This window comes from Nocardia cyriacigeorgica (assembly GCF_010858045.1).
GTDB lineage: Bacteria > Actinomycetota > Actinomycetes > Mycobacteriales > Mycobacteriaceae > Nocardia > Nocardia cyriacigeorgica_E.
On sequence record NZ_JAAGVC010000019.1, the window covers coordinates 1 to 57,671 of the forward strand.

The following is a 57,671-nucleotide window of genomic DNA, read 5'->3' on the forward strand; positions in this document are numbered from 1 at the left end:
CCCGGGTGCGCCCGGACGTCACCGCGGCCGATAATCCGTGCTCGCGCAACGTCGATGCGCTCGGGTCCATTTTCGGGGCCGTGCCCTGGGCGTGAGCGCGGTTCCCTCACCGATTCGGTGATGCCGGGCACCGGATGCTGCGGTCGGCGTACGAATTCGCCCCACCGGAGCGCGCTCAAGCTGCGATGCAGTGCATCCGGCGGGCGCTTGGTCCGGCACCGAAGTCCCATAGCCGTGTGATGATGGTTCGATGACCGATCCCGGGCCCGACCACGTGAAGGTCCATTTTCGGATGGACATCGACGAACAGGGCTGGCCGCCGGCAAGCGTCGAGAGCCTGTGGGCGATCGATCTCGGTGACGGCACGGTCCGATTGGACAACACACCCTGGTTTGTTCGCGGAATCGCCCGCGGAGACATCATCGCGGTGCAGCCGGACGACGACGGCCTGCTGTGGGCCGGGGATGTGGTCCAACCGTCGGACAACTGCACCTTCCGCTTGATCGTGCTGAAGGACGACGGCTCGGCTGCCGCTCGACAGAGCGTTCTGGATATATTCCACCGGCTCGGCACCACCGGCGAAGGAATAGAGCGTTTCCGGATGGTCGCCTTGGAGGTACCGGCGCACGCAGACCTGCCAAAGGTCCGCGAGCTGCTGGAACATGGTGCAGAACAGAGCTGGTGGCACTGGGAGGAAGGTTGTGTCACCGCAGCCTGGAGAGCCACGGCCGGCAATGGCTGATGCGGGATCACCCCACGTCACCGTCTCTCTCACCACGAAGCCTGCGGTGAACCGCCTCTAGCATTTCATCGAGCGTGCGCCGCTCGCTGGGCATCCCGTATTCATCGAGCGTTGACCAGGTGCCGTCATCCCAATGCACCCACCCACACGGTTCGCCTTCCGGATCGTTCACCGCAGATACCGCTCTGCCCGCCGATCCGGGGTAATCGCCCCTATCGCAACAAGAGTCCGATACGCGTCCCGCTTATGCGGGCAGGATTCGATACTGCATCGGCGATGCACCTGCATCAGGCCATGCGCCGTACGCGCCGACATGCGCGGCGCCCGCGCGGTGATCGGCGGTTCGTCTTCGCCGAAGGTGTAGGGAAGGACATAGATCAGGGCAAGAAGCAGAACAGCGATCGAACCGGCCACACTGAACGCGGCGAGGTAGTCCGACATCTAATCCCCTGCGGTTGGTGGGTTGTTGGGTACCACCCAGCGCCGGGTATCGAGGGGGCACGCACCCGGCGTCGAGGGCTGACCAGCAGATTGCCGGAAATTCCCGCCTCGAAGTACGAAGGTTCTTCGTACCCTTGGGGCACATGCCGACGTTGAATGGAGCGGTGACCATGAAGGAGTCTCGCGCCAGTGTGGCGACCCGCGTAGCTGAGGCCCGGAAACTGGCGGGGCTGACCCAAAGACAGCTGGCCGAGAAATCGAATGTCTCGGTCGGCTTGATTCGATCAGTCGAGCAGAAGCGGGTTTCGGCAACTCCGGCGTTCCTCGGCGCTGTATCGAAGGCACTTCGAGTCAGTGTCGCTGACCTCACAGGACAGCCTTATCCGCCGGCGCCTGGGCCGGACACCGAGGTTCATGCAGCCATATCTATTCTCCGCACCGAGCTCGCGGCCTTCGACATGGACAGCGTCGCTGTACGTGAGGTGCGGCCACTGCCGGAGATCGCGGCGGCCGTTGCGAGCGTGTGCAGGTCCCGGCGCGCTGCGTCGTTTCATCGTCTCGGCGAACTGTTGCCGCAGCTACTCGGTGAAGTACGTGCGGCAGTGCACCGGTTCAGTGGCGCGGATCAAGAACTCGCGCTGACGATGCTCTGCGAGCTCTATTACTCGTCACACAGCCTCGCACACAAGCTCGGCTACACCGATCTCGCTGCTTTGGCGATCGAGCGGTTGGCTTGGGCAGCGAGAGAATCCGGAAACCGACTGTGGATCGCAACGGCACAGTTTCAGCGAGCTTCGTTGCTCACTGCAAGCGGCGACTGGACAACGGCACTCGCCTACCTGGAACGGTGCCGCTCGGATATCGAGCCTCGCCTTGGACTGGGCCTCCGAGATGACCTGATCGCATGGGGTGGCTTGCACCTTCAATCTGGTCTCGCTGCATCACGGTCAGGCAAGCGGGATCTATCAGATGCCCACCTGGCCGAAGCACGTGATGCCGCGCTCCGCCTCGGTGACGACCTCGATCCGATCCTGTCCTTCGGACCGACCAATGTAAGCATCTGGTCGGTCGCCTTGGCGGTCGAAGCCATGGATGGCACAGAAGCTCTCGATCGGGCCCGGTCGATGAATATCCCAGCAGACGCGCCGAAGGAGCGAACCGGCCATCACTACATCGACCTGTCTCGTGCATACCTGCTGCACGGGGATCGACGACGCGCCTTCACCGCACTACAGATGGCAAAGAACACCGCGCCTTCTCAGACACGGTACAACCCGATGGTTCACGAGACTGTGCGCGCACTCGCCCGCGCCGAGGCGCGGACGATTGACACCGTGCACGGATTCGCGGTGTGGTGCGGGATCGCCGACCGGCTGTAGCGTCAGGCCCCGTTGAGCCCCTTCGCGACTCCCGGGGCCAAAAACTCCACCCTGAAATCGGCGACGAACTCACCGCGACGATCGAGGAACCGACGCGTGTGGGGCTGCCGCTCGTGCTCGTCGAACGCCTCACGGTCGCGATACACCTCGTAGAAGATCCGGGCGAGCGGCTCGCCCTCGACGACGTGCGTGGCGTAGACCAACGTTCCAGGCTCGTGCTCGGCAATCTCCTGAACGGTCTCCGCCACCAACTCATCGAACGCAGCGGCCTTCTCCGCGTCATGGAGTTCGAATTTCACCACGAGTGCAAACACGTGCCTAGTGTAGTGATCGAAAGGCTCACGCCGAGGCATTCGATCCCGTACGCAAGCTGTGCGGGCAGCCGGCTCCCCCGCGAGCGGCACGTCACCGAGCCGACCATCGAGAAAAATCCTCGGCCAGGTGACGCTCGCGGGTTGTTCAGCCTTCGGCGAAGCTCGCCAGCGTTTGCAACCAACCGGCGGTACGCGCGTCGACCTCCGCATCATCCAGCACCCGCGAGTTCAGATCGAATTGCGCGACCAGCGACGGTCGTTCGTCGCGGCTCACCACGGCTGTGGTGATATCCACGGTGAAACGCAACGGGAGGTCCGGGTGGCCGGCTGTGCCGAATTCGGAGGTGAAGTCGGATAGCGGGGCGGGGGTCCAGGGGCCGGTGCCGAATTGGAGGACGTCGAAGCGGCCGAGGTGGTTCAGGCGGAGCTGGGCTCGGGCTTCGAGGGTGCGGTCGGTGAGGTCGGGGCGGCCCTGGGCGGGGGTCCAGTCGCGATATTTGTTGTGTGGGATCGAGACGGTTTCCTCGACGGTGAACCAGCCGACGCGGCGGGTGTCGTCATCGGCGGGGCGGCCGTGGGTTTCGCGGGTGAGGGCGATTCGGCCGGAGTCGTCGGCGGTGTCGGGGAAAGCCAGCGCACACGCCAGGATCAGCGCGTCATCCAGTGGCACACCGGTTTCGGTGCAGCGGGCCAGCAGGGCCTCGGTGTGGTCGGGGCCGAGTTCGACCACCCGCTGAACGGCGTCGGCGGCGCGGTCGGTGAGCGGATCTGTCAAGCGTCCCGCGAGGGCCGAACCGAGAATCTCGGGTGCGGTCAGCACCGCGCTGCCGGTGGGAACCGTGGAGTCGGTCTCGTTGAGCGGACGCTGCCCCTGTTCCATCCGGCGCAGGTCGTCGACCAGGATCAGCCACGACACCACGTCGACGGCCAGATGGTGGATCGACAGCAGCAACCGGCGATTCGGGCCGTCGAGCACGGTCGCGGCGATCATGCGTCCGGCATCGGGGTCGAGGCGGGCGACCGTGTCGGCCAGCCGGGCGGCGCTGTCGTCATCGGCGACGATGCTCAGCAACTCGGCCGCGCTCGAGGACTCCTCCACCAACAGCGCGTACGCACCGTCGACCGTTGTCAGCCGGGACCGCAGCGTCGGGTGCGCGAGGGCGAGCGCACCGAGACGCTCGATGATCTCGTCGGCGGAGACGTCGTCGGGCAGCGAAATCACCTGGCTCTGCGCCAGATAACGATAGTTGCCGTTGGCGATGATCTCGTGCGCCAGCGATGTCAGCGGCAGGATGGTGCCCGGCGCGACCACGTCGGCCTCGGGCTCGTCCGCACCGGAACCGCGTTCATCGAGCACGCGCGCGAGATCACGCAGATCGGCAGCGCCGAGCACGTCTTTCGCACCCACCCGGTAGCCCGCGCCGCGCAACCGCGACACCAGATCGATGACGCCGATGCTGTCGATACCCAGATCGACCAGGCTGTCGGTGATCCCGACCCGGCTCGCACCCTCGCCCATCGCCGCGATCACCTCGAGCAGCGCACGCTCGGTATCGGTGGCCGGTTCGGCACCCGCACCACCGGCGATCGGCGCGGTGAGCAGCGCAGTGGCCGCGTGCACGTCGAGTTTGTCGTTGCGGTTCAACGGAATCTGATCGACGTGCACGATGCGCGTCGGCACCAGGAACTGTGGCAGGCGCCGGGCCAGCGCCGTCCGGATCTCGGCGGCGGACAGTTCGGCGACCACGAGCGCGCCGAGCCGGGTACGGCCGTTGTCCACGAACGCCAGCGCTGCCGCGTGGGCGACACCGTCGAGTTCACGCATCACCACGGTCGCCTCATCGGGCTCCACGCGATAGCCGTTGATCTTCACCTGACTGTCGATGCGACCCTCGTACACGAGGGTGCCGTCAGCGGCGCGACGCACCAGATCGCCGGTGCGATAACGCCTTCCGCGCGGACCGGCAACGAACGCGGCCGCCGTGGTCGCGGGGCGCCCCAGGTAACCGACCGCCAGCTGCGGCCCCGACAGGTACAGCTCACCCTGCCCGCCCGGCGGCACCGGGCGCAGCCGATGATCGAGCACCTCGGCGGCCATATTGTCGAAGGTGTTGCCGATGGTCGGCGCGGCGTGATCGTGCACATCGGCCATCAGCGCCTCGACCGTGGTCTCGGTCGGGCCGTAGAAGTTGATGACGCGAGTGGTCGGCAGACCCTGCAACCGTCGCCAGGTATCGAGGCTGATCGCCTCGCCACCCAGCGCGAGGATCCGCAACGGGCAGCTCTCGACCCCATCCTCGCCGGTGCTGAACAACCCGGCGTCGATGAGCCGGTTCAACATGGACGGCGACGTATCGAAGATGTCGATGCCGTGCGTTGCGATAGCGCCGACGATCTGCTCGGCATCGGTGCGCACCTTGTCGCCGAGCAGAACCACGGCGTGCCCGCTGAGCAGCGCGATCGTGGGCTGCCAGGCGGCATCGAAACCGGTGGACCAGCCGTGGCCGATGCGCAGCTGCCGCCCGGCCTCGGCGGCGGTCGGGGCGAAGATCCGCCGCTCGTGGGTGGACCAGTGGTTGAGCAGGGCGCGGTGCGGGACCGCGACACCCTTGGGACGGCCGGTGGTGCCGGAGGTGAAGACGACGTAGAAGGGGGATTCCGGATCCGTCGGCGTTGTCGGTTGTGCCGCAGCGACATTCGGTTCGGCGAGGCCGGCCGCCGGTCCTGGAGCGCCTCCAGCGGAGACAACCGAGCCCGGCGCAGTCGACTCGGCGCCGGCACTTAGCTCGGCCGAATCGACAGGGGCTACCTGCCCACCATCGCCGCCGAGACCGGCTGCCACGCGCAGCCCACCAACGCCATCGAGAATCGCGTGCACACACTGCACGCCCTGAGCCCGGACCTCGGCGATAACGTCCGCGAGCGCGTCATCGGCGAGCACGAACCGCGCGCCCGACACCTCGAGAATGTAGGCGAGCCGATCGGCGGGCGTCGCCGGATCGACGTGCACACACAGCGCCCCGGCGAGCCCGACGGCGAACGGCGCCTGCAACACCCGGCGATCGCGGGGCAGCATGACCGCGACGGCATCACCGGGGCGCACGCCGACAGTGTTCAGTGCGCGCGCCAAAGTCTGGACCGCCGCGCCGAATTCGGCGAAAGACTGCTCGCCTTCACCGTCGATGACGGCGGTAGCACCGGCCGCGTCGGCGACGGCAGCGAGCAGCAGCTCAGGAACCGAACGCACCTCGGACAGTCGTCGGGCGACGTCATCGGGTGCCGGCGCCGCGTCTGCATCACCCACCGAAGAGGATCCGCCTGCAACCGTCTTCGCCGAGGGCGAGACGCCGCCGTTATCCCCGGTCGGCACAGATCCGGTGGCCGTGGGGGCCGAGCCGTTGGCGTCCACCGGCTCCGCGGCACCTGCCATCCCGCGCCGGGCGACGATTCGCCCGTCGGCAGCGATCTCGGGCTCCGACAGTGCCGCCGGCTCGTCGCCGAGCAGAACACTCACATCGCACGCGCGCGGCGCATCGGCCAACCTGCGCACCACCGCGAGAACTCGGCGCGCCATCCGCTCCGGCTCGAACCGATCCACCAGATCGGGGCGGATTTCCACCCGGCAGATGAGCTGCCCGCGCTCCACCAGCGGAACGACCGTGATCGGGTAGTGGCTGAGGGAATCGACGCGGCGCGGGATCATGCTGGCCCCGCCGCCCATCGGCATCGCCGCGGTGACCGCGCCCATCGGGGAGTTCTCGAAAACCAGCAGGGTGTCGAAGAGCTGGCCGACGCCTGCGTGGCGGGTGATCTCGGAGATGCCGAGGTACTCGTGGGTCCGCAGTTCGGCCACCTGCTTTTGCAGCGGGGCGGCCACCTCGGCCGGTGCCCGCTGGTCCACCCGCACCCGGACGGGAATGGTGGTGATGAGCGCGCCGACGATGCGGTCGGCGCCGGGCAGGGTGGCGTCACGGCCGGAGGTGGTCTGGCCGAACACGACGTCGTCGCGGCCGGTGAGGCCGGAAAGGATACGCGCCCACGCTACTTCGAGAACCGTGTTGAGAGTGAGCCCGTTGGCCCGCGCCCACGCGGTGACGAATTCCGTTTCCTCGACACTGAATCGCGCCTCGCCGAGCACCGCGAGATCGGGTTCGGCCGGTGCGGGCGGGCCGACCATCGGCATCGGGGCCAGGTCAGCGAGGGCGGTGGTCCACGCGCGGACGGAGGCCTCGGTGTCCTTCTGCGCGATCCAGGCCGCATGGTCACGCAGCGGCGGCGCGGGCGGCAGCGCCGCGCCTTCCCCGCGATGCAGCGCGATCAGGTCGGAGAACAGCAGCGGAATCGACCAGCCGTCGACCACGATGTGATGCGCGGTGCAGATCAGCTGGTAGGTGGTGTCCGCGAGTCGGGCGGCGGTCACCCGGAACAGCGGTCCGTTGTCCAGATCGAGCCTGCGGCGCCCCTCGGCCCAGTAGATCTTCTCCGCCTCGGCCTCCGGATCGGCGGCACCGCGCAGATCGATCTCGTGCCAGGCGATCCGGCCGGCGGACGTCACGACCAGCACCGGATGCGGCAGCCCCTCGGTGAGCACCGCACCCGCCAGATGTGGATACCGTTGCAGCAGTTCGTCGAACGCGGTGCGCAGCCCCGACAGCTCGGTCAGGTTCTCGATCCGGACCGTGAAGGTGACCAGGTACGGGTCGACGCCCGGTGACATCGCGCTCACCGAATACAGGCCACGTTGTAGCGGCGAGAGCGCGATGACGTCGAGGATCTCGATACTCACTTGGCGCCGAACTTCCGTCCGAGCGCGCTCAACGCGGCGGCGTCCAGCCCGGACGCGCTCATCGGCGCCACCTCCTGCGCAGCGGGCTGGGCTGGCGAATCTGCCTTGCCTGCACCGTTTTCCAGCTGTTCGGCCAGCTCGTAGACGGCCGGATAGGCGAACACGGTCTGCACGTCGAGCACATGGCCCTGCTCGGCCAGGTCGGTGACCAGGCGAAGCGCGGCGATGCTGTCGCCGCCGAGGGAGAAGAAGGTGTCCTCGCGGCCGAGGTCGTCGTCCTCGTCCAGATCGAGTACCTTGCGGATGGCGGCGGCGATCACGCGCTCGGCGTCGGTCTGCGGCTCGCCACCGAGGCCGGCGGTGGGGATCTCCAGCAGGTCGTCGTCGGAGGCGGGGGTGAACAGGGGGCGCTCGTCGGGCGTCGCGTCGATGACGGCATCGGCTGCTTCGGCCCACGCGCTCGCGCGCTGCGCGAAACGCGAGGCGAAGGCGCCGATTTCGGGCCGGCCGGCCAGTTCGATCGGGAAGTCGAGGGTCAGGGTGGCGCCGTCGGCGCCGAGGGCAACGTCCATCACGATGTCCACACCGTGCGGCCGGGCCGAGCGCCGCGCGACCTCGCGCACCTGCACTCCCCCGCTGCTCAGCGCGACCGGCGCGGCGTCGCGGACGGTCAGCAGCGCCTGGAACAGCGCGCCGTCGGCGAGTGCGGCGGTGCCGCGCAACAGGTGGGTGATCCGCTCCACCCGCGGGCCCGCCTGCGCACGCGCCTGCGCCACGGTCTCGGCGGTCTCGGCGATCAGCGCCTTCGGCGTGCGACCGTTCGGCGCGATGCGCAGCACGAGGTGGTTGGCGAAGGGACCGACGACCTCCGCGGCCTCCGCCGAACGCGCCGGATCGGTGAGCCCGACCAGCACATCGTCGCCGAGCCCGGTGTCGCGCAGGGCGGCGGCGGCGAGCGCGGCGAAGACGGCGGCGGCGTCACCCTCGGCGTGCACGCACAACGCGGCGAGGGTCTCCGACGGCACGGTGAGCACTCGGCGGGCGATGCCGATACCGGGCGTGGACGAGGTGACCGGAACGCGAGCGGGTAGCTCGGCCAGCCGCTCGGTCCAGTACGCCAGCGCCGGATCGTTCGCCGCGGTGGCGGCCAGCGCCTTCAACTGCGCGGGCACGAAATCCGCGAACTGCTTCGCGGCACCGGGCTCGGCTCCGGCGTACGCGGCGAACAGGGCCGCCACGAACAGTTCGACCGAACGGTCGTCGGCGGCGATGGGATGCGCCGCGATCGAGAGCACATCGCGCCCGGGCAACCGGTACAGCCGCATCCGCAGCGGCAGACCCGCCACGAGGTCGAAGCGATGCTCGGCATCCTGGGCGAGGGCGAGTTCGAGGTCGGTGTCGTCGGCGACGCTGCGGCCGATCTCCAGCACGGATTCGGGGGCGTCGACGACCCGCTGATACGGGATGCGACGGTCGTCGGGGAAGACGCTGCGCAGAATCGCGTGTTCGGTCAGCACCGCGATGAGAGCACGGTCCAGTGCGCTCGGGTCCACGTCCCCGGTGAGTTCGAGTGCGATGAACAGGTTGGCGGCCGGCCTGCGGTGCAGCCGCTCCGGCAGCAGCGCGGCCTGCTGGGCGGGAGCCAGCGGGACTCCACGATCACCGGAACCGGCGGCAGTCTTGGGCGCGGTCAGGTTCTGCACAAGCGAATCCGGCATTGCGATCCTCTACTCACTGATCGAAACGAACTGGGTGCGCGGGCGGTCGCGAAACCAACCACGCCCCCGGGTAATAAGTTAGCCTATCCTTACCGACTGCCGCGAGTCGGCGGTCACCGAGCAGGCGGGGCCGGGGCGTCCCGCCGCGAGTTCCCCATCAGGGGTCCCGGCCGTAGAAGCGCGCCGAATCGCACGTGCTGATCTGGGCGCCGCCGCCCGGCGCGCGCAATCCGCGCGCAGCCGAGCCGGGCAGCGTCCATCCGCACAGCGCAATCCGCGCAGCCGCCCCGCACGACATCCACCCGCACAGCGCAATCCGCACAGCCGCCCGTGCGACATCCACCCGGCGCCGCGCAATCGGCACGCAGCCAACCCTGGTGGCGTCCACCCGTCGCATAGCGCGATCGCCGCGCAGCCACCAAGGCCGACATCCACCGATCACACAGCCCCCGAACGGCCGGGCGGATCCATCCGGACCCACCCGGCCGGCCACTCCTACTTGCCGACGGCCGCGAAGGTCGGGTCGAGCTTCTCCAGCACGTACGGCACCGACAGCGCGGTCGGGGTGTTGATCGCGCTGATGGTGAGGGTGTCGAGGAAGGTCATGCCGCCCGACTTCACCGCGGGCAGATCGTTGTAGCCCGGCAGTTCCTTGAACTTCTGCTCATAGGCGGGCATGGCGCCGCACATGAGGATGTCGGAGGTCAGATCGCCGAGCCGCTCCGGCGAGAGCGCCAGGCGTCCGCCGGCGGGGGCCTCGTCGGCGATGTTCTTCGGGATGCTCAGGCCGAGATCGTTGAACAGCTTCGCCGAGCCGTCCTTCGGGTCGGCCAGCACCATGAGCTGCGAGGGGCCGGTGAGCATGCAGGTCAGGAAGGTCTTGCCGGCGAGGTTGGGGTACTTCCCGGACACGTCTTTGATCTTGGTGTCGACGCCGGCGATCACCTTGTTCGCCTCGTCTTCCTTGTGCAGCACCCGCCCGAGCTCGGTGACCTGATCGGACCACAGGTCCACCTCGGCGTCCTCGGTGACCGGGCCGATGGTCGGGGCCAGCTTGGAGAGCTTGTCGTACATGGCCTGATCGACCAGGAATCCGGGCACCAGGATCAGATCCGGCTCCAGCGCCGCGATCTGCTCGGCCATATCCGAACCCTGCTTCAGCACCTTGGCATCGCCGAGGGAATCCGGCGCCCACGGCACCTTCTGGCCGCCCGCGAGGATCGAGACGTTGTCGGCGTAACCGACCGGCGTCACGCCGAGGGCCAGCGAGGCATCCAGCCACTGGTTGCCGATGGTGACCACGCGCTCGGGTGTGCCTTCGACGGTCGTCTCGCCGAGCTTGTGCTTGACGGTGACGCCCGCACCCTCCGCCCCCTCGGAGTCGGCGCCACAGGCCGCCACCGAGACGGCCAGCGCCGTGGCCACCGCGGCCATTCCCAGCCGCGCGAGCACACCTCGCCGCGCGGTCCTTCGAGCCAGTTTCATTCCGTACTCCTTGCTTCGACCCCGACCGAACTCGGATGATCGTAGGTAAGCCTAAGCTTGCGCGAAGGCGAGTCGTCCGTCGGTGGTCCATCTGGCCGTGTCGCCGGTGCGGAACAGCCGCTCACCGGGCTCGAACGGGTCCGCGACGAAACCGTCCGTCGCTTCGGGACCGGCGAACCGGGTGGCCAGCGCGATTCCGCCCACGTACACCTCGCCGAGCACGCCGGGCGCGACGGGCCGCAGCCACTCGTCGAGGATCAGAATCCGCGCGCCGGGCACCGGACGTGCGCGCCCCGCTGCGGTCATCGGCCCGCGGGCGACGGCGCCGAGATACGCGGGCGCGCGGTAGGCGAAGGTAGCCACCGAATCCGGCGCCAACGTCCGCAGCAGCGCGGGAAGCTCTGCGGACCAACCGATTCCGTTCACATCCCAGCGGTGCACTGTCGGCAGAGTGTCGACTCCGGCCGCGGCGAGACCTGCGAGCAGCGTCGGCGCGGCGACCACCTGCGTCACCGCACGCTCGGCGATCACCTGCGCCAGCGCCACCGGGTCGGCGCGCTGCTCGGCGGTCGCCAGAACGAAGGTCGCGCCGTCGGTCAGTGCCGCGAGCAGATCGGCCGCCAGCTGGGGATCGTCGGGGGCGGTGGCGAACAGCCGGATATCGGCCCGCTTGCGTGCCGGATCCGCGTCGGCGCGACGTCGATCGGCGGCCACACAGCGCCGGTCCGCGACGGCGGCGGTGAGCGCGGTCAGAGGCAGCTCGAGCGGCCCGACCTCGGCTGAACGGTGCAGACCCGTGGTCGCGCCGGTCGAGTCGGACCGCCCATCGTTCTCCGGGGCGGCGGAGGGCGCGCTGTACTTGCTGACGGGCGCGGCCGGAGGCAACAACCTGCCCAGCGCGGCGAGCAGGTGGGTCAGCGAATCCACACCGGCCGTCGGTTCGGTTGCGGCCTCGCCCGCGATCAGCTCGTCCAGTCGCTGATACAGCTCGCCATAGGTGAGTTGTTCACTGCCGCACCGCAACGCGATCCGGACCCCCGGCACCGCGCGACCATGCCGGAACAGGGCACCCAAGCTGCGCACATCGGACGGTTCGACACCGGTGGACCATTCGCCCAGCACTCGTTCCTGTTCGCCGGCGCTCATCAGCCGGAGCTCGGACACGGCGCGTTCGGGCGTCTCGGCGAAGGCTTCCAGCACCGTCAGCAGATGGCGGGTGAACAGCGCGATCGTGGCCGCGTCGTAGCGGCGGGCATCGGCGATGACGCGCACGTCCACCTCGCCGTCGACCGTGGTGGTGAAGACGAACGTCAGCTCGCGCGGGGCGCGGACCGGTATCGGCTGTGGCGCCAGGTGCAGGTCCTCGGCGAGCCAGGTTTCGCCGAATCGGTGGTCGTCCTCGCAGCGGATCTCCGCCTGCGGCACGGCTTTTCGATCCTCGCGGACGATCGGCAGGTCCTGGTCGCGGAAGGCGTTCAGCGCCGCGTCGCGGGCGCGAGCGAGCACCTCGGCGAGTGTCGGATCGCCAGACAGATCGGTGCGCAGCATCAGCCTGCTCGCCAGCGGGCCCACCAGATCGGCGGCCACGGTATCGGTGCGGCCGGTGGTCGGGGTGGCGAGGACGATCTCGCGGCCCGCGCCGAGCTTGTGCAGCAAGGCGGCGACTGCCGCCTGGTACAGCATGAATTCGGTGGCGCCGGCGGCTTCGGCGCGGGATTCGAGGCGTCGGCGCAGGCCGGTCGGGATACCGAAGCCGACATCGTGTGCGCCCGCAACGTCCGCATCGGCACGGTCGGCGAGATCGACCGGGGCAGGCAGTTCGGCCTGCGCCCGCTGCCATTCGTCGATTCTGGTGCCCGCCGATTCCGCGACAGCGTGCTGCCACAACGTGTAGTCGACGTGATCGATGGCCGGTGGCCCCCACTGCGGCGGCGCACCGGTACCTATCCGGCAGCGGTAGGCGATGGCCAGATCGGAGACGACCGTGCGCAGTGAGGGCTCATCGGCCACGAGCCGATGCGCGACCAGCGAGAGCACCCTGGTGTTCTCATCCAGCAGGAAGATCTGCGCCGACAACAGCGGAGCGGTGGCCGGATCGAACCGGTGCGCGGCGGCCGAACGCAGCGCTCCGGGGAGATCGGCTTCCGCGATGCCGGTGACGACGACGGTGGTGTCAGCCGAGGCCAACACCAATTGATGCGGTTCGTCTCCGGTGAGTTCAGCGTCAGCGATGACGTTCTGGGCCGAAGACGGCACCGTCCGATGGCCGCCCCCGGGGAACACGGTGCGCAGCGCGGCATGGCGGGCGATCACATCGTTGAGCGCCGCCGTCAGCGCGGGCTCGTCGAGCGGGCCCGTGATCCGAACGGCAGCCTGCACGACACCCTGTGCACCAGCAGCCCATTCGGCGCGCTGCCGGTGGGACAGCGGAACCCGCTCCGGGCGTGGCTGTTTCGTCAATGGCGGCAGACCGTTGACGCCGGCCGTCACCGGCGTCGATTCGATCAGCGCCGCCAAACCGGCGACGGTCGGCGTGTCGAAGGGCGCGCGCACGTCGATCTCCACACCGAACTCCGCGCGGATCCGCACCACCAGCCGGTTGGCCAGCAGCGAATGCCCACCCAGCTCGAAGAACGAATCGTCGGCGCCGACCTCGGCGTGGCCGAAGATCTCGCCGAACAGCGCCGCCAGCCTGATCTCGGTGGCGGTGGCCGGTGCCCGGCGGGCCCGCATGCCGACGCGGCGCGGTTCGGGCAGGGCGCGCTTGTCGAGCTTGCCGTGCTCGGTCAACGGGATCCGGTCGACCACGGCGAAGGCGGACGGAATCATGAACTCCGGCAGGGATTTCGCGAGATAGTCACGGACCCGCTCGACGTCGACGTCCGCTTCGGCGGGCACCACGTAGGCGGCGAGGGTGGTGCCGAGGGCACGGTCGGTGTTCGCGACGACCACGCACTGCGCCACGCTCGGATGCCCGGCGATCACGGCCTGTACCTCGCCCAGCTCGATGCGATACCCGCGCACCTTCACCTGTTCGTCGGCGCGACCGACGAATTCGAGTTCACCGGACACATTGCGCCGCGCCAGATCACCGGTGCGGTACAGCCGGCGACCGGGACGGAAGGGATCGGGAACGAACCGTTCGGCGGTGAGCCCGGGCCGGTCGAGGTAGCCGCGGGCCAGCTGATCGCCGCCGAGATAGATCTCACCCACCGCACCGGCGGGGACCAGCTGCAATCGGTCGTCGAACAGGTAGGCGCTCACATTGCGGTTCGGCACACCCACCGGCACGATGCGCGGGCCCTGCGGTCCCTCCACCGGCATATGCGTCGCCGAGACCACGGCCTCGGTCGGGCCGTAATGGTTGCGCAGTTCGGCGTCGAACATCCCGGCGAACCGGTCGGCCACCTCACCGAGCAGCGCCTCGCCGCCCACCGGCACATGCCGCAGCGCGCGCCACTCGCTGACCTCCGGCAACAGCAGCAGCGCACTCAGCAGCGAGGGCACCATATGCAGCACGGTGACGCCGTAGCGGCTGATCAGATCGGCGACATAGCCGATATCGCGGAAGGCGTCCGGGCGCGGAATCACCAGGCGCGCACCGAGCGTCAGCGTGACGAAGATGTCGAGCAGCGACGCGTCGAAGCTCACCGACGACGATTGCAGCAGCCGGTCCTCGGCCGTCATCCCCCATTGGGCGCAGAACCCGATCAGATGATCGGCGATCGCGGCATGCGCGACCGGCACGCCTTTGGGGGTTCCGGTGGAACCGGAGGTGTAGATCACGTAGGCGAGGTTGTCCGGACGCAGCGGGCGCACCCGGTCGGCGTCGGTGGGCGCGTGCTCGGCCCGATCGACGGCCGATTCCTCGGCGGCGTCCAGTTCGACTCGGCCGAGCACCAGCCGGGGTGCCGCGTCGCCGATCAGGAAATCGATGCGCTCATCCGGGTAGGCCGGGTCGATCGGCAGGTAGGCGGCCCCGGCTTTGAGCACCGCGAGTACCGCGACGATGAACTCCGGCGAGTTCGATATCCGCAGCGCGACGATGTCCTCGGTGCCGATACCCTGCGCGATCAGCCAGTGCGCCAACCGGTTCGCGCGACGGTCGAGCGCGCCGTAGGTCAATTCCAGATCGGTGCCTGGCTGGTCGGCCGGTGCGATGATCGCCACCGCCTCGGGCGCGGCGCCGACCCGGCGCTCGAACAGCGACACCAGGGTGGCCGGCTCGGTGTCGACCAGTTCACCACGCGATTGCGCGAGCAGCCGCTGCCTGGCCTCGGGTCCGAACAGGTCGAGCTCACCCAGACGCACCTGTGGGCCGGTGAGCGCACTGTCGAGCAGTTGCAGATAGTGATCGAGCAGTTGCTCGATCAGCCGCTCGTCGAACGCGTCGGGCCAGTACTCCGCGTCGACGCGCGGGGCCGACGGATCAAGGGTCACGGTCACACGCAATGGCACCGGCAGCTGCGGGCCGCCCAGTTCGAGCATGGTCGCGCTCACGCCGTCGAGCGTGAAACCCGCACCGGCACTGCGGACACCGAATCCGATGCGCGCGAGCTGTTCGAGCCCGTCCCTGCTCGCGGTGCGGTCGGGATTGATCGCGTGCACCACCCGGTCGATGCCGATGTGCTTGTGCGCGAGCGCATCGGTGACCACACCGTCGATCTCGGCGGCGAAATCGGCGAAGGCAGCCTGCGCGCGCGGTGTGCTGCGCAGCAGGACGGTATTGCCGAAGTATCCGATGCGATCGCCTGCGTCCTGGCCGCGCAGCGACACCGGCATCGCGACCAGGAAATCGGTGGCGGCGGTGTAGCGGTGGATGAGGGTCGAATACGCGGCCAGCAGGACCGCCGTTGGCGTCGATTCCGACGCATCGGCGAACTCGCGCACCCGCTGGACCAGCGCGTCGGGCAGCTCCCGGCTGCGACGTGCGGCCTGTCGTGCACCGGAACCGGAGACCGGACCGCCGGGCAACTCCAGCGGTTCGGGCAGCGGGGTGAGCGTCTCGCGCCAATACGCCAGGCCCGCACTGTCGTCACCGCGACGGTCGGCGAACCGTGTGCCCGCCCGGCGCACCGGGGCCGAACCGTTGTACGCGGCCTCCAGGTCGGCGGTGAACACGCCGAGGGAGTCGTCGTCCCATGCGATGGTGTGCGCGACCAGCACCAGCACATATTCTTCGGCGCCGGTGCGGATCAGCGTCAACCGCAGCGGCGCCTCCGCGCTCAGTTCGAAGGGCCTGGCCAGCTCACGCCGAACGAGCACTTCCACCCGGCGGGTCAGCCCGGCCTCGGAACGTCCGGACAGATCGTGTTCGAGCCACGCGGGCGCCAGATCCGGGCGAACCACCTGATACGGCTCACCGTCGATGCCGCGCCCGTAACTGCTGCGCAGGATGTCGTGTTCGGCGGCGACGGCGGCGACCGCGGCCCGCAGCCGGGCGACGTCGAGCGCACCGGAAAGCCGGTAGGCGACACCGATATTGAGCGAGACATCAGCGGGCTCACGGGTCTGCAGGAACCAGGCGCGCGACTGCCCCGGCGTCAGCGGACGGCGTGGGCCGGGGGACGCCGGAATCCGGCGGCGCACCAGTTCGGTGCGGTGTGCTCGCACGCTCGCCGCGTCATTGGCAATGGTCGACATGGTTCCCTCCGGCCCCCGCACTGGATCTATCGCTCGCGGTCCGCGCGCGTTCGGCAACTACTCCGGCGCGTCGGTGAGATAGCCGCCGCGACGGAAGAATTCGGCGCCGTCGTGTTCGGTGCCGTCGGCGGTGCGCACCCGGGTGATCACCAGCGCGTGGTTGCCGCCGCGATAGGCGTCCGGCCCGCACACCACCGCGCCGCCGTCCTCCTGCACGATGACGCGGCCGGGCGTGCCGCCGTAGCGGGCCGAGGAGACCCGGGAGGCCAGGATCTCCACCTTCTCGCCCCGGTAGTAGCTGAACGCGCGCGGATACGGCGCCGACAGCGCGCGCACGAAACGCTCCAGATCCACGGCGGGCCAGTTCCAGTCGATGCGGCTGTCGCGCTCGGAGCGCTTGTGGAAGTAGGTGCGCTCGGCCTTGTTCTGCGGCTTCCATTCGGCGGTGCCGTTGGCCAGCGCGTCGAGGGCCTCCTTCACCGCGCCGGGAATCAGCTCCATGCCGGCCAGCACCAGCTCGGTGCCGGTGGCGTCGGGGCCGATCGGCAGCGAGTGCTGGACCAGGATGTCGCCGGTGTCGAGCTGCTCGTCCATCCGGTGCACCGTCAGGCCGAATTCGCTCTCACCGCTGATCAGCGCCCACAGCACCGGCGAGAAACCGGTGAACTTGGGCAGCAGCGAATCGTGCAGGTTCAGCGTGCCGTAGGTGGGCATCTCGTAGAGCTCGGCGGGCATCCAGGTGTACCAGCTGTTCACCACGATGACGTCCGGTTCGGCCCGCTTGACCAGATCGATGGTCTCGGCGTCGGCGCGCTCGGTCAAGTGCACCGGGATGCCGTGCTCACGCGCCAGCTCCTCCACCGAATCCGACCAGATGCCCTTGTAGGAATCCTCGCTGGCCGGATGGGTGACCGCGAGCACCACCTCATGCTCGGAATCGATCAGAGCCTGCAGGGTCTTGCGGCCCCAGGTCTGGAAGCCGAACGACACGATGCGCATAAACAGAAACCTTCATCCTCGATGCCAAGTAAGGCAAGCCTAGCCTACTGGGATAGACGGCCTGCTCAGGGGCGAGCCGAATGGGCCGATTCGGCGTTCGCCGGGACCGCGCTGGTGGCCGCCGTGGCCAGCACCCGATCCGAAAGCTGGCCCAGGCAGCTGAGATTCGGGAAGCCGGGACCCTGCGCCAGTCCGGCCAAATTCGGCAGGTAGAGCTTGGCATCGAGCCCGTCCACCGCCAGATCGTGCCCGATCGCGGCCTCCAACCGGGCCTGGGTGATCGGACCGCCGATGGCGAGCTCGACCAGATCGGCGGCGTCGGCGTCGAACATGTCCAGGAACCACAGCGCCTGCCCGCCGGTGGCATCGACCACCAGATCGAAGCTGTGCTGCTGATCCGGGCGCATCTCGTTGCGCAGGGTGAGCGCCACGCCGTCGCCCTGCTCGGCGACCCGGACCACCCGGCCCTGGAGGTGATGCACTCGATTGTCGGCCAGCAGCGATTCCTGCACTCGCACCGAGAACACGCCGCGGTCGCAGCGCCGCATCACATCCCTGCGCTCCTCGATACTCAGCGCGCGCCACTTCGCGGGGTCGCTGAACAGGGAGTTCTCGAAATAGCTTTCGCCGCGGGTGTAGATGGTGGCGCCGGGGGAAATGACCGAGACGGTCAGCACGTCGTGGCGGACCAGCTCGTCCATGGCCGAACCCGCGGTCTCGCCGCCGCCGATGACGGCCGCGCGTGAGGACACCGGCAGCTTGCGTTTGCCCGCCAGATCCCAGAACTCGGCGATGCTGAGCACCTTCGGATGGTCGGCGAGCGCGCGGGCGCTATTGCCGGGGCCGGTGATCATGAGGCGGTCGGCGTCGATCTCACTGGTCACCCCGTCCGAATCGGCGACGGTGACCAGCCAGCCGTCGGCCGCGGCCGAGATCTTGCGGACGCTGCCGGTGACCAGGTCGAGATCGATCTTGCGGGCCACCCACTGCAGGTATTTCGCCCAGACATTGTGCTGCGGGCTCGGGCGGCCACGGTCGACCCACTCGGCGTAGGTACCGCGCTCGACCAGGAACGCGGTCCAGCTGAACGCCATCATGGCCTCGTTGATCGCCTGGTTGTGCCCACGCGCCCAGGTGGAGTGGTACGGGAAGCCGATGTCCTTCTCCGGGCTGGTACCCAGCCGGTGCTGACCATCGGTCCACCCGCCGGTCGCCAGCCAATTGCCGCCCACCGCATGCGGTTCCACCACGGTCACCTGTGGCGCGGGCAAACCGAGCGAGCGCAGCACATGCGCTTTGGCCGCGACGGCCATCGCCTTCGGTCCGGCACCGACAACGAGAAGTCTGTCCACTGGTTCTCCACTCTCTCCACATGGCAGCACTGTGATTCCAGCCACCGTTCAGCTACCGATACCGGCGACCAGCTGCGGCGACGTGGGCGCGGGACGCGTAGCCACCTCCACAGGATGACCTAGGGCTCCCGTGTTTGCATAGGCTTACCTTATATTGCTTGGCAGTGCCAGTCCCCCGACCCCGGCACGCAGCCGAAAAGATTGGAACGCACATGTTCAACCGCAAGACCCGTGCCGCCGCCGCGGCGCTCGCCCTCACCGCCGCCGCCTTCGGCTCCGTGGCAACCATCGCCCCGGCCACCGCGGCTCCCTCCGTCGTCCGGACCAACGCCCCCGGCGTCGGCGAGCTCCAGTCCAAGCTGCAACTGGTGTTGAACACCGGCGCCCCGCGCGGCGATCGCGCCGCCGAGCTGGAGGCGGGCGAGGCAGGCCTACCCGTCGTCGACGAGCTGTCCAACCGCATGGCGGCCATCCCGAGCTTCCGCTACAGCGTCGTCGGCCCGGTCAACACCCAGGGCGACCTGACCAGCGCCCAGCTCAAGCTGGCCCTCGACGGCTACGAGGATTTCCCCACCGTCGAGGTCGCCTGGCGTCAGATCGACGGCACCTGGAGGCTGACCAACGACTCGCTGTGCAGCCTGGCCTACTACGGCTCGGTGTCCTGCGCTCTCTGAGCTCGGTCGCACCCGGCGAGTTAACCCGGCGGCGGCTCCATCCTCGAGCAATCGAGGGCGGGCCGCCGTCTCGCATTTTTCGCCTACTCGGTGACGACTTTCCGGTCAACTTAGGCTAACCTCAGCACATGGGCAAAGGCACCAACGGCGTACTCATGAAGATCTGGCGGGCCGACGACTACCGTCTGCGCGTCACCTCCACCGAAACCGTCACCGATAAATACGTGCGGATCGGATTCGCCGCCAACGGCCTGCTCGCCGACCACCCGGTGCACCCCACCCAGTGGATCCGGCTCTGGATTCCCGACGCGACCACCGACAAACTGCACCATCGCGGCTACACCCTGATCGACCAGGACCCGGCGGGCGACCATTTCTACATCGAATTCGCGCTGCACGGCGGGCCCGCGAGCCAGTGGGCCGAGCGCGCGGCCGTCGGCGACGAGATCGAGTCCACCGTCCTCGGCTCGGATTTCGAACTCCCCGACGTCACACCGAGCGAATACCTGATCTTCGGTGATACGGCCTCGCTGCCCGCGATCAACACCCTGCTCGAAGCCATCGGCGACACCCCGGCCCGGGTGTGGCTGGAATGGCAGTTCGAATCCGATGTCACGCTGCCCGTGCGCAATAAGCCGCACCACCAGGTCACCTGGTTGCAGCGCATCGACGACGGCCGCCTGATGCGCGAGGCCGCCCACGAACTCACCTGCCCCGGCGACGCCTACGCCTGGGTGGCCTGCGACGGCCACACCACCCGCTCGATCGTGAAGACGTTCAAGACCACCCACCAGCTGCCCAAGACGCAGCTGAAGTACCGGGCGTACTGGAAGTAGCCACGGCAGGGCTCGCGCCCGCCCGGTCATCCTCGAGGAGGAGAAGCTCGCGACCTGCGGCTGACGCGCACCGTCACCGCGCTGAGGCACGATGGCAGGCGGATTCGACGCCGGCTGTCCGGCCGGGAGCGTCGACGGGGCGGAAAGCGAGCAAGGTGTGTCCAGCATCGACATGGCGGTTTCGGCGGCGGCCGTGCTCTTCACGGTGCTGGCGGTGGTGGCCACCAGATGGGCACGCACTATCGCGCCGTTCGTGTGGCCGCCGCTGTTCCTCGGCGGCTGCGCCCAGCTGCTCCTCGAAGGTTTCTACTGGCAGTTCGCGCCGGTCTATCTGCTGATTCCGCTGTCGCTGCTGCTGATATTCCCGGCGAATCAGGTAGCGGGCGCGCGTCGGGTTGTGCTGATCGCCGGCCGCGTCGGTGCGGCGGTGCTGGCCGTGGCCGCCGTCATCGCCACCGCGCTGCCGCCGGTGCCCACCCTGCCGGAGCCGAGCGGGCCACACCCCGTGGGCAGCATGATTTTTCGCTGGGTCGACGCGGAACGCCCGGAAACCGCGACGCCGGCCGTCGACGATCGCCGGAATGTGATCGTGCAGGCGTGGTATCCAGCGGCCACGACCGGAGGCCGGCAGTACCTGTATCTCGACGGCTACGACCGCCTACCGGACCGGGTGTCGCTGATACCGGCGCCGATCATGCGCGGCTATCACCTCATCGATTCCCACGCCTACGCCGATGTCCCGATCAATGCGGAGCGGGACCGGTGGCCGGTGGTGGTGTTCTCGCCCGGATACGGTGCGCCGCGGGCCTTCTACACCTCGCTGGTGGTCGATCTGGCCAGCCGCGGCTTCGTCGTCCTGGCCGTCGACCATCCCTACGAGTCGGCGGTCACCGAACTGGCCGACGGCACCATCGCCACCACCGAGCCGGACGTTCCGGCCGACGAACCCGAGTCGACCCGGTACATGAGCGACCAGCTCGAACTCCGCACCGCCGACCTGCGATTCGTCATCGATCAACTCACCCGCCCCGACGCCATCGACCCCGCGTTCGCCGCTCACCTCGACACCGGACACATTGCCGCGATCGGCCATTCGTTCGGAGGCGCCGCCGCGGCCGCCGCGCTGGTGCACGATCCGCGCATCCGGGCCGCCGCCAATATCGACGGCACGCTCTACGGCGACCTGCCCACCCGCTCCCTGACCGGGCCGTTCCTGCTGGTCGAGAGCGATCGCGCGGAAACCGGCCATTCCCAGCGCTATATCGACGGCAACGCCACGCTGCTGACCAACCTCCGCGCCCCCGGCTACCGTTTCGAACTCGCCGACGCCAACCACTACAGCTTCACCGACGTCCCCCTGTTCCTCTCCGGCCCGGCTCGTTTCGTGGCCGCGCGGTTCATCGGCGGTTCCCGTGGACCGGGTCCCACTCAGCACGCCACCAACGACATCCTCGCCGCATTCCTGAGCGAACCGCTCGGCGGTGCCCCGGCCGACGTCACCGCGGCGGCACGCGGACACCAGGGCATCGAGGGCGGGCCGGTGGCCGGCTAGTTCTCGGCCGGAGCCGATACGGCACCGCTGGTGCGACGGTAGGCCGCGTCGATCGCGGATAGTTCGTCGGCGGTGAGCACCTGCTCGATTCGCGCGAATCCGTTCGGCGCCCGTTCGGTGACCAGGGCGATGATTCGGTCCATCGGGATATCCCGGTTCGCCAGCACAATGGCATTGGCGTGCTCACGCCTGGCCCGCTGATACCGTGCCGGCCCTGCCACCGGATCGGCGCTCTCGGCGAGTGCGGCCGCCAGTGCGCGCGCACCGACGATCGCCTGCGAACCGCCATTGGAACCGACCGGATACATGGGGTGGGCGGCATCGCCGACGAGGGTGACGCGCCCGCTACCCCAGTGCGGCAACGGATCCCGATCCACCATGGGGTATTCGAGGATCTCCCCGCTCGCCGCGATCACTTCGGCGATATCCACGCCGGCGATCCGCCAGCCCGCGTAGTGCGGCAGCACATCGTCGATCCGGCCGATCCGATTCCAGTCCGGATCCACCACCGCGCCCTCGTGCACGCGCACTTCCGCGACCCAGTTGACCAGCGATCGCCCTCGCTGCTGCGCCGCCCGCGAGATCGGATAGGCCACGAAGCGGGCCGCGGTGTTAGAGCCGGCGAGGATCATCGTCCGGCCGTCCAGGAACGGCGCGCGTTCGGCGGTTCCGCGCCACATCTGGATGCCGTTCCAGCGCGGGCCGCCCTCCTCCGGGTGCAGGTGCGCGCGGACGACGGAGTGCAGGCCGTCGGCGCCGATCAGCACATCGGCGTTCCAGTCGATCAGCGAATCGGTGGCGCGGTCGCGGATGCGGCAGTGCACCTGCTCGGCGCTCTCGACGATCGTCGTCAGCCGCAGCCCTTCGCGTACCGCGCCCGCGCCGAGCCGGTCTCGTACCGCGCGCAGCAGGATCGTGTGCAGTTCGCCCCGATGGATCGAGTACTGCGGCCACTCGTGTCCGGCGGCGAGACCGCGCGATTCCCGCCAGATCTCGTTGCCGAACCGGTCGTAGTGCACCGCCGCGGCGGTGGGGATGGCGGTGGCGGCGAGAGCGTCGGCGAGGCCGAGTTCGGCCAGCTCGGCCACCGCGTGCGGCAGCAGATTGATCCCGACACCCAAAGGCCGCAACTGCCGCACGCTGTCGATCACCTGCGCCTCGATCCCCCGGGCGTGCAGGCTCAGCGCCGTGGTCAACCCGGCGATGCCGGCACCGGCGATCAGCACCTTCATCGCATCGCCCCGCTCGGGACCAGGGCCGGGTTGAACTGCTCGCGGATATGCGCGATCGCCGTCAGCTCGTCGGAAAGGACGTATTCCTTGTAGGCGCACCGCGATGGCGAGGCTTCGGCTGCCTCGTCACCGTGCCAGACGTCCCATCCGGCAGAGACGATGGTGCGGCCCAGAAATCGTCGCGCGGAGACGAGCCCCCGGCCGATCGGGACCCTGGCATCGGTGAGGATCGCGGTCAGCTTCGGATCACGGCAGGCAACGGTCACCTCGTTCCGCGATACCGGCCTGGGATCATCGCCGGCGCGCAGCTCGGATCGCCTCGACACCACCTGCTCCTCGCCGGTGCACGCCAGCAGCTCGCGCAGCCGGACGGGGAGGCCTGCCGCGGTCGAGACCCGCTGATCGATCACGGTGAGCGACAACGTTTCCCCGAGTAGCGCCTCGAGCAGCAACGTGGTGGAACCGTCGGCCTGCAACAGCATCCGGGTCACCGGCGGGAACGCGCCATGCCCGGCGGACCCGATTCCCGCGGAGGCACGCTCCCCCGCCGTCTCCACGAATATCCCCACTCCGTGCAGGGTAGCCGAGAGCCCAACGCCGCGAGACGTTCCCGGACGACGCCCGGGCGTGGCGTCACACGGAAACCGGCTCCAGCCGCCATCCGCTCGCCCGCGAGCGTTCGTTCCAGAAGTCCGCGTACCGACCGCCGAGCGCGAGCAGTTCATCGTGGGTGCCGCGTTCGACGATGCGACCGCCGTCGACGAACAGGATCTGATCGGCATGGGCGATGGTGGCCAGCCGGTGGGCCACCACGATGACGGTCTTGTCGCGGGTGAGCTCGTGGATGCCGCGCACCACCACCGCCTCGCTGTGCGGGTCCAGGGCGCTGGTGGCCTCATCCAGCAGCACGATGGGTGCGTCCTTGAGCAGGGCGCGGGCGATCGAAACCCGTTGCCGCTCACCGCCGGACAGGGTGGCGCCACCTTCGCCGACGGAGGTGTCGATACCGTCGGGCAGCCGGTCGGCGATCTCGTCGACGCGGGCGGCGACGGCCGCGCGGCGCACTTCGTCATCGGTGGCGTCGGGCTTGCCGATGCGGATGTTGTCGGCGACCGAGCGGTTGAACAGGTAGACGTTCTGGAACACCAGCGAGAGCTGATCCAACAGCGTTTCCGAGGGCTGTTCGCGCACATCGTGTTCGCCGACGCGCACCCGGCCGGAGTCCACATCGTAGAACCGTGCCGCCAGGCGCAGCAGCGTGGTCTTACCCGCGCCGCTGGGGCCGACGATCGCGGTGGTGGTACCCGCGGGAACCTCGAAGCTCACGCCCGAGATCACCGGTTCGCCGGGCCGGTAACCGAACTCGACGTCCTCGAAGACCACCGACGGCGCACCCGGAGTGACCGCCTTGTCGGCTTCCGGCAGTACGGGCTCGGCCAGCAGTTCGGTGGCCCGATCCACCGCCGCGGCCGCCGAGCGCAGCGCATTGCCGAGCTGCGCGGCCTGATTCAGCGGCTCGATGAACCGGGCGCTCACCGCGATCAGGGCGATCGCGGCGGCGGCGGAGATGGCGCCGTCGGTGACCTGGCTGATCACCACATAGGCCAGCACCAGGAACACGGCCTGCACGAACAGGGCGAACAGGATCAGGCCGGGAACCGCGGAGAACACCGCACGGGTGGTGGCCGATTTCTGCTGCCGCAGCGCCGAATCCAGCGCCTTGTTACCGGAACCGACGGCACCGAAGGAGCGCAGCACCGGCTGGGCCTGAGCGAACTCGACCACCCGGGAATCGGCTTCGGCCGCGGCGGCGTGCATCCGCGCATCCGACCTGAGGTAGGCGCGGTTGGCCAGCCGGTTCACGGCGAACAGCACCGGCGCCGCCAGCAGCATCGTCAGCGAGATCCGCCAGTCGATGAACAGCATGCCGAGGCCGACACCGAGGGGCACCACGATGCTGGTGAGCACCTTGGCGGTCAGGTAGGCGACCGCACCCTGGATCTCGCGCACGTTCTCCACCACGATCCGCGACAGCGGCGCCGCGCTGTGGCTTTCGAACCAGCCCAGCGGCAGCGCGTTGAGCTGATCGCCGAGCCGGGTCTGCAAACCACCCTGCATGCCGACCGCGATCCGCAGCCCGACGGTGGCCTGGACGTAGTGCAGGCCGGCCATGGCCGCGACCGCGACCACCATCAGCGCCGCCCAGAACCAGGCGCGGCCGAGATCATCGTCGAAGACCGCCTCCAGCACCGGGACCAGCAGCAGATAGGCCGCCGCCTGGCACAGCGCCTGCGCGGTGATGACCGCGATCAACCGCGGGGTGAGCTGGGCGTACTCGCGGGGCACCAGCCCGAAAACCTTGCCGATCACCGGGACTCCTCCGCATCGATCAGGGCCACCGCGCCCAGCGCCGCCTCGTTGATTTCCCACAGCCGCTGATAGGTGCCGCCTGCCTCACGCAGGCTCGCGTGATCACCCTGTTCGACCAGCACACCGTCTTCGAGCACCAGGATCCGATCGACGCCGGTGATGGTGTGCAGCCGGTGCGCGATCACCAGCACCGTGCGCCCGGCGACCAGTACCGCGAGTGCGTCCTGCACCGCGGCTTCGGATTCCGGGTCGGCGAAGGCGGTGGCCTCGTCGAGCACCAGCACCGGGGTGTCGGCCAGCAGCGCTCGGGCGATGGACAGTCGTTGCGCCTCGCCCCCGGACAGGGTGGCGTCGACGCCGATCTCGGAGTCGTAGCCGCGCGGTAGCGCCATGATCCGGTCGTGGATCTGCGCGGCGCGCGCGGCCTGTTCCACCGCGGCCGCATCGGCGCCGGGGCGGGCCAGCAGCAGGTTGTCTCGGATGGAACCGCGGATCAGCCGGACATCCTGGAACACGAATCCGACCGTGCGATACAGCTCCTCGGTGCCGAAATCGCGGATATCGCGGCCGCCGATGGTGATCCGCCCGGCGCCGACGTCATAGAAGCGCGGCAGCAACTTGGCGAAGGTGGATTTACCGGAACCACTCGGGCCCACCAGCGCGGTGATGGTGCCGGGCGCCAGTTCCACGCTGATATCCCGCAGCACCTGATGGTCCTCGCGGTAGCCGAAGCTCACCGATTCGTAACGCACCAGGCCGGGCGCCGCCTGGGCGTCGACCGCACCGCCGGTGCCCGTGTTCAGTTCGGGGGTCTGCTGTAGTTCGTGCAGGCGCAGCGCGGCCGCTCCGGCGGCGCGCAAGGTCTGTCCGCTGTAGCCCAGGCCCATCAGAGCGCTGCCGAGACCGAGGCCGACGAGCAGGAACGGCAGCAGATCCAGCGGCTCGAGCCAGTCGAGGCCGATTCCGGCCAGCCCGGCGAGCACGATCACCAGCATCACGAACACCGGGGCGATGGCGATATCGGAGACGGCTTGCAGCCGGATCATCGGCGTCTTCCACCGGTCCAGGCTGCGCGTCTGGCCGTCGACGGCCTCCTGGAACGCGCCGTGCGCCTTCCCGGCCTGACCGAAGGCGCGCACCACCTGGATGCCGTCGACGAATTCGATGGTGGCTTCCTGTACCCGCCGTTCCCAGCGGTTGTAGATGGCGAGCCGATCACGGCTGTCCTGATCCATCATCCGGCTCAGCGCGATGAAGTAGGCGATCAACGGCAGCAGCAGCACCAGCGTCAGCCGCCAGTCGACGGTGAACAGGTAGCCGAGGGTGACCAGCGGAACCACCAGCGCGCCGACGAATTCCAGCCGCGCGTGCGCCACCAGATAGTGCAGCGCCTCCACATCGTCCTGGAGGTATTTCTTCACCTCGGCGGAGCTGCGTTCGCCGAACCAGCCCAGCGGAACCCTGGTGAGTTTCTCGGCCAGCAGCCTGCGCACGGTGAGCTGGTATCCGGCGTCGGTCAGATGCGACCACGTCATCGCGACGGCCTGCAAGCCGGCCTGGACCGCGAGCACGATCACCGCGGTCGCCAGCAGCCGCCAGACCCGGTCGGTGTCGATCGGATCGCGCAGCAGTTCGCGGCAGACCTCGACGATGAGGATGAACGGCACGACCACGCAGACCGAGGCGATCGCGACGAGGAAGCTCGCGATGGTGAGCGTCCCGCGCACCGGCGCCAGAATCTCCCGGCGCGCCTTCGTCTCGGCTTGTTTGCGCTGCTTCTGTACCGCGCGGGGCGGCCGGTTCCCCGTCTCCGCCGCGGGCAGCGGCGCGACCTCCACCGTCATGAGTCCTCGCTTTTGTCGTGGTGTTCGCCGACGATCGCCCCATCTTCACACACCGCCCGAACGAGAGGAAAGGTAAGGCTAAGTTATGCACAGGCGCGCTCGGCGTTTCTCCGGTTGTCCACAGATGCGGTTTTCCGCCTGCGGAGCGGCCCCGGCGGTGGTAGGGAATGGTGTCGGCGGTCACCGCGTTGTCGCTCGACAAGTCGCCCGCAACGCCGGAGGAGATCACCATGGCCACTGCTGACCCCGCGCAACTCATCGACCCCACAACGGAATTCGGCAAGAAGGTGACCGAGCGCCTGGCCGGCGAACAGGTGGTCTGGCTGACGACGGTCGGCCCGAGCGGCACCCCGCAGCCGAACCCGGTGTGGTTCCTGTGGCGCGACGGCGAATTCCTGCTCTTCAGCCAGCCCGACCGGCCGAAGCTGCGCAATATCGCGCGCAACCCACGGGTCTCACTCAACCTCAACAGCACCGAAACCGGCGGTGACGTGGCGGTCTTCACCGGGACCGCGCGCATCGCCGACGCCACACCCGGCCCCGAAGAGATCGAGGCCTACGTAACGAAATACACCGAGGGTCTGGCGAGCATCTCGATGACGCGCGAGCAGTTCTTCGAGGAGTATTCGGTACCGGTCCGCATCACCCCCGACCGGCTCCGCGGCTTCTGACCAGGCTCGTCCACTACTGTCGGTACCGATGAGAAGAAGGCAGCAGCCGCCGCTGCCGAAGCGGTACGGCTTGGATCCGGCTCGGCTGCGGCTGCCGGAGGACGGCGAGTGGGCGACGATCCGCGACCATCTGGTACATCGTCTGCCGAGGGTGCCCCCTGCCCGCATCGATGAGCTGCTGCGCGAGGGCGGCATCGTCGACCTGGACGGCCCGATCGCCCCCGACGCGCCGTACGTGCCCGGCGGTGCGGTGTGGTTCCACCGGGACCTGCCCGCCGAAACCGAGGTACCCTTCGACATCCCCATCGTGCACCGCGACGAGCACGTGCTCGTGGTGGACAAGCCGCACTTCCTCGCCACCATTCCGCGTGGTCAGCACATCCTGCAGACCGCGCTGGTCCGGTTGCGTCGCGAGCTGGATCTACCCGACCTGATCCCGGCCCACCGGCTGGACCGGGCGACGGCCGGGCTGGTGCTGTTCGTGATCGATCCCGCCCGGCGCGGCGCCTATCAGACGATGTTCCACAAGCGCACCGTCCGCAAGGAGTACGAGGCCATCGCGCCCTACGATCCGGCCCTCGAGCTGCCGCGCATCGTGCGCAGCCGGATCATCAAGGAAAAGCAGGTGCTCGCCGCGCAGGAGGTACCGGGCGAACCCAATGCCGAGACCAGGGTCGAATTGCTGGAACACCGGGACGGACTCGGCCGCTACCGGCTGTATCCACACACCGGCCGCACCCACCAGCTGCGGCTGCACCTGAACTCGCTCGGTATCCCGATCCTCGGCGACGATTTCTATCCGGTGATCACCGACAAACCGGTGCACGATTTCACTCGCCCACTGCAATTGCTGGCCTCGGCCATCGAGTTCACCGATCCGATCAGCGGCGCACCGCGGCGTTTCGAGACCCGTCGCACCCTGCAGGCATGGACCGATCCCGAGGGGTGGGCCGCGACAGACGACAGTTCACGCCCATAGTGCGACATATGTCTCACCCCGGCCTGCCCCGATCAGCGCAGATGCGCCACCGGAAGCGATAAATCCGCACCTCGCAGGCCTGCTCACGGCGTCGGAGCGTCATGTGCCGGCCGTATCACCGCCCAAGGGAACGCTCAGGATCGCTCCGTACACTATCGGCGATGCTCACCACCGACCTCGATTCCGCGGCACCGGTCCGCCGCCACAAGATCCACGCCTACCTCGACGTGGTCGTCGTGGTCGCAGTGCTCGCCGGTACCAACCTGATCGCGCATTTCACCACGGCCTGGGCCAATATCGTCACTGTTCCGGTGGCGGCCGTCGTGCTGCTCACCATGATGCGCAGGCGTGGCCTCGGCTGGTCCGAGCTCGGCCTGTCGCGACGGCACTGGAAGACCGGCGCGCTCTACGCGCTGGCCGCCGTCGGCGTGGTGCTGACGGTGGTCGCCATCGGTGCGGCGCTGCCCATCACCCGGCCGTTCTTCATGGCCGACCGCTACGCCACCATCTCCGGCGCGCTCATCGCGTCGATGATCATCATCCCGCTCCAGACGGTGATCCCCGAGGAGCTGGCCTTCCGGGGCGTTCTGCACGGCACGCTCGGGCGCGTCTACGGTGCCCGCGGGGTGTTCGCGGGCGGCTCGCTGCTGTTCGGCCTGTGGCATATCGCCTCCTCACTCGGCCTCACCTCGGGTAACCGCGGCTTGTCCGAGATCGTCGGCGGCGGGGTGGCCGGCCAGATCGCGGGCATCGCGCTGGCGGTGGCGGCCACCGCGGTGGCCGGTGTGGTGTTCACCTGGTTGCGCCACCGCAGCGGCAGCCTGCTCGCGCCCATCGCGCTGCACTGGTCGGTCAACGGCGCGGGCGCGCTCGCCGCGGCGATCGTCTGGCAGACCACCATCGCCTAGCCGAGCCCAACGCCTCAGCGCAGCGCCGGAATCACCTCGCGCTCGAACAGCTCGATCCCGGACAGGTCGTAGGCGGCCTCGGGGAAATAGCAGATCGCGTATTCCATGCCGAGATCACGCAGTTCGGACAGGTTGGCGATCACCTGCTCGACGGTGCCGACTCCCGGCATGCCGACGAAAGCGCTCAGCGAGGCCTGCACCTGCTCGGGCGTGGCGAACCGGGCCAGGTGGTCGCGGAGCTTGTCCAGCCGCTGCTGCACCTCGGCTTCGGTACGGCCGATGGCGATGTTGAAGTCGGCGGTGCGGGTGATGGCCTCGAAATCGGTCCCCGCTTCCGCGCAGTGCTTGCGCAGCACCTCGGATTTGTGCGCGAAGCCTGCCGGCGTCCCGTCGAAATTGGTGTAATCCGCATACCGCGCGGCGATCGCGAGGGTGACCTTCTCGCCGCCACCCGCGATCCAGATCGGGATGCCCCCCTCCTGGAGCGGGCGCGGGGCGACGATGGCGTCGTCGACTCGGTAGTACTTGCCGTCCAGCGTGGCCCGTCCCTTGGTCCATGCCTGCCGGAAGATCTGCACGCCCTCGCGCAACCGGCCCAGCCGCTCCCCGGCCGACGGGAACCCGTACCCGTAGGCGCGCCATTCGTGCTCGTACCAGCCGCCGCCGATGCCCATCTCGATCCGGCCACCGGAGATCACGTCCGCGGTCGCGGCCACCTTGGCCAGGTAGGCCGGATTGCGGTAGCTCATCGCGGTGCACATCTGCCCGAGCCGGATCCGGTCGGTCACCGCGCCGAGCGCCGAGACCAGCGACCACGCCTCATGGGTGGCCTCGTCGGTGGGCACCGGCACGGTATGGAAATGGTCGTACACCCACAGCGATTCCCATTCCGTGCCCGCGTCGGCCCGCTGGGCGAACTCGCGGATGAGCGGCCACTGGCGTTGCGGTTCGATCCCGACCAGATCCAGCCGCCACCCCTGCGGAACGAACATTCCGAATCGCATGATCACACCCGTCCGTGTCGTGGGAACGCACGCGCGAAACGCGAACGCGGCCGCCGGTGGCGACCGCGTTCCATCCTGCCCGAGGACGGCGGATTCAGCAGTGTTCGCAGATACCGGTGGCCGGCAGCTGGATGAAGCAGCTCGAACACACCACGGTGCGGCTGTCCGGATCGGGCTTCGCGGCGGCGGTGCGGGTGCTGCTGCTGCCGCTGCGCCGAGCCGTTCCGCCGCGCGGGACGAGCGGCGGAATACCGCCGTCGGCAGGCACATCCGCGCCGTAGGCGGCGTAGCAGGCCCAGCGGGCGTAGGCGGCGTGCGATTCGATATCGGCGGGGATGGGGAGGTCGGCGAGCTCGAGCACGTACTTGTAGCTATCGCTGACCTTGAGGTTCTGCTTGACGCACAGCGCGGTCAGCGGCGGCTCACCCGCGGTGTGGCAGCGCCGCGCGACCTTGCGCAGGATCGCGTCGATCCAGGTGCGGGTCGGCGCGTTCGTGCGCACCCCCGCCATGGTCTGCACCCGCTCGGCCAATTCCTTGACCGTCACGAAATGCCCATAGCCGGTGGCCGTTTCGGCGAGCACCTCGTGCGCGGCCAGAGCCCACGCCACGGTTGCGTCCCGGAACATCACCCCCGTGCCGTCGTCGATCCGCCAGGCTCCCGATGTCGTCGTCGCAGCATCCCTCATAGCCCGTTCACGTTAGCCCCCGATACCGGCGACACGCCAAACCGGCGACCGCCGAATCATGTTTCGGCTTCATCACATTCGCCGCCGGAAACGACGAAGGCCCGCTTCCTGTGACGGAAGCGGGCCTTCGAGACTTCGAGCCGAGGAGAAGAGCCTTACTTGGCCTTCTCCAGGACCTCGACCAGACGCCAGCGCTTGGTGGCCGACAGCGGACGGGTCTCCATCAGCTGAACGCGGTCGCCGATGCCGGCGATCTCGTTCTCGTCGTGCGCCTTCACCTTGGAGGTGGTGCGAATGATCTTGCCGTAGAGCGGGTGCCGGTTACGGTCTTCCAACTCGACGACGATCGTCTTGTTCATCTTGTCCGAGACAACGTAGCCGGTACGAACCTTGCGGCTGTTGCGCTGGACTTCCACTTTGTCGCTCATGCCGCATCTCCCTTACCAGCGGGTCCGGTGGCCAGACCGAGCTCGCGCTCGCGCATGACCGTGTAGATACGCGCGATCTCGTGACGCACCACACGCAGACGACGGTTGTTGTCCAACTGTCCCGTCGCCATCTGGAAGCGCAGGTTGAACAGCTCTTCCTTCGACTCACGCAGGCGGGCGACGAGCTCCTCTTCGGTGAGCTCACGGAGCTCTGCGGCCGGTGTTCCGGTAGCCATCAGAACTGCTCCTCCCTGGTCACGATCCTGCACTTCATGGGGAGCTTGTGCATCGCGCGGCGCAGGGCCTCACGAGCGATCTCCTCGTTGGGGTAAGACATTTCGAACATCACGCGGCCGGGCTTGACGTTCGCGACCCACCACTCCGGCGAACCCTTACCGGAACCCATGCGGGTTTCGGCAGGCTTCTTGGTGAGCGGGCGATCCGGGTAGATGTTGATCCAGATCTTGCCGCCACGCTTGATGTGGCGGGTCATCGCGATACGCGCCGACTCGATCTGCCGGTTGGTGACGTACGCAGGCTCGAGCGCCTGGATACCGAACTCACCGAACGCCACCGAGGTGCCGCCCTTGGCCATACCGGACCGGCTCGGGTGATGCTGCTTGCGGTGCTTGACCTTGCGAGGCATCAGCATGCGTCAGCCCTCCTGTGTCTCTGCCGGTGCCTCCGCCACGGCGGTGGCGGCGCGGCCGGCCTCGGTGCTGGTCGCGGTGGTGCCAGCGGAACCGGAACGACGCGGACGGCTCGGACGCTCGCGGCGCGGGCGATCGCCGGCCGGAGCGCTCGGGGCGGCCAGCTCACGCTTGCCACCGACGATGTCGCCCTTGTAGATCCAGACCTTCACACCGATACGACCGAAGGTGGTCTTGGCCTCGTAGAGGCCGTAGTCGATGTCGGCACGCAGCGTGTGCAGCGGCACCCGACCCTCGCGGTAGAACTCCGAGCGCGACATCTCGGCGCCACCGAGGCGGCCCGAGCACTGCACGCGGATGCCCTTGACGTTCGGCGAACGCATGGCCGACTGGATGGCCTTACGCATCGCGCGACGGAACGCCACACGGTTGGACAGCTGCTCGGCCACACCCTGGGCAACCAGCTGGGCATCGGACTCGGGGTTCTTGACCTCGAGGATGTTCAGCTGAACCTGCTTGCCGGTGAGCTTCTCCAGCTCGGCGCGGATGCGATCGGCCTCGGCGCCACGGCGTCCGATGACGATGCCGGGACGCGCGGTGTGGATGTCGACGCGAACCCGGTCACGGGTGCGCTCGATCTCCACCTTCGAGATGCCCGCCCGCTCCATGCCGGTGGACAGCAGCTTGCGGATCGCGACGTCTTCCTTGACGTAATCCGCGTACTGCTTGTCGGCGTACCAACGGGACTTCCAATCGGTGGTGATACCGAGGCGGAAGCCATGGGGATTGATCTTCTGTCCCATTTACTTTGCCCCTCCCTTCCGGCGGCTACGAGTGGCGCCGGCAGTGGGCACGCTCTCGACCTCGATGGTGATGTGGCTGGTGCGCTTGCGGATCCGGAACGCGCGGCCCTGGGCCCGCGGCTGGAAACGCTTCATGGTGGCGCCCTCGTCGACGTAGGCCGTCGAGATCACCAGCGTGTCGGGGTTGAGGCCGAGGTTGTTCTCGGCGTTCGCCGCGGCGCTCGCCACGACCTTGGCAACCGGCTCGCTCGCGGCCTGCGGCGCGAACTTCAGGATCGCCAGAGCGTCTTCGACCCGCTTGCCGCGGACCAGGTCCACGACGCGGCGAGCCTTCATCGGGGTGACGCGCACGTGCTTGGCGGTCGCCCGGGCAGTGGGGTTCTGAGTCTCAGTGGTCGTCATCGCCGCTTGCTCTTCCGGTCTTCCTTGACGTGGCTCTTGAACGTCCTGGTCGGCGCGAACTCACCGAGCTTGTGCCCGACCATGTTCTCCGAGACGAACACCGGCACGTGCTTGCGGCCGTCGTGGACGGCGAAGGTGTGGCCGATGAAATCGGGGGTGATGGTCGAACGACGCGACCAGGTCTTGATGACCTGCTTGGTGCCCTTGTCGTTCTGCACGTCCACCTTCGCTTGGAGGTGGTCGTCGACGAACGGGCCCTTCTTCAGGCTGCGTGGCATTTCTTACCTCCTCCTTAGCGCTTCTTGCCGGTCTTGCGGCGGCGGACGATGAGCTTGTCGCTCGGACGGTTGGGCTTGCGGGTGCGGCCTTCCGGCTGACCCCACGGCGAGACCGGGTGGCGACCACCGGAGGTCTTGCCCTCACCACCACCGTGCGGGTGGTCGACCGGGTTCATGACGACACCACGGACCGTGGGACGGCGTCCCTTCCAGCGCATACGGCCGGCCTTGCCCCAGTTGATGTTCGACTGCTCGGCGTTGCCGACCTCGCCGACGGTGGCGCGGCAGCGCACGTCGACGCGGCGGATCTCACCGGAGGGCATACGCAGCGTGGCGTAGGGGCCTTCCTTACCCAGCAGCTGGATGCTCATACCGGCCGAGCGGGCCAGCTTGGCACCGCCGCCGGGACGCAGCTCCACCGCGTGGATGGTGGTACCGGTGGGGATGTTGCGCAGCGGCAGGTTGTTACCCGGCTTGATGTCGGCGGTGGGGCCGGACTCGATCGGGGTGCCCTGCGTCACGCCCTTGGGGGCGATGATGTAGCGCTTCTCGCCGTCGCGGTAGTGCAGCAGCGCGATGTTCGCGGTCCGGTTGGGGTCGTACTCGATGTGCGCGACCTTGGCCGGGATGCCGTCCTTGTCCAGCCGACGGAAGTCGATCAGACGGTAGGCCCGCTTGTGACCGCCACCGCGGTGGCGGGTGGTGATGCGACCGTGGGCGTTACGACCGCCGCTCTTGGTGAGCGGACGGATCAGCGACTTCTCGGGGGTCGACCGGGTGATCTCGGCGAAGTCCGAGACAGACGACCCGCGGCGGCCCGGGGTTGTCGGCTTGTACTTACGGATTGCCATGAGTTCTTCTCTGCTTTCTGGATTCCCAGGCGCTTACGCGACCGGGCCTCCGAAGATCTCGATGGGCTTGCTGTCGGCCGAGATGGTCACGAGCGCGCGCTTGGTGTTCTTGCGCTTGCCGTAACCGAAGCGGGTCCGCTTGCGCTTGCCCTGACGGTTGGCGGTGTTGACGCTGGTGACCTTGACGCCGAAGACCTTCTCGACGGCGATCTTGATCTGCGTCTTGTTCGAGTCCGGGTGCACAAGGAAGGTGTAGGTACCTTCCTCGATCAGCCCGTAGGACTTCTCCGAGATGACCGGCGCAAGCAGGATGTCGCGGGGGTCGGCGATGGTGGTCACTTGCTCTCCTCCTGTGCCGCCTCAGCCGGCCCGTGCACGAAGGCGTTCAGGGCCTCGACGCTGAACACGACTTCGTCGCTTTCCAGCACGTCGTAGGTGTTGAGCTGATCCGGCGCGATCGGGTGCACGAACTCGAGGTTCTGCACGCTCTTCCAGGCCGCGATGTCCTCACGACCGAGCACGACCAGGAACTTCTTCCGGTCCGACAGCTCGGACAGGAAGGTCTTCGCGGTCTTGGTCGACGGGGTCTGGCCCGCGACCAGTTCGCTGATCACGTGGATCCGCTCGTTGCGCGCGCGGTCCGACAGCGCTCCGCGCAGTGCGGCGCGGATCATCTTCTTCGGGGTCCGCTGGCTGTAGTCGCGCGGCTTCGGGCCGTGCACGGTGCCACCACCGGCGAACTGCGGCGCGCGGGTCGAGCCCTGACGGGCGCGGCCGGTGCCCTTCTGCCGGTACGGCTTCTTGCCACCACCGCGGACTTCACCGCGGGTCTTGGTGGAGTGCGTGCCCTGACGCGCGGCGGCGAGCTGGGCAACGACCACCTGGTGCATCAGCGCGATGTTGGCGGTGGTGTCGAAGATCTCCGCGGGGAGTTCGACGGTGCCGTTGGTCTTGCCACCCAGTTCCTTGACCGGCAGGGTCAGGTTGGTCTTCTTCTCAGTGCTCACAGCGCTCATGCGTGCGCACCACCCTTCACGGCGCTCTTGACGATCACGACGCCGCCCTTGCGACCCGGGATCGCACCCTTGATCAGCAGCAGGCCGTTCTCGGCGTCGACCTTGTGAACCGAGAGGTTCTGCGTGGTGACGCGGTCGTTACCCATGCGGCCCGACATGCGCATGCCCTTGAACACGCGGCCGGGGGTGGCGCAGCCACCGATGGAACCCGGGCGACGGTGCACGGCCTGCGCACCGTGGGAGGCACCCTGGCCACGGAAGCCGTGGCGCTTCATGGTGCCGGCGAAGCCCTTGCCCTTGCTGGTGCCGGTGACGTCGACGTAGGTGCCCTCTTCGAAGACATCGGCGGAAAGCTCCTGGCCGACCTCGAAGGAGGAGGCGTCGGCGACGCGGATCTCCGCGATGTGCCGACGCGGGGTGACGCCTGCCTTGGCGAACTGGCCGGAGACCGGCTTGTTCACCTTGCGCGGGTCGATCGCGCCGAAGGCGAGCTGCACGGCGCTGTAGCCGTCGCGCTCTTCGGTGCGGATCTGGGTGACGACGTTCGGTCCGGCCTTGATGACGGTCACCGGGACGACGCGGTTCTTCTCGTCGAACACCTGGGTCATGCCGAGCTTGGTGCCCAGGATGCCGGCCGCTGGCCTGTTCTTGTTATCAGTCATGTCTCGAGTCCCCGTCACTGAATGTTGACGTCGACGCTGGCCGGCAGGTCGATACGCATGAGCGCGTCGACCGTCTTCGGCGTCGGGTCGAGGATGTCGATCAGCCGCTTGTGCGTACGCATCTCGAAGTGCTCGCGCGAGTCCTTGTACTTGTGCGGCGAACGGATGACGCAGTACACGTTCTTCTCGGTCGGCAACGGCACCGGCCCGACGACCCGGGCCCCAGTGCGGGTCACCGTCTCGACGATCTTGCGCGCAGACGCGTCGATCGCCTCGTGGTCATAGGCCTTGAGCCTGATGCGGATCTTCTGTCCCGCCACGCTAAGTGTCCTTTTCTCCGCTTTCGTTCGTGATCCGGAAGCTGGGCTTCCGTACCACCCTCATTGGCACAGTCCGAACACACGAAGACGTCTCAGGGAGACCACGACCGGGACGCACCCAGTCTTCGCCGCTGTTCATCTGTCATGGTTCTCCGGTCCACGCGGTCGGGCGTGTCGCCCGCCCGCTCATTCCTCGGCCCCGGAAATCACTCCATGTCAGGCTCGGAACACTGTCCCGGACGTACCCACACCGAAAACGGTGAGGTACACGATTGGTACTGCCTGCCCCACCCGACCAACCGTTTCAGGAAACGGGCACGGGCCGGTGCAAGGCAACCCGAACAGTATGCCCGAACCCCCCGGCCCGATCAAATCGGGGTCGCCGCGCCCGGGAAAACCGGCCTGACGTGCATCGTCGCAGCCTACTACCGGCCTATCTTACCGCAGAGTAAGATAGCCGCATGACCACAGAGACCGTGACCTATCGCGGCTGGAAGAAGTTGCCGGACAATCGCCTGGGCCACACCCTGTTCTCGCTCGGCATGGTGGCGCGGGTGCCCTTCTTCGGCACCGTGCTACCGAACGTCGTGCGGCTGGAGCCGGGATTGTGCGAGGTCACCTCGCCGAAATGGTTCGGCATCCACAACCACCTCGGCACCTTTCACGCCATCGCGGCGTGCAATCTGGCCGAAGTCGCCATGGGCATGCTCAGCGAGGCCACCGTGCCGACCACCCACCGGTGGATTCCCAAGGCGATGAACGTGCAGTACCTGGCCAAGGCGGAGACCGGGTTGCGCGCGGTGGCCAAGCTGCCCGAGATCCCCGATTTCGACTCGATCGTCGAAGGAACCGAGGTGATGGTGCCGGTGTCGATCTATGACAAGCACGGCCTCGAGGTCGTGCACGCCGACATCACCACCTGGGTCACCCCGAAGTAGGGCAGGCCCGGCGGCCGGGCCGGCCGCTGCTCAGCAGGGCAGCGGGCGGTCGCGGCCGTCAAGCGCATTGGCGACGGCGGTGATCGCGCGGGCGTCGGCGAGCATGGCGCTGTGATCGGCCTTGTCGGCCGGGCAGCCGTCCTGCAACCAGATATTGCGGTCGTCGGCGTCGGGCTGGGCGAGCAGCGCGGTGTCGGTGGGAGTGATCACGGTGTCGGCGCGGGACGCGATGGCGGTGTAGCGGATGCCTGGCAGGGTCTCGCCGCCGGCGTTGAGCCGGTGCAGCAGGGGTGAGCCCGCCGCCTGCTGCGCACCAGGGGTGCCGAAGACCTGGGTGGCGATCTGCCCGTCGGCCAGCCCGAGCGAGGCGAGATCCGGATACATCTCGCGCAGGCCGTCCCAGGTGGTGCCCCGGTACGGAGTGCCGAGCGTGACCACGGTCGCGATATCGGCACCGCCGCGTTCGCGCAGGTACTGCCGGATCACCGTGCCACCGGTGGAATGGCCCACCAGGGCGAGGCGCGGGGCGCCGGTGCGTTCGCGCACGGTGCGCACCACATCGGCGAGCTCATCGGCCATGTTCTCGATCGAGGCCACTCCCCATACCGGGCGACCGGACAGCGCCGCACCCACCGGGCCGACGCCGACCGAGGAGCCCGCGTGCCCGCTGACCGCATCGACCAGAGCGGGGCCCTGACCCAGATTCGCCGCGAACACACAGTGCCCTTCGCCGCGCAGCGCGGGCGCGAGCACACCGAAGCTGCGGGTGATGTCGGTACCGGAGCCGTGCACCAGCAGCACCGGCTCCCGATTCGGCGCGAGCACACACCCGGAATCGTTGGCGCCGGCCAGCGGCGGAAGAAAGACCTGGGCCGTCCCGGAGGGGGCGAGAGTGATCGCCGCGAATGCGACGGTCGTCACTACGACAGCGAGGCGGGCTGCTCCTCGGACCAGCGGACCGAGGGTCGATTTTCCGATGCGCATGTCATATCCCCAGGGCCGGAGCCAGCGTCGGCCAGGAATCCTTCAGCGCGTCCTGCCAGTATCCCCAGGAATGGGTGCCATCGGGCCGGAAGTTGTAGGTGGCCGGAATTCCGAGATCATTCAGCCGGTCCTGCATATTGTGCGAGCAGTAATTCGTCGCGGCCTCGATGATGCCGCCGAGCACGATTTGATTCGCGAAAAGCCATGGGCCTTCCAATGAATACTTGCCGCCGTATTGGTCGTACATACCCGGCAGGCCGCTTCCGCTGGAAATGTAGAGCGCTTTTCCGCGCAGGCCCTCGGCCTGGACATAGGGGTCGTTGGCGGCCCAGGCCGGATCGCTCGGCGGGCCGTACATGTTGTCCTTGTCGGCCAGGCCCCACTCTTCGATGGTGAGCCGCACGAACTCCTGCCCGGCCGGATCGCTGATCTGCGCGCATCCGCTGTAGGCGGCCGCCGCGTCGTACAGATCGCCGGTGGTTGCCGCGAGCGCCAGACTGCTGGTACCGGACATGGAGAATCCCGCGATGCCGTTGCGACCGTTGCTGCCGAGGTATTCGTCGATCAGCGGCGGCAGCTCGCTGGTGAGGAAGGTCTTCCACTTCTGCTTGCCCAGCCGCGGATCATCGGTGCGCCAGTCGGCGTAGTAGCTGAACATGCCGCCGATCGGCGAGACCGCGTGCACGTTCTTGTCGGCGAGGAAGTCGAGCACATCGGTCTTGGTCCCCCAATTGGCGCCGTCCACGCCGCCGCCCGCGCCCAGCAGCAGATACAGCACCGGCCGCGGCGCGCCGGTATCGGCCGCCTTCATCACTTCGACCGGAATATCGAGATCCATCGCCGCCGAATGCACGGTGAGGGTGACATTGCGGGCGTCGCGCTCGGATACCGAAACAATCGACGATGCCGCGCGGGATTCCGTCGGCTCGGCGGACGCCGAGACGGGAAGGATCGCGGTCGCGGTGACGGCGGCAGCCAGCAGCCCGAGCTGGCGGAGGTATCGGCCTCTCATGATGTCCCTTCTGCATGTGGAACACCTCGATGCTCCGAAGGCAACGCTATGTTGCGGCACAACAACTTTCACGACTGGAATTGCGGGGACACCAGAAATGGGGGCAGCCGCCGGGGCCGTGGCAGCGGAATTCGGACCGATTCGAATTTCTCTGTAACACCGACACTTTGCCCGCCGATATATCGCGGCACACGCGCGCGATGGTTGCGTCGGCGCCTCGGGTGCGGTTTGAATGCCTCTATGGCAGTCAGCGCGGTTCACAATGTCGACGTGTGCGTCGTCGGCCTCGGCCCGACCGGCCGGGCGCTGGCACACCGCGCCGAAGCCGCCGCCTTGTCCGTCGCCGCGATCGACCCCCGCCCCGACCGGCTGTGGCCGCCCACCTACTCCTGTTGGGTGGACGAGCTGCCCGAATGGCTACCGCAGAGCGCCATCGCGACCCGGATCGAGGCACCCACCGTCTGGGCCAGGACCGAACACCGCATCCAACGGCCGTACTGCGTGCTGTCCAAGCCCGGCCTGCGCGAGGCGCTGCCGCTGGATCCGGCGCGCGTGCGCGCCGGGCGTGCCGTACGGGTGGAACCGCATGTGGTGGAACTGGCCGACGGATCGCTCATCTCCGCCGACGTCGTCGTCGATACCAGGGGCCTGCCCACCCTCGGCTCGCGTCGCGCCGCCAGCGCGCACGGCATCTTCGTCGACGCCGAGACCGCGGCGCCGATGGTGACCGACGGCGAGGGCCTGCTGCTGGACTGGCGGCCGGAGAACGGCGCGAGCAACGACGAGCCGCCCTCGTTCCTGTACTCGGTCCCGCTCGGTGACGGCACGGTGATCTTCGAGGAGACCAGCCTCGGGCTGCGCGGTGGCATGCCGCAGCACGAACTACGCAAACGCACCCTCAACCGGCTCGCCGCGCACGGTATCCGGCTCACCGGCAGCGAGCCGACCGAGGCGGCGCACTATCCGCTGGATCAGCCGCCGCCGAAGAAGGGCACCGGCCGGGTGATTCCGTTCGGTTCGCGCGGCGGGATGATGCACCCGTGCACCGGCTACAGCGTCGCCGATTCGCTGGCGCTGGTGGATACGGCGGTCGCGGCGATCCAACAGGGCCGTGATCCGATCGCCGCGCTGTGGTCGCCGCGGGCGCGGCTGGTCTATTGGATGCGGATGCGCGGGCTGTGGGGGTTGGGCCGGCTGACGACCGAGCAGTCCATCGCCATGTTCGAGGCCTTCTTCACCGCCTCACCGCGTGGGCAACGGGCGCTGCTGTCGGCGCACGACGATTACACCGCGCTCGGCGCCGTCCTGGTCAATACCGTCGCCCACACCTGGCCCTTCCGCTGGCGCTACGACCTGGTCGGCTGGACCAACCGCAACCGCTGGGTGGGCTACGAGTACGAGCCCGCGCCCAGCCCCGAAACCCCGCGCATCGGCTGAGAAGCCGACCGCAGGATCAGGCCCCCGTCTCGGCGGCGCGCCGGTAGCCGCGCACCGCCGGGTACGCGAACACGATGACGATGCCGACGGTCCACAGCAGCGTCTTGATCATCGGTTCGGCCACCGGACCGCCGTAGGACAGCCCACGCATGGCGTCGATGGCGCAGCTCATCGGCTGATTCGCCACCACGTCCTGCAACCACACCGGGTAGGCGTAGACCGGGACGAAGCCGGAGTTGAAGAACATCAGCAGCGTATTGATGATGCCGATGACGTTGACCAGCATGACGCCCTCGGTGAGCGTGGCCAGCGCCGTGACGAACACCGCGAACCCGACGCCGAACAACACCGGAATGCCGATCAACGCCAGCGCCGCCACCGGCCCCTGATCGAACCGGAACCCGATGCAGAAGCCCACCGCGATCACGAACAGCGTGGTGATCAGGACCCGGATGGCCTCGGCGAACAGCCGGCCGGTCAGACCAGCGGCCCGGTGCACCGGCATGGTCCAGAACCGGCCGAGCAGTCCGGTGGCCTTCTCGGTCTTGAAGCCGAGCGCGCTCACCACCGCGCCCGCCATGGCGGCCACCAGGGTGATCATCGGGACGGTGCCGTAGACGCTGGGTTTGCCGGTGGCGTTGGTGATCGAATCGCCGAGCACGATCCAGAACATCAGCAGCGTCAGCGCCGGGTACAGGATGGTCTGGATGGTGGTCGCTGGATCGCGCGCCCACACCAGCAGCAGCCGCTTGGTCTGGATCAGGCTGTGGGTCCACCAATTACCGAGCGAGCGTTCCGAGCGCGCGCGCACGGTCGGCAGCGGGGTGTTCCACCCGGTGTCCGGCGCCTCGGTCACCTCGGTGTCCGCGGTTGTCTCGACTGAACTCATGACCGCCTCACGCTCGCCCACACCGCCAGCGGCGCGAAGACCACCGCCGCGCCGATCAACCACACCAGCGGCACCCACAGCACCTGCCAGGTCACGCCGTCGGCGGCCATATCGCGCAATGCGAACGACAGCTGCGAGATCGGCTGGTTGCGCACGAACGGCCGGATCCACTCCGGGAACCCGGACTCCGGCACGAACCCGCAGGAGAGCATGCCGAAGATCAGCGTGGGCAGGGTCAGCGCCTGGCTCAGCGATTCCGGGCTCTTGGTCAGGCTGCCGAGGGCGTCGGCGCCCAGCGACAGCACGACGCTGATGGCCAGCGAGAACACACAGAACAAGATCGCCTGGCCCCAGCCGGCCTCGAACCGGAACCCGATGATGTGGCCGTAGATCAGGGCCGCGGTCAACGAGCACACCGACCGCACCACACCGGCACTGATCCGTGCCGACAGCGGCACCAGTGTGCCGATGGGCATGGTCTGCAACCGGGTGCTGAGCCCGGTCAACGCCTCGAACGCCGACAGCTGAGCGTTCGACATCATGGTGAACGCCATCGTCTGCAACACGATGATCGGCATGACGAACTGGGCGTAATCGATGCCCTGGAACTTCATCACGTACCGCAGCGGCAGATAGAAGCCGAGGGTGAACACCAGCGGGGTGATGATCGCGACGATCAACTCCCCCTTGGTGGCCATGGTCCAGATGATGCGGCCGGTCAGCGCGCGCCACTGGGCGAACGAGGACAGCTTGGCGACGGGCAGTTCGGCGAACAGTTGGGCGCCGCCTGCCTCGGTGGTGGCAACACTCACGAGTGACCGCCCGAATGGCCGGTGATGGAGAGGAACACGTCGTCGAGTGAGGGCCGGCGCAGCGCGATATCGGCCAGGTCGACGCCGGCGGAATCCAGCCTGCGCAGGGCCTCGGCCAGGGTCGCGGCGCCTTCCGGCGCGGGGATCGACAGCCGGTCGGCGCCGTTCAGTTCGGCCGAGACCGCCGTCGGCACCAGATCACCGAGCGCGGCTGCCGCCGTGGACAGATCCGACGGGTCCAGCGGGACGACCTCGCAGTAGCTGCCGCCGGTCTTCTCCTTGAGTTCGTCGGCGGTGCCCTCGGCGATGACGGTGCCCTTGTCGATGACGATGATGTTGTCGCTGAGCACGTCGGCCTCTTCGAGGTACTGCGTGGTCAGCAGGACCGTGATGCCCTGCGCCTTGAGGGCGTTGACCAGATCCCACACGCCCTGGCGGCTGCGCGGATCCAGGCCCGTGGTCGGCTCGTCGAGGAACACCACCTCCGGGCGCACCACCAGGCCGCAGGCGATGTCCACGCGCCTGCGCATACCGCCGGAATAGTTGCGCACCGCGCGACGGCCCGCACTGACCAGGTCGAATTCCTCGAGCAGGGTGTCGGCGCGCTTACGGGCGGCCGATTTGCTCAGGCCCATGAGCCTGCCGAACAGCTCCAGGTTCTCCCGGCCGGACAGGTTCTCGTCCAGCGCGGCGTACTGGCCGGTCATCATGATCGAGCGGCGCACGCCCGCCGGATCCTTCTGCACATCGTGCCCGGCGACGATCGCGGTGCCCGAATCGGGGCGGAGCAGGGTGGACAGGATCTTGACGGTGGTGGTCTTGCCCGCGCCGTTGGGGCCGAGCACACCGAGCACACTCGCCTTCTCGGCGGTGAAACTGATGCCTTGCAGCGCGTGCACCTCACCGAACGACTTCCGCACGTCCACGACCTGGACGGCGGGCTCGCTCGCGGGCGACTCGACATGATTCGAACTCGGCATCAACTCTCCACTATCGGCCGGGCAGGGGTGGGTCGCCGGAGCGCACGCAGCGACGTCCCGCATGGTGATCCGTACCGCCGGGCGCGATGTTACCGGCCCGGGTTTCGCATTCGGGCCGGTCCGGGCGCACCGGCGACCGGACCGTTCGATTGTGCGCTTACTCACACTATCCGCCGGGCTCCGAATAGGCGCAGGTACGGCGGGTATTCGGCAGCGGTATGGCAGCGGCGCTACCTTGTCGCCCGGTCATCGCGCCCATAGTCTTGGACGCATGGCCGAGTCCGCGCAGCCACATCTGGCGGCGCGTTCGGGAGGATCGGGCCGACCGAGCGTGCTTACGTCCTACGACCCACGCACCGGGGAAACGGTCGGCACCTACGCCGTCCAGGGTTCCAGCGAGCTGAAACGTGCCGTTCGCGCGGCCCGTGCGGCCGAAAAGTGGTGGGCGCACCTGAGTTTCGGTGCCCGCAAGCGATGGCTGCTGGACTGGAAACGCAGCATCGCCAGGCGATCAGGGGAACTGATCGACCTCGTCCGCGAGGAAACCGGCAAGCCCGAGGCCGACGCCGCCATCGAAGTGATGCTGGCGATCGAGAACCTCGACTGGGCGGCCCGCAATGCCGGGCGCACCCTCGGCCGCCGCGTCATCGATTCCACCTGGCTCACTCGCAATCAGCGCGCTTCGGTGGGTTTCCTGCCGCTCGGGGTGATCGGCGTGATCGGCGCCTGGCACAACCCCGTTTTCACGCCGATGGGTTCGATCGCCTACGCGATGGCCGCGGGTAACGCGGTGGTGTTCAAACCGCACGAACTCACCACCGGCGTCGGGGTGTGGCTGGCCCAGACCTGGGCCGAGCTCGCGCCCGATCAGCCGGTGCTGCAAGCGATCACCGGCGATGCGACCACCACGGCAGCGCTGTGCCGCGCCGGGGTGGACAAGATCGCCTACGCGGGCCCGGAAGCCGAGGGCCGCAAGGTGATCGAGCTGTGCGCCCAGACGCTGACGCCGGTAGTGGTCGAATACAGCGGCAAAGGCGCCATGGTGGTGCAGGTCGATGCGAAACTCGACGAGGCCGCCGAGGCGGCGGTGTTCGGCGCCATGGCCAATGCCGGCCAGAACGCCGCCGGTATCCAGCGCGCGTATGTCGCCGAATCGGTGTACGAACCCTTCCTCGATCTGGTGATCGAGCACGCCAGGCGGCTGCGGCCAGGCGCGGCCAGGCACGCCTGCTACGGGCCGATGATCCTCGAAGAGCAGACCGACGTGGTCCGCAGGCAGGTGCGCGACGCGCTGGCCAGGGGCGGACGCGCGGTGGTCGGCGGGCTCGATTCGATCCGTGAGCCGTACGTCGAGCCGATCGTGCTGGCCGAGGTGCCGGAGGAGAGCCTTGTCATCAGCGGCGAGGCGATCGGTCCGGTACTGGTGGTGAACAAGGTCGCCGATATGGACGAGGCGGTGCGGCGGGTGAACGCCGTGGGCAGTGGGCTGTCGGTCTCGGTGTTCACCAGAGACGTCGCCAGCGTCGAGGCCTTCGCCGAGCGGCTGCGGGTCGGCGTGGTGACGGTGAACTCCGCGACGGCGTGCACCGGCATTCCGGCGCTGCCGTTCGGCGGGGTCGGCGAATACGGGCAAGGCCACAGCCACGGCGAACTCGGCCTGCTGGAGTTCACCAGGACGCTCGCGATCGCGCGCACCAAATACCGGGCGCCGCTGAAACTCACCACCTTCGAACGCAATTCGCGGCAGCTGCGGATCGCGCGCACGATATTCCGGCTACGGCACGGGCGCTAGGCATCCGGGATCGACGAGCGAGCCGACGTCGGAGCCGGAATCCGTCGCGAGCCGTCCGCGTCAGCTCGCGGGGCCCAGCAGTGCCGCCATCATCAGCGCGTGCACCCTGGCGATGTGTTCCGGCCGCGCGTCGAACCGCACCAGCCTGCCCACATCGATCACCTGACCGATCGCCGCGTGCACCCGGAAGCGGGCCTCGATCGGATCGCCATCGAGCAGATTGGCCCATTCGAGGACGTTCTGGCGCTGGATCGCGCGCAGCTTGTGCTGCTCGGCCTGCGGCAGATTGCTGAACTCGGCGTAATAGACCGGCATGATCTCCGGCATCGCGAAGCTGAGCCTGGCGTAGCGGTCGGCGATGCGGTCGACGGCGTCGGCGCGGCTGGTGGCCTCGGCCAGCGCCTCGCTGATGGCGATGGCGAGCCGGTCACCGGTGCGGTGGAAGGCCGCGGCCAGCAGATCGGACTTGCTGCTGAAGTAGCGGTAGACGCTGGAGGCGTTGATGCCGACGGCCGAACCGATCTCCTCGATGCTCGCCTCGTGATAGCCCTGCCTGCCGAAGATGCGGATGGCCTCGGTGAGCAGCTGTTCGCGTTTCGAGGTGACCGGAAGCCCGCGCGGCTGCGGCGCCGGATCGGCCGAACTCGGCGCGGGCGGCAACTCGGCGCGCACGATCGCGGTGGACATCTCGCGCAGCAGCGGCAGCAGCCGGGCGGTGGACAGCGCGGTGCGGTGCGCGGAGATGCTGCCGATGGTGCTGAGTACACCGGCGGCCAGCAGCGCGACGTCCTCGGGCGGGGATTGCGGGCGCAGCTGCGCGATGGGCGCGGCGAAGGTGGCGTTGAGGCCGTCGTAGAGCGCCTTGATGCGGGTGCGGTCCTCCTTCTCCAGGTAGCGCCGCTCCCAGCGGTAGAGCCCGGCCTCGCGCCGGATATCGATGGTGTGGTCGGCGACGGCGCGGATCAGCGCGTCCAGACGTCCGGCGGGGTCGAGCGCTGGATCGTCGGCGGCGACGGCGACATCGAGCAGCTGCCGCGCGCCTTCTTCCGCGGCGGCGACCAGCAAGGCGTACTTGTTGGCGAAATGGCGATAGAGCGCGGGACCGGAGATGCCGACCTCGGCGGCGATCTCGTCGACACCGACCGGGTAGTACCCGCGTTCGCTGAAGGCGCGAGCCGCCGCCCGGATGATCTGGACCTTGCGATCCTTGGGCCTGCGACGCACGGTTCGACCGCCCGCCGGCCGCGTGCGCACGAGGTCGACCTCGCTGCGATCGGCGACCATGTTGCTCTCCATTCTGCGGCGGCGCCACCGGTTGACAGCGCCGGACGAATCATCCTAAGTTAACCACAATTCGCAAAGTTAACCACGATTCACGGCCGGTGTCCGCCGAATCGCAGCACAGGGAGCGGAAATGGTCAGCGACGGTTCATCATCCCCGACCGCCGGGTTCACCGCGGTGCGGGACGGCAGGGTTCTCCGGGTCACCCTCAGCAATCCGGGCCGCAAGAACGCCCTCTCGTATCAGACGATGGTCGCCCTCGGCGACACGTTCCTGGCACTCGCCGACGACCCGGGAGTACGGGTCGTCCTGCTGACCGGCGACGGCGCGGACTTCTGCACCGGCGCGGATCTGGCCGCCGACACCAATGGCATCACCCCCGAGATGACGATGGATGCGGCCAACCGGCTGGTCCGCGCGATCGTGCACGCGCCGGTGCCCGTCATCGCGCGGATCCGCGGCGCGGCCGCAGGCGTCGGCGTCGGCATCGCGCTGGCCGCCGACCTGGTCTACGCGGCCGATGATTCCTATCTGCTGCTCGCCTTCATCAATATCGGCCTGATGCCCGACGGCGGCGCGGCGGCGCTGGTGGCCGCGGCGGCCGGACGCCCACTCGCCACCGAGATGGCGCTGCTCGGCAAGCGCCTGCCCGCCCCGGCGGCGCGCCAGGCCGGATTGCTCACCGCGGCGCTCCCGGTCGACGAGCTCGACGGCGCCGTGGCGGCGGCGGTGGACAAGATCGCGCACGGCCCGCGCCGCGCGCTCGAACTCACCAAGAAGGCGCTCAATATCGCCACCCTGCGTGCGCTGGACGAGGTGCTTGACGCGGAGAAGACCGGCCAGGTCGAGCTGCTGCGATCGGCCGACTTCCGGGAGGGCGCGGCGGCGATGCTCGGCAAGCGCAAGGCCGTGTTCGCCGACTGACGCACACCGGTCGCCCCGGCTCCGAGACCGGGGACTATGTTGACCGGCTATGACTTACCTGGTTACCGGGGCAACTGGGTTCAGCGGTCGGTTCCTCATCCCCGAACTACTCAAACGTGCGGATGACATTCATGTAGTGGTGCGGCCGGGGCCGAATTCGGCCGCACGCTTCGACTATTGCGCCAGGGATTGGTCGGCGGGCGATCGGGTGCGGCCGGTGCCGGGCGATCTCGGTGCGCCCGGCCTCGGCATCGACCCGTTGTGGCTGGCCGAGCATCGGGGGCGCATCGACCACGTCTTCCATCTGGCCGCCGGATACGACGAGCAACGTTATCGGGAGGCGCAGCAGCGGCCTCCTGAGGGCCGCGCGCACGGTACCCGCAATGTGGTCGAGCTGGCGGCCGACCTACGCGCGCAGCACCTGCATCATCTGTCCACCGTCGAAGTCGCCGGACGCTTCGAGGGCCTGTTCACCGAGGACATGTTCGAGGTCGGGCAGGAGCTGACCACACCGGCCCAGCGGGCCGCCTTCGACGCCGAGCGGATCGTGCGCGAGTCCGGGCTGAACTGGCGGATCTACCGGCCCTCGATCGTCGTCGGGCATTCGGTGACCGGCGTGAACGACCGCGTCGACGGTCCCTACTACTTTTTCCGGCTGCTGCGGATGGCCGCCCAACTGCCGCGGCTGCTGCCGGTGCTGGTGCCGAAGCTGGGTGAGACCAATATGGTTCCGGTCGATTTCGTGGCGCAAGCGCTGGCCCACCTCGCCCATCTCCCCGGGCCGGGTGAGCAGACCTATCACCTGGTCGATCCGCGTCGCCGCGGCGCGGTGCCGGCCCTGAATCTGTTCGCCGACGAGGCCGGCGCGCCGCACCTGGTCGAGATCATGCCCAAACGCACGCTGGACATGATGCTGCGGGTGCCCGGCGCTCAACGGGTACTCCCCCGGGTCGGGGTGCCGCTCGACATCCTCGAACACAGCGAGTTCAGCTGCTGGTTCGATTGCCGGCACACCACCGCCGCGCTGGCGGGCAGCGGGATCGCGGTGCCGCCGCTGGAGGCGTACGCACCGGTGCTGTGGCGGTACTGGATCGAGAACTGGGTCTAGCGGGCCCGATAAACGCGGACAGGCCCGCGGAAACGACGACAGCCGCCCCGGTATGACCGGAGCGGCTGTCGTGCGTCGGAAGCGGGATCAGATCCCGAGGCCCTTGGCCAGGACCGGCCACGAACGCTGGAACTCGTCACGCCAGTAACCCCACGAGTGGGTGCCGGAGTCCCGGAAGTTGTAGGTGGCCGGGATGCCGAGCGAGTCGAGCTTGTTCTTCAGATTGTGGGTGCAGAAGTTGGTGCCCGCCTCGATGACGCCACCGATGACGATCTGGTTGGCCAGGCCGTAGGCGCCGGGCAGCGCGTAGGGGCCGTTGAGGGTGTCGTACATGCCGGGCAGGCCGTTGCCGGTGGAGATGTAGAGATCCAGGCCGCGCAGACCCTCGGCGTTCACGTACGGATCGTTCTTGACCCATTCCTCCGAGCCCTGCGGACCCCACATGTTCATGGTGTCGCCGCCGCCCCAGGTCTCCACGGTCAGCTTCACGAACTCCGAGCCCACCGGGTCGCTGGTCTGGGCGCAACCGCTGTAGGCGGCCGCGGCCTTGTACAGGCCGGGCTTGGCGATCGGCAGCGCGAGCACGGTGGTGCCCGAGGTGGACAGGCCCGCGATGGCGTTGGTGCCGTTGGTGCCGAGCGCGCCGTCGATCAGCGGGGGCAGCTCTTCGGTGAAGAAGGTCTTCCACTTGTTGCGGCCGAGCACCGGATCATCGGCGATCCAGTCGGTGTAGTAGCTCCACTTGCCGCCGATCGGCTGCACGACATTGACGTTCTTGTCCGACAGGAAGTCGAGGGCGTCGGTCTTCACCTGCCAGGAGGCGTCGTCCTCGCCGCCGCCCGCGCCGTTGAGCAGATACAGGGTGGGGCGCGGAACCGAGGCGTCGGCCGGGCGCTGCACGTCGATGATGACGTTCTCGTCCATCGCGGTGGAGTGCACGTGCAACCGGATGTTGCGGTCGTCCTTGTACTCGGCCTTGACGATGCGGGAACCGTCGGGCGCGGTGGGGTCGGCCAGCAGGCTCCGGTTGTCGATGATCGGGTCAGCCGCTGCCGCCGGGGATGCGCCGAGTCCGGACATGACGCCCGCGAGAACTGCCGTTGCCGCGATCATCGCCGCGGCACGAGTACCGCGGCGCCGGGTGGGTCGACGTGTCAATTTCGCACCTTCGCTTCTTATCGAGATTTATCGGGCATTCCCATGACGACCAGCTGTCGGTGGGCACCCCGGTCCGGACCGGGACAGACACCGCCGCGTCACGCCCGACCATACGGTCTATGTAGTCGTGACAACAATGGACATCGTTACCTCACCGTTGCCACCATCATGCCGGAGCCGCCCATATCTGATCATGATCGACCCGCCGTTCGGGCGGGATCGAGCCGGTCGGCCAGCAACGGGCCGATCTCGGCCAGCGCCTCGGGCGAGGTCATCTGATCGTGATCCGCGGCGACCGGATGGTCGGCGACGGTGCCGTCGACGTAGGCGTCCCAGTTCCGGGCCGCCGTATCGTGGCCGGCCGCGCTGAAATAGTCCAGCCTGCCGCGGAACACCCCTGGCCGGTGCTCGGCGATGAGTTCGGCCGAACGGACCGCGCTGCGGTAGATCCGGCGCACCCGCTCGGGTGTGAGCACCGCCATATCCGGCGGGATGGTGGCGTGCAGGGCGGCCAGCGCCTCGTCGGTGAGGTCGTGGATATCGCCGTCGGGCAACTGGGCGTCGCCGATGCCGAGTTCGGCCAGCGCGTCGCGGATGGCGGCGCGGAAATCGGTGACGTCGATGGCGGGATGGCTGTCCAGCATCGCCAGCAGCGACACCTCCTGGCCCGCGGCCTGCAGTTCGGTAGCGATCGCGTGCGCGATCACCCCGCCCAGCGACCAGCCGAGCAGCCGGTACGGGCCCTCGGGCTGCACCGCGCGGATCTCGGCGGCGTATCGGCGGGCCATCTCGCCCAGCGAGCGCGGCAGGTAGCCGTCCTCCGACAGCGCGGGCGACTGCAGACCGTAGATCGGGTACCGGGCGGGCAGATAGCGGGCGAATCCGGCGTAGCACCAGGACAGTCCGTACATCGGGTGGATGCAGAACACCGGGTCGTCGGGCGCGGTGTCGTGCGGTACCCGGGTGCGGATGGGCAGCACCACGCCGAGCGCGGCGTTGGAATCCAGGTCGTAATCGTGCTCGCCGGACAGCACGGCCAGGATTCTGGCGGCCAGATCGGCCGGGGTGGAGTCGGTGAAGAACCACTGCACCCGGATCTCGGCGCCGGTGCGGGTGCGCAGCCTGCTCACCGCACGGGTGGCGATCAGCGAATTGCCGCCCAGGTCGAAGAAGTCGTCGTCCATGCCGACGCGCTCGACCCCGAGGACTTCGGCGAACACCTCGGTGATGGTGCGCTCCAGCGGTGTGGACGGCGCGCGGAACGGACGGCCCGACAGTTGCGGCACCGGCAGCGCCATCCGGTCGAGTTTGCCGCTGGCGTTCAACGGCATCCGCTCGAGCACCACCACGGCCGAGGGGACCATGTAGGACGGCAGCGCGGCGCGCGCGTGGGCGAGCAGTTCGCGGTCGTCGACGGTGTGGCCCGGCGCGGCGACCACATAGGCCACCAGGCGATCGCCGGTGGCGGCACGCACCAGGGAGACGGCCGCGTGACGCACCGACTCGTGGCCGAGCAGGATCGTCTCGATCTCACCCAGCTCCACGCGCTGACCGCGCAGCTTCACCTGGAAATCGCTGCGGCCCAGGTATTCCAGGGCCGCGTCCGGGCCGGCGCCGACCCAGCGGACCACGTCGCCGGTGCGGTAGAGGCGGGCGCCGTGCTCGCCCGCGACGAAGCGTTCGGCGGTCAGCGCGGGCCGGTCGTGGTAGCCGCGGGCCAGCTGCACGCCGGCGACGTACAGCTCACCGGCAGCGCCGGGTGGCACCGGCCGCAGCTGCCGATCCAGCACCAGCACCTGGGTATTGGCGACGGGGGTACCGATCGGGATCGCGGTGACGTCGGTGTCGGTCACCGGATGCGCGGTCACGACGGTGGCCTCGGCGGGCCCGTACCAGTTGATCAGCTCGGTGCCGGGCAGCGCGGCGGCGAATGTCGCGGCCGTCTCCCCGGACAGGGCTTCACCGGCCGCGAACACCCGGCGCAGCGACGGGTATCCGGCCACGGCGGCGCCACCGGTCACCGGATCGAGGAACGCGTCGAGCATCGAGGGCACGAAATGCACCGTGGTGACGGCGTTCTCGGCGATGATCCGCGACAGGTACGCCGGATCGCGGTGCCCGTCGGGTTCGGCGATCACCAGGGACGCGCCGGTGTGCAGCGGCCAGAACAGCTCCCAGGTGGAGATGTCGAAGGTGATCGGTGTCTTGTGCAGCACCACATCGCTCGCATCGTGCGGGTAGGTGCGCTGGGCCCAGCGGAACTGGTTGGCCATCTGCCGATGCGTGATCATCACACCCTTGGGGCGGCCGGTGGAGCCGGAGGTGTAGATGACGTAGGCGATCTCGTCGGGGTGCACCCGAGGGCCGGCGAAGCCGTCGGCCGGTGCGAGATACAGCGTGTCCACCGCGACCACCGGCACGCCGGTGCCGGTGCCGAAACCGTCGGCGCTGGTGGTGAGGACGCAGATCGGCGCGGCGCCGGTGAGCACGTACTCGCTGCGCTCGGCCGGATGGTCCGGGTCGATCGGCACATAGCCCGCACCGGCGCGCAGCACCGCGTAGATCGAGACCACCAGGTCCAGACCGCGGCGCATGGCGACGCCGACCAGCGTGCCGGGGCCGACGCCGAAGTTGCTCAGCTCGGCGGCAAGCGCCCGGGACCGCGCGTCCAGTTCGCGGTAGCTGAGCACCGCGTCGCGGTAGCGGACGGCAGGCGCGTCCGGCGTGCGGGCCACCTGGGCGTCGAACAACGTCAGCAGCGTCGCGTCGTCGAGCAGTTCGGGCACCTCGGTGGCATTGCGCGCGGCCAGTTCGGCGGCCTCCGCGGGCAGCAGCACGTCGATATCGGCGACCTTGGCCTGCGGCTCGGTGACGAACCGGCCGATCAGGGCTTCCAGCCTGCGCGCGAGCGCATCGGCGGCATCGAAGTCGAACAGGTCGCGCAGGTACTTCACCGACACCCGCAGCTGGTGGTCGAGCACCACCATGACCGTTACCGGATAGTGGGTGCCGTTGACCGCGCCCACACCGGTGATGTTCATGCCGTCGATGGCACTGGCCTCGGCCAGCCCCTCGCGGTCCACCGGGAAGGACTCGAACACGACCAGGGAATCGAACAGGCCCTCCACCCCGACGGCGTCCTGGATATCGCTGAGCCCCAGGTAGTGGTAGCCGAGCAGATCGGCCTGTTCGGCCTGCAACTGCCGCAGCAGTCCGCCGAGGGTGTCGGTGGCGCCGAGACGCACCCGCACCGGGATGGCGTTGAGGAACAGCCCGACCATGGCTTCCACACCGTCGAGCTGCGGCGGGCGACCGGAGACGGTGGCGCCGAACACGACGTCGTCGCGGTCGACGCTGCGCCCGATCAGCAGCCCCCACGCGGCCTGGACCACGGTGTTCACCGTGACGCCGAGGTGGGCGGCCAGCCGGGTCAACGCGGTCGTATCGGCCTGGGACAGTTCGAATCCCACCTCACCGACACCGGCCGAGATCTCCCGGCCCGGATCCACCGGCGCCAGCGGCGTCGGCTCGGTGATGCCGTCCAGCGCGGTGCGCCACGCCTGCCGCGCGGCCTCCGGATCCTGCGTGATCAGCCAGGCCAGGTAGTCGCGGTAGGGCGGGACCTGCGGCAGATGCCGCGAGTTGCCGCCGAGGGCGTAGAGGGTGAGCAGATCCTTCATCAGCAGCGGCATGGACCAGCCGTCGATGAGGATGTGATGGCTGGTGACCAGCAGCTGGTAGGCGCTTTCGGCGCCGATTCCGGCGGCGCTGGTGCGGATCAGGGTGAAGCGCAGCAGCGGCGCGGTGCGCATGTCGAAATGGTCGGCGAGATCGGCGGATTTGATCCGTTCGGCCTCGGCCGCGGCGGCGGCCGGGTCCAGATGCGAGAGGTCGATCATCCGCCACGGGACCTCGATGCCGTCCTGCACGATCTGCACCGGCGCGCCCTCGGCGTCGTCGGCGAAGGCCACCCGCAGGTTGGCGTGCCGATCCAGCACCGCCTGCGCGGCGGCCTGCATCCGGGCCGGGTCGACGGTGCCACCGAGGTCGAGCACGAACTGGGTGGTGTAGACGTCGACGGAGGTGTCGGCCAGCAGCGCGTGGAACAGCATGCCCGACTGCAATGGCGTCACCGGCCAGGCATCGGTCAGTTGCGGGTAGTCGCGGGCGAAACGGTCGATATCCTCCTGGCGCAACGAGATCAGCGGGAAGTCCGACGGGCTGAAACCGCCGGCGTCCGGCCGCAGCCCGTGCTCGGCCAGTCCGCCCAGTGCCCGGATCCAGTGCTCGGCGAAGGTCTTCACCTCGTCGGCGGCGAATACCGCTGCCGCGTAATCGAATCGGGCGAGCAGGCCGTCATCGGTGGCGTCGACGGTCAGCGCGAGCAGCAGATCGTCGGCCGGGGCGTCGGTGTGCACCCGGGCCGGGCGCAGATCGCGGTAGCGCAGCGCGAAACGTCCACGACCGAAATCGCGCAGGCCCGCGGCGGCCTCCGGATTCAGGTAGCAGAGCAGGCCGTAGCCGACGCCGCGTCCCGGCACCGCGCGATGCAGTTCCTTGATCTGGGTGAGCGCCGCACCCGCGGACCGGCCGCCCACCAGCGCGTCCGAGACGTCGATGCCGTCGAGGCGCAGCGGCAGCGGGTAGGCGGTGCGGAAACCGCCGACGATATTGCTCGCGTCGATCTCGGCCACGCCACGGCCGTCGGCGTCCAGGCGGATCACCGAACCCACCGCGCGGGTGACGGATTCGCGCTGCGCGGTGCGCAGGGCCAGCGCGACGGCGGTGAGCAACACCTCGTCGACGGTGGCGTGGTAGGCCTCGGCCACCGCGGCCACCGCCTCGGTGCCCTCGGCGGTGATGGTGAGCGAGACCCGGCGCCGGGAGCGCAGATCGGCGGCGCCGGTGGGCAGGTCGTCGCGGGTGGCGGCGGCCAGCGTCTGCTGCCACCATTGCGCCTCGGCGGTCATGGCGGGCGAGTGAGCGCGCGCGGCGAGCGAGCGGATCAGCGCGCCGAGACCGGATTCCGGTGCGGCGGGGGCGGCGTGCCTGCCGCGGTTCCATGCGGTGGTGAGCTGATCGATGATGGTCCGCCAGGACACATCGTCGACGACCAGCGCATTGGCCACCACCACCAGCCGGAAGGCCTCGGGGGTTCCGGTGGCCACGAAGTGGATATTGCGGCCCTGTTCCGGATCGAGGGCGTCGACGGCCGCGCCGACGACGTCATCGATGGGCAGGGTGGTCTCGCCGAGTTCGGGATCGAGCCAGCTGAAGTGGGGCTCGTCGCGATCGGCGGCGGCGGGGATGCGCAGCACCGGGGCGGCGCCCGTCAGGTCCAGGCGTGCCCACAGCATCGGATGCTGATCGAGTACCGCGCCGACCGCGGTCTCCACCGCTTCGGCCGGGCAGCTGGCGGGCACCTCGAGCACGATGGCTCGCGGCTCCACCCCGGTACCGCCGTGCTCCAGCAGCCGCATCGCGGTGGGGGTGGCGGGCAGCTCACCGGCCTCGTCGCCGGGCGCGCCGGCGACGGTGGCCGCGGCGGCCAGCGCCTCGACCGTCCTGGCCTGGAAGACGTCGCGCGGGGTGAAGTCGACGCCCTTGGCCCTGGCCCGCGACACCACCTGGATGGAGACGATGCTGTCGCCGCCGAGGGCGAAGAAATCGTCGTCGAGGCCGACCTGCTCGACGCCGAGCACGTCGCCGATGACCTCGGCGATCACCTGTTCGGCGGTGCTGCGCGGGGCCCGGTAGGCGCGGGTCTCCAGCACCGGTTCCGGCAAGGCCCGCCGATCGAGCTTGCCGACCGGGGTCAGCGGGATCTCGTCGAGCACCACGATGGCGGTGGGCACCATGTAGTCGGGCAGCACCCGGCCCAGCTGGGTGGTCAGCTCGGCGACATCGGGGGTGGCGCCGCGCTCGGGCAGCACGTAGGACACCAGAATGGTGGCGCCCGCGGCGGTCTCGCGTCCGAGGGTGACCGCGAAGTCGATACCGGGCTGGGCGGCCAGCGCGCTGTCGATCTCGCCGAGTTCGATGCGGAATCCGCGCACCTTCACCTGGAAGTCGTTGCGGCCCACATACTCCACCTCGCGGCCGCGCCAGCGCACCACGTCGCCGGTGCGGTAGAGCCGCTCCCCCGGCGCACCGTAGGGGTCGGCGACGAAGCGCGCGGCCGTGAGCCCGGGCCGCGCGTGGTAGCCGCGGGCCAGCTGGATACCGCCGAGGTACAGCTCACCGGCGACGCCCTCGGGCACCGGCCGCAGCCTGGCATCGAGCACCAGTGCCCGCATGCCGCGGATCGGCGCACCGATGGTCACCGGATCGCCGGGACGCAGCGGATCGCTGATATTGGTCATGATGGTGGTCTCGGTGGGCCCGTACCCGTTGTGGAAGGCGCGCCCGTCCACCCCACCCCACTTGGCGACCAGCTCGGCCGGGACGGCTTCGCCGCCGGCGACGATGCCGCGCATACCGGACAGCGCCGACGAATCCAGCGACGCCAGCACCGACGGGGTGATGAAGGCGTGCGTCACGCCCTCGGCCCTGATCAGCTCGGCCAGCTCGTCGCCGCCGAACATCAGCGGCGGCGCCACCACCAGGGTGCCCGCCGACCCGAGCGCGAGCAGCAGCTCCAGCATCGAGGCGTCGAACGACGGTGAGGCGAAAGCCAGTGCGCGGGTGGAGGTGTCGAGCTGGTAGCGCTGCACCTGCTCCGCGCTGAAGTTCGCCAGGCCCGCGTGGGTGACGACAACGCCCTTGGGCAGGCCGGTGGAGCCGGAGGTGTAGATGACGTAGGCGGCGTTGGTGGCGCGGATCGGTCCACGCCGGTCGGCGGCGGTGATCGGGCGATCCGACCGTCCGGCGACGTCCATGGTGAAGCCGCGATCGTCCATCCGGATCCAGCCGCTGCCGGTCATCGGCGGCAGCTCGTCGAGTTCGGCGTTCATCGTGATGCCGAGCGCCGCACCGGAATCGCGCACCATGTGCGCGATCCGGTCGGCCGGATAGGTCGGGTCGATCGGGACCAGCGCGGCGCCGGTCTTGGCGACGGCCCACAGCGCGAGCACCGATTCCACCGAGCGGCGCAGGGCCACCGCCACCAGCACATCCGGTCCGGCGCCGCGCTCGATCAGCGCCCGCGCCAGCTGCGCGGAGGCGGCATCGAGCTCGGCGTAGCGGAAGGAGCGCTCGCCCACCACGAGGGCGACGCCATCGGGATTGGCGGCGACGGCGTCGGCCATCAGCTCGGGCAGGGTGCGCACCGGTTCGGCCGGTGCGCCCGCGCGGCTGATCAGGTCGAGGCGTTCGGAACCGTCGAGGAT

46 protein-coding genes (1 of these 46 running past the window's edge) are annotated in these 57,671 nt (G+C 68.8%); 13 read left to right on the forward strand and 33 right to left on the reverse strand.

Annotation, left to right across the window (positions count from 1 at the left end; genetic code table 11):
* Positions 1-250: 250 nt before the first annotated feature.
* Positions 251-742 (forward strand): DUF4265 domain-containing protein, encoded by a 492-nt coding sequence (locus GV790_RS17435; RefSeq protein ID WP_163814401.1) that lies wholly within the window; start codon positions 251-253, stop codon positions 740-742.
* A gap of 168 nt (positions 743-910) precedes the next feature.
* On the opposite strand, the gene GV790_RS17440 is transcribed toward GV790_RS17435, so the two are convergent.
* Positions 911-1,183 carry a hypothetical protein gene (locus tag GV790_RS17440; protein ID WP_163814402.1) on the reverse strand — a complete coding sequence of 91 codons (273 nt, stop codon included), beginning with the start codon at positions 1,181-1,183 and terminating at the stop codon, positions 911-913.
* A gap of 170 nt (positions 1,184-1,353) precedes the next feature.
* Between GV790_RS17440 and GV790_RS17445 the strand changes: the two genes are divergently transcribed.
* Complete coding sequence (locus tag GV790_RS17445; RefSeq protein ID WP_256673366.1) at positions 1,354-2,562, forward strand: helix-turn-helix domain-containing protein; 1,209 nt, start codon at positions 1,354-1,356, stop codon at positions 2,560-2,562.
* A gap of 2 nt (positions 2,563-2,564) precedes the next feature.
* Here the strand turns inward: GV790_RS17445 and GV790_RS31775 are convergent, their stop codons facing one another.
* The 7 genes from GV790_RS31775 to GV790_RS17485 all read right to left on the reverse strand — a co-directional run bounded on the left by GV790_RS31775 (position 2,565) and on the right by GV790_RS17485 (position 18,859).
* Complete coding sequence (locus GV790_RS31775) at positions 2,565-2,876, reverse strand: putative quinol monooxygenase (protein ID WP_163814404.1); 312 nt, start codon at positions 2,874-2,876, stop codon at positions 2,565-2,567.
* A 145-nt stretch (positions 2,877-3,021) separates the two neighbouring features.
* Entirely contained in the window at positions 3,022-7,662 is a 4,641-nt protein-coding gene (locus tag GV790_RS17455) for a non-ribosomal peptide synthetase (protein WP_309139009.1), read from the reverse strand.
* Positions 7,659-9,380, reverse strand: coding sequence for a condensation domain-containing protein (locus GV790_RS17465; RefSeq protein WP_163814405.1), 1,722 nt, complete (start codon positions 9,378-9,380; stop codon positions 7,659-7,661). Before GV790_RS17465 ends, GV790_RS17455 begins: the two co-directional genes overlap by 4 nt.
* A 495-nt stretch (positions 9,381-9,875) precedes the next feature.
* A complete protein-coding gene (locus tag GV790_RS17470; RefSeq protein WP_163814406.1) occupies positions 9,876-10,865 on the reverse strand; it encodes an ABC transporter substrate-binding protein in 990 nt (329 codons plus the stop codon).
* Between the two features lie 51 nt (positions 10,866-10,916).
* Positions 10,917-16,508 carry a non-ribosomal peptide synthetase gene (locus GV790_RS17475; protein WP_163814407.1) on the reverse strand — a complete coding sequence of 1,864 codons (5,592 nt, stop codon included), beginning with the start codon at positions 16,506-16,508 and terminating at the stop codon, positions 10,917-10,919.
* Between the two features lie 57 nt (positions 16,509-16,565).
* Positions 16,566-17,507: a methionyl-tRNA formyltransferase gene (locus tag GV790_RS17480; protein ID WP_163814408.1), complete on the reverse strand. Its 942-nt coding sequence runs from the start codon at positions 17,505-17,507 to the stop codon at positions 16,566-16,568.
* A 65-nt stretch (positions 17,508-17,572) separates the two neighbouring features.
* Positions 17,573-18,859 (reverse strand): SidA/IucD/PvdA family monooxygenase, encoded by a 1,287-nt coding sequence (locus GV790_RS17485; RefSeq protein ID WP_163814409.1) that lies wholly within the window; start codon positions 18,857-18,859, stop codon positions 17,573-17,575.
* Positions 18,860-19,071: 212 nt separating this feature from the next.
* On the opposite strand from GV790_RS17485, the gene GV790_RS17490 reads away from it, so the two are divergent.
* The 3 genes from GV790_RS17490 (at position 19,072) to GV790_RS17500 (ending at position 21,921) form a co-directional block, all read left to right on the forward strand.
* Positions 19,072-19,533 (forward strand): hypothetical protein, encoded by a 462-nt coding sequence (locus tag GV790_RS17490; protein ID WP_163814410.1) that lies wholly within the window; start codon positions 19,072-19,074, stop codon positions 19,531-19,533.
* Between the two features lie 128 nt (positions 19,534-19,661).
* Positions 19,662-20,369, forward strand: a complete 708-nt coding sequence (locus tag GV790_RS17495; RefSeq protein ID WP_163814411.1) for a siderophore-interacting protein — start codon at positions 19,662-19,664, stop codon at positions 20,367-20,369.
* Positions 20,370-20,526: 157 nt separating this feature from the next.
* Positions 20,527-21,921, forward strand: a complete 1,395-nt coding sequence (locus GV790_RS17500) for an alpha/beta hydrolase family protein (RefSeq protein WP_163814412.1) — start codon at positions 20,527-20,529, stop codon at positions 21,919-21,921.
* Here GV790_RS17500 and GV790_RS17505 read toward each other — a convergent pair.
* The 4 genes from GV790_RS17505 to GV790_RS17520 form a co-directional block, all read right to left on the reverse strand.
* Positions 21,918-23,153, reverse strand: coding sequence for a flavin-dependent oxidoreductase (locus GV790_RS17505; RefSeq protein WP_163814413.1), 1,236 nt, complete (start codon positions 23,151-23,153; stop codon positions 21,918-21,920). The two genes, GV790_RS17500 and GV790_RS17505, sit on opposite strands and share 4 nt — an antisense overlap.
* Positions 23,150-23,722 carry a hypothetical protein gene (locus GV790_RS17510; RefSeq protein WP_163814414.1) on the reverse strand — a complete coding sequence of 191 codons (573 nt, stop codon included), beginning with the start codon at positions 23,720-23,722 and terminating at the stop codon, positions 23,150-23,152. Before GV790_RS17510 ends, GV790_RS17505 begins: the two co-directional genes overlap by 4 nt.
* 64 nt (positions 23,723-23,786) lie before the next feature.
* Positions 23,787-25,523, reverse strand: a complete 1,737-nt coding sequence (locus GV790_RS17515) for an ABC transporter ATP-binding protein (RefSeq protein WP_163814415.1) — start codon at positions 25,521-25,523, stop codon at positions 23,787-23,789.
* Positions 25,520-27,367, reverse strand: a complete 1,848-nt coding sequence (locus tag GV790_RS17520; protein WP_163814416.1) for an ABC transporter ATP-binding protein — start codon at positions 27,365-27,367, stop codon at positions 25,520-25,522. Before GV790_RS17520 ends, GV790_RS17515 begins: the two co-directional genes overlap by 4 nt.
* A gap of 230 nt (positions 27,368-27,597) precedes the next feature.
* Between GV790_RS17520 and GV790_RS17525 the strand changes: the two genes are divergently transcribed.
* The 3 genes from GV790_RS17525 to GV790_RS17535 all read left to right on the forward strand — a co-directional run bounded on the left by GV790_RS17525 (position 27,598) and on the right by GV790_RS17535 (position 29,925).
* Positions 27,598-28,038, forward strand: coding sequence for a TIGR03667 family PPOX class F420-dependent oxidoreductase (locus tag GV790_RS17525; RefSeq protein WP_163814417.1), 441 nt, complete (start codon positions 27,598-27,600; stop codon positions 28,036-28,038).
* Positions 28,039-28,066: 28 nt separating this feature from the next.
* Complete coding sequence (locus tag GV790_RS17530) at positions 28,067-29,017, forward strand: RluA family pseudouridine synthase (RefSeq protein ID WP_163814418.1); 951 nt, start codon at positions 28,067-28,069, stop codon at positions 29,015-29,017.
* 161 nt (positions 29,018-29,178) lie between these two features.
* Positions 29,179-29,925, forward strand: coding sequence for a CPBP family intramembrane glutamic endopeptidase (locus tag GV790_RS17535; RefSeq protein ID WP_163814419.1), 747 nt, complete (start codon positions 29,179-29,181; stop codon positions 29,923-29,925).
* Positions 29,926-29,939: 14 nt separating this feature from the next.
* Here GV790_RS17535 and GV790_RS17540 read toward each other — a convergent pair whose 3' ends face one another.
* The 13 genes from GV790_RS17540 to rpsJ all read right to left on the reverse strand — a co-directional run bounded on the left by GV790_RS17540 (position 29,940) and on the right by rpsJ (position 37,027).
* Positions 29,940-30,929: an LLM class F420-dependent oxidoreductase gene (locus GV790_RS17540; RefSeq protein WP_163814420.1), complete on the reverse strand. Its 990-nt coding sequence runs from the start codon at positions 30,927-30,929 to the stop codon at positions 29,940-29,942.
* Between the two features lie 94 nt (positions 30,930-31,023).
* Positions 31,024-31,617, reverse strand: a complete 594-nt coding sequence (locus tag GV790_RS17545) for a hypothetical protein (protein ID WP_228805929.1) — start codon at positions 31,615-31,617, stop codon at positions 31,024-31,026.
* Between the two features lie 155 nt (positions 31,618-31,772).
* On the reverse strand, positions 31,773-32,045 hold the full coding sequence (gene rpsQ, locus GV790_RS17550) for a 30S ribosomal protein S17 (protein ID WP_163814421.1): 273 nt from the start codon (positions 32,043-32,045) through the stop codon (positions 31,773-31,775).
* The gene (gene rpmC, locus GV790_RS17555; protein WP_036533190.1) at positions 32,042-32,281 is read right to left on the reverse strand and encodes a 50S ribosomal protein L29; all 240 of its coding nucleotides are present in this window, start codon (positions 32,279-32,281) and stop codon (positions 32,042-32,044) included. The genes rpsQ and rpmC overlap by 4 nt, the downstream gene beginning before the upstream one ends.
* The gene (rplP, locus tag GV790_RS17560) at positions 32,281-32,697 is read right to left on the reverse strand and encodes a 50S ribosomal protein L16 (protein WP_014349059.1); all 417 of its coding nucleotides are present in this window, start codon (positions 32,695-32,697) and stop codon (positions 32,281-32,283) included. The genes rpmC and rplP overlap by 1 nt, the downstream gene beginning before the upstream one ends.
* Positions 32,698-32,700: 3 nt before the next feature.
* Complete coding sequence (gene rpsC, locus GV790_RS17565; RefSeq protein WP_014349058.1) at positions 32,701-33,498, reverse strand: 30S ribosomal protein S3; 798 nt, start codon at positions 33,496-33,498, stop codon at positions 32,701-32,703.
* The gene (rplV, locus tag GV790_RS17570) at positions 33,499-33,900 is read right to left on the reverse strand and encodes a 50S ribosomal protein L22 (RefSeq protein WP_036533187.1); all 402 of its coding nucleotides are present in this window, start codon (positions 33,898-33,900) and stop codon (positions 33,499-33,501) included.
* Positions 33,897-34,178, reverse strand: coding sequence for a 30S ribosomal protein S19 (gene rpsS / locus GV790_RS17575; RefSeq protein WP_014349056.1), 282 nt, complete (start codon positions 34,176-34,178; stop codon positions 33,897-33,899). The genes rplV and rpsS overlap by 4 nt, the downstream gene beginning before the upstream one ends.
* Positions 34,179-34,192: 14 nt before the next feature.
* The gene (gene rplB, locus GV790_RS17580; RefSeq protein WP_036533184.1) at positions 34,193-35,029 is read right to left on the reverse strand and encodes a 50S ribosomal protein L2; all 837 of its coding nucleotides are present in this window, start codon (positions 35,027-35,029) and stop codon (positions 34,193-34,195) included.
* 33 nt (positions 35,030-35,062) lie between these two features.
* Positions 35,063-35,368 carry a 50S ribosomal protein L23 gene (rplW, locus tag GV790_RS17585; RefSeq protein ID WP_011207266.1) on the reverse strand — a complete coding sequence of 102 codons (306 nt, stop codon included), beginning with the start codon at positions 35,366-35,368 and terminating at the stop codon, positions 35,063-35,065.
* On the reverse strand, positions 35,365-36,045 hold the full coding sequence (gene rplD, locus GV790_RS17590) for a 50S ribosomal protein L4 (protein ID WP_036533182.1): 681 nt from the start codon (positions 36,043-36,045) through the stop codon (positions 35,365-35,367). Before rplD ends, rplW begins: the two co-directional genes overlap by 4 nt.
* A complete protein-coding gene (rplC, locus tag GV790_RS17595) occupies positions 36,042-36,707 on the reverse strand; it encodes a 50S ribosomal protein L3 (RefSeq protein WP_036533181.1) in 666 nt (221 codons plus the stop codon). Before rplC ends, rplD begins: the two co-directional genes overlap by 4 nt.
* Before the next feature lie 14 nt (positions 36,708-36,721).
* A complete protein-coding gene (gene rpsJ, locus GV790_RS17600) occupies positions 36,722-37,027 on the reverse strand; it encodes a 30S ribosomal protein S10 (RefSeq protein WP_003938093.1) in 306 nt (101 codons plus the stop codon).
* 461 nt (positions 37,028-37,488) lie between these two features.
* On the opposite strand from rpsJ, the gene GV790_RS17605 reads away from it, so the two are divergent.
* On the forward strand, positions 37,489-37,965 hold the full coding sequence (locus GV790_RS17605) for a hotdog fold domain-containing protein (protein ID WP_163814422.1): 477 nt from the start codon (positions 37,489-37,491) through the stop codon (positions 37,963-37,965).
* Positions 37,966-37,995: 30 nt separating this feature from the next.
* Here GV790_RS17605 and GV790_RS17610 read toward each other — a convergent pair whose 3' ends face one another.
* The gene (locus GV790_RS17610) at positions 37,996-38,886 is read right to left on the reverse strand and encodes a lipase family alpha/beta hydrolase (protein WP_163814423.1); all 891 of its coding nucleotides are present in this window, start codon (positions 38,884-38,886) and stop codon (positions 37,996-37,998) included.
* 64 nt (positions 38,887-38,950) lie between these two features.
* Positions 38,951-39,961, reverse strand: coding sequence for an alpha/beta hydrolase (locus tag GV790_RS17615; RefSeq protein ID WP_163814424.1), 1,011 nt, complete (start codon positions 39,959-39,961; stop codon positions 38,951-38,953).
* Between the two features lie 240 nt (positions 39,962-40,201).
* Here GV790_RS17615 and GV790_RS17620 point away from each other — a divergent pair, with 240 nt between their 5' ends.
* On the forward strand, positions 40,202-41,398 hold the full coding sequence (locus tag GV790_RS17620; RefSeq protein ID WP_163814425.1) for a lycopene cyclase family protein: 1,197 nt from the start codon (positions 40,202-40,204) through the stop codon (positions 41,396-41,398).
* Between the two features lie 16 nt (positions 41,399-41,414).
* Here GV790_RS17620 and GV790_RS17625 read toward each other — a convergent pair whose 3' ends face one another.
* From GV790_RS17625 to GV790_RS17635, 3 genes are read right to left on the reverse strand one after another with little or no spacing between them, the layout of a single operon-like run.
* Positions 41,415-42,287 carry an ABC transporter permease gene (locus GV790_RS17625; protein WP_163814426.1) on the reverse strand — a complete coding sequence of 291 codons (873 nt, stop codon included), beginning with the start codon at positions 42,285-42,287 and terminating at the stop codon, positions 41,415-41,417.
* Positions 42,284-43,099 (reverse strand): ABC transporter permease, encoded by an 816-nt coding sequence (locus GV790_RS17630; RefSeq protein WP_163814427.1) that lies wholly within the window; start codon positions 43,097-43,099, stop codon positions 42,284-42,286. The genes GV790_RS17625 and GV790_RS17630 overlap by 4 nt, the downstream gene beginning before the upstream one ends.
* Positions 43,096-44,079, reverse strand: a complete 984-nt coding sequence (locus GV790_RS17635; RefSeq protein WP_163814428.1) for an ATP-binding cassette domain-containing protein — start codon at positions 44,077-44,079, stop codon at positions 43,096-43,098. The genes GV790_RS17630 and GV790_RS17635 overlap by 4 nt, the downstream gene beginning before the upstream one ends.
* Positions 44,080-44,350: 271 nt before the next feature.
* Between GV790_RS17635 and GV790_RS17640 the strand changes: the two genes are divergently transcribed.
* Positions 44,351-45,871, forward strand: a complete 1,521-nt coding sequence (locus GV790_RS17640; RefSeq protein ID WP_175585929.1) for an aldehyde dehydrogenase family protein — start codon at positions 44,351-44,353, stop codon at positions 45,869-45,871.
* 60 nt (positions 45,872-45,931) lie between these two features.
* Here GV790_RS17640 and GV790_RS17645 read toward each other — a convergent pair whose 3' ends face one another.
* Positions 45,932-47,155, reverse strand: coding sequence for a TetR/AcrR family transcriptional regulator (locus GV790_RS17645; protein ID WP_163814429.1), 1,224 nt, complete (start codon positions 47,153-47,155; stop codon positions 45,932-45,934).
* A gap of 130 nt (positions 47,156-47,285) precedes the next feature.
* Between GV790_RS17645 and GV790_RS17650 the strand changes: the two genes are divergently transcribed.
* Complete coding sequence (locus GV790_RS17650; RefSeq protein ID WP_163814430.1) at positions 47,286-48,077, forward strand: enoyl-CoA hydratase; 792 nt, start codon at positions 47,286-47,288, stop codon at positions 48,075-48,077.
* Between the two features lie 49 nt (positions 48,078-48,126).
* Positions 48,127-49,185, forward strand: coding sequence for an SDR family oxidoreductase (locus tag GV790_RS17655; RefSeq protein ID WP_163814431.1), 1,059 nt, complete (start codon positions 48,127-48,129; stop codon positions 49,183-49,185).
* Positions 49,186-49,272: 87 nt separating this feature from the next.
* On the opposite strand, the gene GV790_RS17660 is transcribed toward GV790_RS17655, so the two are convergent.
* Both GV790_RS17660 and GV790_RS17665 read right to left on the reverse strand, forming a co-directional pair.
* Complete coding sequence (locus GV790_RS17660; protein WP_163814445.1) at positions 49,273-50,298, reverse strand: alpha/beta hydrolase; 1,026 nt, start codon at positions 50,296-50,298, stop codon at positions 49,273-49,275.
* Positions 50,299-50,534: 236 nt separating this feature from the next.
* Positions 50,535-57,671, reverse strand: partial view of a non-ribosomal peptide synthase/polyketide synthase gene (locus GV790_RS17665; RefSeq protein WP_425343123.1) — the 3' end only. It continues 9,552 nt past the right edge of the window; only the last 7,137 of its 16,689 coding nucleotides appear in the window; the start codon falls outside the window, past its right edge; the stop codon is at positions 50,535-50,537.

Excerpts from the sequence above, each read along its gene's own strand:
- GV790_RS17435 (WP_163814401.1), top strand. The coding sequence starts at position 251 with ATGACCGATCCCGGGCCCGACCACGTGAAGGTCCATTTTCGGATGGAC.
- GV790_RS17440 (WP_163814402.1), bottom strand. The coding sequence starts at position 1,183 with ATGTCGGACTACCTCGCCGCGTTCAGTGTGGCCGGTTCGATCGCTGTT.
- GV790_RS17445 (WP_256673366.1), top strand. The coding sequence starts at position 1,354 with ATGAAGGAGTCTCGCGCCAGTGTGGCGACCCGCGTAGCTGAGGCCCGG.
- GV790_RS17465 (WP_163814405.1), bottom strand. The coding sequence starts at position 9,380 with ATGCCGGATTCGCTTGTGCAGAACCTGACCGCGCCCAAGACTGCCGCC.
- GV790_RS17470 (WP_163814406.1), bottom strand. The coding sequence starts at position 10,865 with ATGAAACTGGCTCGAAGGACCGCGCGGCGAGGTGTGCTCGCGCGGCTG.
- GV790_RS17475 (WP_163814407.1), bottom strand. The coding sequence starts at position 16,508 with ATGTCGACCATTGCCAATGACGCGGCGAGCGTGCGAGCACACCGCACC.
- GV790_RS17480 (WP_163814408.1), bottom strand. The coding sequence starts at position 17,507 with ATGCGCATCGTGTCGTTCGGCTTCCAGACCTGGGGCCGCAAGACCCTG.
- GV790_RS17490 (WP_163814410.1), top strand. The coding sequence starts at position 19,072 with ATGTTCAACCGCAAGACCCGTGCCGCCGCCGCGGCGCTCGCCCTCACC.
- GV790_RS17495 (WP_163814411.1), top strand. The coding sequence starts at position 19,662 with ATGGGCAAAGGCACCAACGGCGTACTCATGAAGATCTGGCGGGCCGAC.
- GV790_RS17505 (WP_163814413.1), bottom strand. The coding sequence starts at position 23,153 with ATGAAGGTGCTGATCGCCGGTGCCGGCATCGCCGGGTTGACCACGGCG.
- GV790_RS17520 (WP_163814416.1), bottom strand. The coding sequence starts at position 27,367 with ATGACGGTGGAGGTCGCGCCGCTGCCCGCGGCGGAGACGGGGAACCGG.
- GV790_RS17525 (WP_163814417.1), top strand. The coding sequence starts at position 27,598 with ATGGCCACTGCTGACCCCGCGCAACTCATCGACCCCACAACGGAATTC.
- GV790_RS17530 (WP_163814418.1), top strand. The coding sequence starts at position 28,067 with ATGAGAAGAAGGCAGCAGCCGCCGCTGCCGAAGCGGTACGGCTTGGAT.
- GV790_RS17535 (WP_163814419.1), top strand. The coding sequence starts at position 29,179 with ATGCTCACCACCGACCTCGATTCCGCGGCACCGGTCCGCCGCCACAAG.
- GV790_RS17540 (WP_163814420.1), bottom strand. The coding sequence starts at position 30,929 with ATGCGATTCGGAATGTTCGTTCCGCAGGGGTGGCGGCTGGATCTGGTC.
- GV790_RS17545 (WP_228805929.1), bottom strand. The coding sequence starts at position 31,617 with ATGAGGGATGCTGCGACGACGACATCGGGAGCCTGGCGGATCGACGAC.
- rpsQ (WP_163814421.1), bottom strand. The coding sequence starts at position 32,045 with ATGAGCGACAAAGTGGAAGTCCAGCGCAACAGCCGCAAGGTTCGTACC.
- rpmC (WP_036533190.1), bottom strand. The coding sequence starts at position 32,281 with ATGGCTACCGGAACACCGGCCGCAGAGCTCCGTGAGCTCACCGAAGAG.
- rplP (WP_014349059.1), bottom strand. The coding sequence starts at position 32,697 with ATGCTGATGCCTCGCAAGGTCAAGCACCGCAAGCAGCATCACCCGAGC.
- rpsC (WP_014349058.1), bottom strand. The coding sequence starts at position 33,498 with ATGGGACAGAAGATCAATCCCCATGGCTTCCGCCTCGGTATCACCACC.
- rplV (WP_036533187.1), bottom strand. The coding sequence starts at position 33,900 with ATGACGACCACTGAGACTCAGAACCCCACTGCCCGGGCGACCGCCAAG.
- rpsS (WP_014349056.1), bottom strand. The coding sequence starts at position 34,178 with ATGCCACGCAGCCTGAAGAAGGGCCCGTTCGTCGACGACCACCTCCAA.
- rplB (WP_036533184.1), bottom strand. The coding sequence starts at position 35,029 with ATGGCAATCCGTAAGTACAAGCCGACAACCCCGGGCCGCCGCGGGTCG.
- rplD (WP_036533182.1), bottom strand. The coding sequence starts at position 36,045 with ATGAGCGCTGTGAGCACTGAGAAGAAGACCAACCTGACCCTGCCGGTC.
- rplC (WP_036533181.1), bottom strand. The coding sequence starts at position 36,707 with ATGACTGATAACAAGAACAGGCCAGCGGCCGGCATCCTGGGCACCAAG.
- GV790_RS17605 (WP_163814422.1), top strand. The coding sequence starts at position 37,489 with ATGACCACAGAGACCGTGACCTATCGCGGCTGGAAGAAGTTGCCGGAC.
- GV790_RS17615 (WP_163814424.1), bottom strand. The coding sequence starts at position 39,961 with ATGAGAGGCCGATACCTCCGCCAGCTCGGGCTGCTGGCTGCCGCCGTC.
- GV790_RS17620 (WP_163814425.1), top strand. The coding sequence starts at position 40,202 with ATGGCAGTCAGCGCGGTTCACAATGTCGACGTGTGCGTCGTCGGCCTC.
- GV790_RS17625 (WP_163814426.1), bottom strand. The coding sequence starts at position 42,287 with ATGAGTTCAGTCGAGACAACCGCGGACACCGAGGTGACCGAGGCGCCG.
- GV790_RS17635 (WP_163814428.1), bottom strand. The coding sequence starts at position 44,079 with ATGCCGAGTTCGAATCATGTCGAGTCGCCCGCGAGCGAGCCCGCCGTC.
- GV790_RS17640 (WP_175585929.1), top strand. The coding sequence starts at position 44,351 with ATGGCCGAGTCCGCGCAGCCACATCTGGCGGCGCGTTCGGGAGGATCG.
- GV790_RS17645 (WP_163814429.1), bottom strand. The coding sequence starts at position 47,155 with ATGGTCGCCGATCGCAGCGAGGTCGACCTCGTGCGCACGCGGCCGGCG.
- GV790_RS17650 (WP_163814430.1), top strand. The coding sequence starts at position 47,286 with ATGGTCAGCGACGGTTCATCATCCCCGACCGCCGGGTTCACCGCGGTG.
- GV790_RS17655 (WP_163814431.1), top strand. The coding sequence starts at position 48,127 with ATGACTTACCTGGTTACCGGGGCAACTGGGTTCAGCGGTCGGTTCCTC.
- GV790_RS17660 (WP_163814445.1), bottom strand. The coding sequence starts at position 50,298 with ATGATCGCGGCAACGGCAGTTCTCGCGGGCGTCATGTCCGGACTCGGC.